Annotated in this window: 52 protein-coding genes and 2 tRNA genes (1 of these 54 cut by a window edge); 13 read left to right on the top strand and 41 right to left on the bottom strand. The window is 64.8% G+C overall.

The window, feature by feature from the left end:
* Positions 1–1,160 carry the 3' portion of a TIGR01906 family membrane protein gene (locus BEP01S_RS06420; protein WP_083532600.1) on the top strand. The gene continues 16 nt to the left of window position 1, outside the view, so only the last 1,160 of its 1,176 coding nucleotides appear in the window; its start codon lies off the left edge, out of view; its stop codon occupies positions 1,158–1,160.
* Between the two features lie 135 nt (positions 1,161–1,295).
* Here BEP01S_RS06420 and ppk2 read toward each other — a convergent pair whose 3' ends face one another.
* Both ppk2 and BEP01S_RS06410 read right to left on the bottom strand, forming a co-directional pair.
* Positions 1,296–2,198: a polyphosphate kinase 2 gene (gene ppk2 / locus BEP01S_RS06415; RefSeq protein ID WP_127364114.1), complete on the bottom strand. Its 903-nt coding sequence runs from the start codon at positions 2,196–2,198 to the stop codon at positions 1,296–1,298.
* A 67-nt stretch (positions 2,199–2,265) separates the two neighbouring features.
* Positions 2,266–3,552, bottom strand: coding sequence for an MFS transporter (locus tag BEP01S_RS06410; RefSeq protein ID WP_062241569.1), 1,287 nt, complete (start codon positions 3,550–3,552; stop codon positions 2,266–2,268).
* Positions 3,553–3,643: 91 nt separating this feature from the next.
* Here BEP01S_RS06410 and BEP01S_RS06405 point away from each other — a divergent pair.
* A tRNA-Leu gene (locus BEP01S_RS06405) sits at positions 3,644–3,720 on the top strand.
* Positions 3,721–3,788: 68 nt separating this feature from the next.
* Here BEP01S_RS06405 and bioD read toward each other — a convergent pair.
* The 4 genes from bioD to bioB all read right to left on the bottom strand — a co-directional run bounded on the left by bioD (position 3,789) and on the right by bioB (position 8,283).
* Positions 3,789–4,598: an ATP-dependent dethiobiotin synthetase BioD gene (gene bioD, locus BEP01S_RS06400; RefSeq protein WP_062241567.1), complete on the bottom strand. Its 810-nt coding sequence runs from the start codon at positions 4,596–4,598 to the stop codon at positions 3,789–3,791.
* Positions 4,595–5,728, bottom strand: a complete 1,134-nt coding sequence (locus tag BEP01S_RS06395) for an aminotransferase class I/II-fold pyridoxal phosphate-dependent enzyme (protein WP_062241564.1) — start codon at positions 5,726–5,728, stop codon at positions 4,595–4,597. The genes bioD and BEP01S_RS06395 overlap by 4 nt, the downstream gene beginning before the upstream one ends.
* Positions 5,725–6,939 (bottom strand): adenosylmethionine--8-amino-7-oxononanoate transaminase, encoded by a 1,215-nt coding sequence (gene bioA / locus BEP01S_RS06390; protein ID WP_306306255.1) that lies wholly within the window; start codon positions 6,937–6,939, stop codon positions 5,725–5,727. The genes BEP01S_RS06395 and bioA overlap by 4 nt, the downstream gene beginning before the upstream one ends.
* Positions 6,940–7,062: 123 nt before the next feature.
* Positions 7,063–8,283: a biotin synthase BioB gene (gene bioB, locus BEP01S_RS06385; RefSeq protein ID WP_062241561.1), complete on the bottom strand. Its 1,221-nt coding sequence runs from the start codon at positions 8,281–8,283 to the stop codon at positions 7,063–7,065.
* A gap of 71 nt (positions 8,284–8,354) precedes the next feature.
* Between bioB and BEP01S_RS06380 the strand changes: the two genes are divergently transcribed.
* Positions 8,355–8,834 (top strand): hypothetical protein, encoded by a 480-nt coding sequence (locus BEP01S_RS06380; protein WP_062241559.1) that lies wholly within the window; start codon positions 8,355–8,357, stop codon positions 8,832–8,834.
* Here BEP01S_RS06380 and BEP01S_RS06375 read toward each other — a convergent pair.
* Positions 8,822–9,211, bottom strand: a complete 390-nt coding sequence (locus BEP01S_RS06375; RefSeq protein ID WP_062241557.1) for a winged helix-turn-helix transcriptional regulator — start codon at positions 9,209–9,211, stop codon at positions 8,822–8,824. The two genes, BEP01S_RS06380 and BEP01S_RS06375, sit on opposite strands and share 13 nt — an antisense overlap.
* A 114-nt stretch (positions 9,212–9,325) precedes the next feature.
* Here BEP01S_RS06375 and BEP01S_RS06370 point away from each other — a divergent pair, with 114 nt between their 5' ends.
* Positions 9,326–9,931 (top strand): NAD(P)-dependent oxidoreductase, encoded by a 606-nt coding sequence (locus BEP01S_RS06370; protein WP_062241555.1) that lies wholly within the window; start codon positions 9,326–9,328, stop codon positions 9,929–9,931.
* Positions 9,932–10,092: 161 nt separating this feature from the next.
* On the opposite strand, the gene BEP01S_RS06365 is transcribed toward BEP01S_RS06370, so the two are convergent.
* The 10 genes from BEP01S_RS06365 to mfd all read right to left on the bottom strand — a co-directional run bounded on the left by BEP01S_RS06365 (position 10,093) and on the right by mfd (position 21,743).
* Positions 10,093–11,466, bottom strand: a complete 1,374-nt coding sequence (locus BEP01S_RS06365; RefSeq protein ID WP_062241553.1) for an NAD(P)/FAD-dependent oxidoreductase — start codon at positions 11,464–11,466, stop codon at positions 10,093–10,095.
* Between the two features lie 91 nt (positions 11,467–11,557).
* Positions 11,558–12,802, bottom strand: coding sequence for a S8 family peptidase (locus tag BEP01S_RS06360; RefSeq protein WP_062241551.1), 1,245 nt, complete (start codon positions 12,800–12,802; stop codon positions 11,558–11,560).
* Positions 12,799–13,746, bottom strand: a complete 948-nt coding sequence (locus tag BEP01S_RS06355; RefSeq protein WP_062241549.1) for a Ppx/GppA phosphatase family protein — start codon at positions 13,744–13,746, stop codon at positions 12,799–12,801. The genes BEP01S_RS06360 and BEP01S_RS06355 overlap by 4 nt, the downstream gene beginning before the upstream one ends.
* 8 nt (positions 13,747–13,754) lie before the next feature.
* Positions 13,755–14,282, bottom strand: a complete 528-nt coding sequence (locus tag BEP01S_RS06350; RefSeq protein WP_083532591.1) for a DUF501 domain-containing protein — start codon at positions 14,280–14,282, stop codon at positions 13,755–13,757.
* Positions 14,282–14,776 carry an FtsB family cell division protein gene (locus tag BEP01S_RS06345; protein WP_062241545.1) on the bottom strand — a complete coding sequence of 165 codons (495 nt, stop codon included), beginning with the start codon at positions 14,774–14,776 and terminating at the stop codon, positions 14,282–14,284. Before BEP01S_RS06345 ends, BEP01S_RS06350 begins: the two co-directional genes overlap by 1 nt.
* 295 nt (positions 14,777–15,071) lie before the next feature.
* Positions 15,072–16,352 carry a phosphopyruvate hydratase gene (gene eno, locus BEP01S_RS06340; RefSeq protein ID WP_039207145.1) on the bottom strand — a complete coding sequence of 427 codons (1,281 nt, stop codon included), beginning with the start codon at positions 16,350–16,352 and terminating at the stop codon, positions 15,072–15,074.
* A 76-nt stretch (positions 16,353–16,428) separates the two neighbouring features.
* The gene (locus BEP01S_RS06335) at positions 16,429–17,259 is read right to left on the bottom strand and encodes a tyrosine-protein phosphatase (protein WP_062241544.1); all 831 of its coding nucleotides are present in this window, start codon (positions 17,257–17,259) and stop codon (positions 16,429–16,431) included.
* A complete protein-coding gene (locus BEP01S_RS06330; RefSeq protein WP_062241542.1) occupies positions 17,256–17,762 on the bottom strand; it encodes a MazG nucleotide pyrophosphohydrolase domain-containing protein in 507 nt (168 codons plus the stop codon). The genes BEP01S_RS06335 and BEP01S_RS06330 overlap by 4 nt, the downstream gene beginning before the upstream one ends.
* Before the next feature lie 63 nt (positions 17,763–17,825).
* Positions 17,826–18,020 carry a CsbD family protein gene (locus BEP01S_RS06325; RefSeq protein WP_062241540.1) on the bottom strand — a complete coding sequence of 65 codons (195 nt, stop codon included), beginning with the start codon at positions 18,018–18,020 and terminating at the stop codon, positions 17,826–17,828.
* Positions 18,021–18,140: 120 nt separating this feature from the next.
* Positions 18,141–21,743, bottom strand: a complete 3,603-nt coding sequence (gene mfd, locus BEP01S_RS06320; RefSeq protein WP_062241538.1) for a transcription-repair coupling factor — start codon at positions 21,741–21,743, stop codon at positions 18,141–18,143.
* A gap of 103 nt (positions 21,744–21,846) precedes the next feature.
* Here mfd and BEP01S_RS06315 point away from each other — a divergent pair, with 103 nt between their 5' ends.
* Positions 21,847–23,319 (top strand): arylsulfotransferase family protein, encoded by a 1,473-nt coding sequence (locus BEP01S_RS06315; protein WP_167348263.1) that lies wholly within the window; start codon positions 21,847–21,849, stop codon positions 23,317–23,319.
* A gap of 104 nt (positions 23,320–23,423) precedes the next feature.
* Positions 23,424–24,143: a rhomboid family intramembrane serine protease gene (locus BEP01S_RS06310; protein WP_062241535.1), complete on the top strand. Its 720-nt coding sequence runs from the start codon at positions 23,424–23,426 to the stop codon at positions 24,141–24,143.
* A gap of 42 nt (positions 24,144–24,185) precedes the next feature.
* Here the strand turns inward: BEP01S_RS06310 and pth are convergent, their stop codons facing one another.
* The 6 genes from pth to BEP01S_RS06280 form a co-directional block, all read right to left on the bottom strand.
* On the bottom strand, positions 24,186–24,785 hold the full coding sequence (gene pth / locus BEP01S_RS06305) for an aminoacyl-tRNA hydrolase (protein ID WP_062241533.1): 600 nt from the start codon (positions 24,783–24,785) through the stop codon (positions 24,186–24,188).
* A gap of 188 nt (positions 24,786–24,973) precedes the next feature.
* Positions 24,974–25,615: a 50S ribosomal protein L25/general stress protein Ctc gene (locus BEP01S_RS06300; RefSeq protein ID WP_062241531.1), complete on the bottom strand. Its 642-nt coding sequence runs from the start codon at positions 25,613–25,615 to the stop codon at positions 24,974–24,976.
* Positions 25,616–25,764: 149 nt separating this feature from the next.
* A complete protein-coding gene (locus BEP01S_RS06295) occupies positions 25,765–26,781 on the bottom strand; it encodes an alpha/beta fold hydrolase (protein WP_062241529.1) in 1,017 nt (338 codons plus the stop codon).
* Positions 26,782–27,016: 235 nt separating this feature from the next.
* Positions 27,017–27,988: a ribose-phosphate diphosphokinase gene (locus tag BEP01S_RS06290; protein WP_025777652.1), complete on the bottom strand. Its 972-nt coding sequence runs from the start codon at positions 27,986–27,988 to the stop codon at positions 27,017–27,019.
* Positions 27,981–29,438, bottom strand: coding sequence for a bifunctional UDP-N-acetylglucosamine diphosphorylase/glucosamine-1-phosphate N-acetyltransferase GlmU (gene glmU / locus BEP01S_RS06285; RefSeq protein ID WP_062241527.1), 1,458 nt, complete (start codon positions 29,436–29,438; stop codon positions 27,981–27,983). Before glmU ends, BEP01S_RS06290 begins: the two co-directional genes overlap by 8 nt.
* A 32-nt stretch (positions 29,439–29,470) precedes the next feature.
* A tRNA-Gln gene (locus BEP01S_RS06280) sits at positions 29,471–29,542 on the bottom strand.
* A gap of 64 nt (positions 29,543–29,606) precedes the next feature.
* Between BEP01S_RS06280 and BEP01S_RS06275 the strand changes: the two genes are divergently transcribed.
* Positions 29,607–29,999 (top strand): hypothetical protein, encoded by a 393-nt coding sequence (locus BEP01S_RS06275; protein ID WP_062241525.1) that lies wholly within the window; start codon positions 29,607–29,609, stop codon positions 29,997–29,999.
* A 139-nt stretch (positions 30,000–30,138) separates the two neighbouring features.
* The gene (locus tag BEP01S_RS06270; RefSeq protein WP_062241704.1) at positions 30,139–32,694 is read left to right on the top strand and encodes a UvrD-helicase domain-containing protein; all 2,556 of its coding nucleotides are present in this window, start codon (positions 30,139–30,141) and stop codon (positions 32,692–32,694) included.
* Positions 32,695–32,896: 202 nt separating this feature from the next.
* On the opposite strand, the gene BEP01S_RS06265 is transcribed toward BEP01S_RS06270, so the two are convergent.
* From BEP01S_RS06265 to purN, 4 genes are all read right to left on the bottom strand, one after another.
* Positions 32,897–33,079 (bottom strand): Rv0909 family putative TA system antitoxin, encoded by a 183-nt coding sequence (locus BEP01S_RS06265; protein ID WP_062241523.1) that lies wholly within the window; start codon positions 33,077–33,079, stop codon positions 32,897–32,899.
* A gap of 150 nt (positions 33,080–33,229) precedes the next feature.
* On the bottom strand, positions 33,230–33,571 hold the full coding sequence (locus BEP01S_RS06260; protein ID WP_062241521.1) for a hypothetical protein: 342 nt from the start codon (positions 33,569–33,571) through the stop codon (positions 33,230–33,232).
* Position 33,572: 1 nt separating this feature from the next.
* On the bottom strand, positions 33,573–35,117 hold the full coding sequence (purH, locus tag BEP01S_RS06255; protein ID WP_062241519.1) for a bifunctional phosphoribosylaminoimidazolecarboxamide formyltransferase/IMP cyclohydrolase: 1,545 nt from the start codon (positions 35,115–35,117) through the stop codon (positions 33,573–33,575).
* A 48-nt stretch (positions 35,118–35,165) separates the two neighbouring features.
* The gene (gene purN, locus BEP01S_RS06250) at positions 35,166–35,789 is read right to left on the bottom strand and encodes a phosphoribosylglycinamide formyltransferase (protein WP_062241517.1); all 624 of its coding nucleotides are present in this window, start codon (positions 35,787–35,789) and stop codon (positions 35,166–35,168) included.
* Positions 35,790–35,891: 102 nt separating this feature from the next.
* Here purN and BEP01S_RS06245 point away from each other — a divergent pair, with 102 nt between their 5' ends.
* A complete protein-coding gene (locus BEP01S_RS06245) occupies positions 35,892–36,344 on the top strand; it encodes a hypothetical protein (RefSeq protein ID WP_062241515.1) in 453 nt (150 codons plus the stop codon).
* Between the two features lie 146 nt (positions 36,345–36,490).
* Here the strand turns inward: BEP01S_RS06245 and BEP01S_RS06240 are convergent, their stop codons facing one another.
* The gene (locus BEP01S_RS06240) at positions 36,491–37,774 is read right to left on the bottom strand and encodes a cell division protein PerM (protein WP_157070530.1); all 1,284 of its coding nucleotides are present in this window, start codon (positions 37,772–37,774) and stop codon (positions 36,491–36,493) included.
* A gap of 115 nt (positions 37,775–37,889) precedes the next feature.
* On the opposite strand from BEP01S_RS06240, the gene BEP01S_RS06235 reads away from it, so the two are divergent.
* A complete protein-coding gene (locus BEP01S_RS06235) occupies positions 37,890–39,818 on the top strand; it encodes a hypothetical protein (RefSeq protein WP_062241513.1) in 1,929 nt (642 codons plus the stop codon).
* A gap of 136 nt (positions 39,819–39,954) precedes the next feature.
* Here BEP01S_RS06235 and BEP01S_RS06230 read toward each other — a convergent pair whose 3' ends face one another.
* The 10 genes from BEP01S_RS06230 to clpS form a co-directional block, all read right to left on the bottom strand.
* Complete coding sequence (locus tag BEP01S_RS06230; protein WP_062241511.1) at positions 39,955–41,370, bottom strand: amidase; 1,416 nt, start codon at positions 41,368–41,370, stop codon at positions 39,955–39,957.
* A 51-nt stretch (positions 41,371–41,421) separates the two neighbouring features.
* Complete coding sequence (locus BEP01S_RS06225) at positions 41,422–43,212, bottom strand: dipeptide ABC transporter ATP-binding protein (protein WP_062241509.1); 1,791 nt, start codon at positions 43,210–43,212, stop codon at positions 41,422–41,424.
* Positions 43,163–44,116 carry an ABC transporter permease gene (locus BEP01S_RS06220; protein ID WP_083532589.1) on the bottom strand — a complete coding sequence of 318 codons (954 nt, stop codon included), beginning with the start codon at positions 44,114–44,116 and terminating at the stop codon, positions 43,163–43,165. The genes BEP01S_RS06225 and BEP01S_RS06220 overlap by 50 nt, the downstream gene beginning before the upstream one ends.
* The gene (locus BEP01S_RS06215; protein WP_062241506.1) at positions 44,113–45,060 is read right to left on the bottom strand and encodes an ABC transporter permease; all 948 of its coding nucleotides are present in this window, start codon (positions 45,058–45,060) and stop codon (positions 44,113–44,115) included. The genes BEP01S_RS06220 and BEP01S_RS06215 overlap by 4 nt, the downstream gene beginning before the upstream one ends.
* 12 nt (positions 45,061–45,072) lie before the next feature.
* The gene (locus BEP01S_RS06210) at positions 45,073–46,578 is read right to left on the bottom strand and encodes an ABC transporter substrate-binding protein (protein ID WP_062241504.1); all 1,506 of its coding nucleotides are present in this window, start codon (positions 46,576–46,578) and stop codon (positions 45,073–45,075) included.
* Between the two features lie 126 nt (positions 46,579–46,704).
* On the bottom strand, positions 46,705–47,310 hold the full coding sequence (rdgB, locus tag BEP01S_RS06205) for an RdgB/HAM1 family non-canonical purine NTP pyrophosphatase (RefSeq protein WP_062241503.1): 606 nt from the start codon (positions 47,308–47,310) through the stop codon (positions 46,705–46,707).
* Positions 47,307–48,029 (bottom strand): ribonuclease PH, encoded by a 723-nt coding sequence (gene rph, locus BEP01S_RS06200; RefSeq protein WP_039207113.1) that lies wholly within the window; start codon positions 48,027–48,029, stop codon positions 47,307–47,309. The genes rdgB and rph overlap by 4 nt, the downstream gene beginning before the upstream one ends.
* Before the next feature lie 48 nt (positions 48,030–48,077).
* Entirely contained in the window at positions 48,078–48,899 is an 822-nt protein-coding gene (locus tag BEP01S_RS06195) for an MBL fold metallo-hydrolase (RefSeq protein ID WP_039207111.1), read from the bottom strand.
* Positions 48,896–49,474 carry a DUF2017 family protein gene (locus BEP01S_RS06190; protein ID WP_039207109.1) on the bottom strand — a complete coding sequence of 193 codons (579 nt, stop codon included), beginning with the start codon at positions 49,472–49,474 and terminating at the stop codon, positions 48,896–48,898. Before BEP01S_RS06190 ends, BEP01S_RS06195 begins: the two co-directional genes overlap by 4 nt.
* Before the next feature lie 3 nt (positions 49,475–49,477).
* Positions 49,478–49,783 carry an ATP-dependent Clp protease adapter ClpS gene (clpS, locus tag BEP01S_RS06185; RefSeq protein ID WP_039207108.1) on the bottom strand — a complete coding sequence of 102 codons (306 nt, stop codon included), beginning with the start codon at positions 49,781–49,783 and terminating at the stop codon, positions 49,478–49,480.
* Positions 49,784–49,835: 52 nt separating this feature from the next.
* Here clpS and BEP01S_RS06180 point away from each other — a divergent pair, with 52 nt between their 5' ends.
* Positions 49,836–51,155: a nicotinate phosphoribosyltransferase gene (locus BEP01S_RS06180; protein ID WP_062241501.1), complete on the top strand. Its 1,320-nt coding sequence runs from the start codon at positions 49,836–49,838 to the stop codon at positions 51,153–51,155.
* Positions 51,156–51,309: 154 nt separating this feature from the next.
* Here BEP01S_RS06180 and BEP01S_RS06175 read toward each other — a convergent pair whose 3' ends face one another.
* Together BEP01S_RS06175 and BEP01S_RS06170 are read right to left on the bottom strand one after the other, a co-directional pair.
* Positions 51,310–53,103, bottom strand: coding sequence for a DEAD/DEAH box helicase (locus tag BEP01S_RS06175; protein ID WP_039207104.1), 1,794 nt, complete (start codon positions 53,101–53,103; stop codon positions 51,310–51,312).
* Complete coding sequence (locus BEP01S_RS06170) at positions 53,104–53,358, bottom strand: DUF3039 domain-containing protein (RefSeq protein WP_035320920.1); 255 nt, start codon at positions 53,356–53,358, stop codon at positions 53,104–53,106. It lies immediately after the preceding gene.
* A gap of 31 nt (positions 53,359–53,389) precedes the next feature.
* Here BEP01S_RS06170 and BEP01S_RS06165 point away from each other — a divergent pair, with 31 nt between their 5' ends.
* The gene (locus BEP01S_RS06165) at positions 53,390–53,905 is read left to right on the top strand and encodes a flavin reductase family protein (RefSeq protein ID WP_062241499.1); all 516 of its coding nucleotides are present in this window, start codon (positions 53,390–53,392) and stop codon (positions 53,903–53,905) included.
* Positions 53,906–54,054: 149 nt separating this feature from the next.
* On the opposite strand, the gene gdhA is transcribed toward BEP01S_RS06165, so the two are convergent.
* The gene (gene gdhA, locus BEP01S_RS06160; RefSeq protein WP_039207101.1) at positions 54,055–55,401 is read right to left on the bottom strand and encodes an NADP-specific glutamate dehydrogenase; all 1,347 of its coding nucleotides are present in this window, start codon (positions 55,399–55,401) and stop codon (positions 54,055–54,057) included.
* A gap of 141 nt (positions 55,402–55,542) precedes the next feature.
* Here gdhA and BEP01S_RS06155 point away from each other — a divergent pair, with 141 nt between their 5' ends.
* Positions 55,543–56,193 (top strand): GNAT family N-acetyltransferase, encoded by a 651-nt coding sequence (locus tag BEP01S_RS06155; protein ID WP_062241496.1) that lies wholly within the window; start codon positions 55,543–55,545, stop codon positions 56,191–56,193.
* Positions 56,194–56,290: the final 97 nt, after the last annotated feature.

The raw sequence follows: 56,290 nt of genomic DNA, 5'->3' as shown, positions 1-56,290 counted from the left end.
AGAACGAGACCGAAGACCTCCTGAGCAGGCGGATGAGTTCAGGGTCTGCCAGTGCTGCCGATAAGCAGACGCAGGCTCCTCTGGAGGCGGCAAATGATCCCTCGACCGACACCGAGGCGTTCGATCCGATCACGGATCCCATCGCCGAGGATGCCCCCAAGCATTCCGCGGACGCGAAGCCCTCGACGGGCCCGGTGAGGGTCACTCCCGCCCATTCGACGAACCCGCACTCTCAGCCCGCGACAGCGAGCACGCGTGCCGCCGAACAGAACACCGCGCAGAAGTCCGCGGATGCGGATTCGGCTGCCGCGACATCAGCCTCAACCGATACCGGAGACACACGTGAGGTGCCGCAGAACGCGCGCACCGCAGTGATGAGCGAAGCCGATTGGGCTGCCGTGTCGAAGGCCGCGACCTCGACCGATACTCGTGACCCCGAGGTGCCCGAGCGGCGCCGGTCGGTGCTCGACGTCATCGGCACGATCTGGATCATGATCGCCGCCCCGTTCGTCCTGCTGGCTCTGGCGGTGCGCTTCGTCGCCTCGGGGATCTTCCTCAAATTCGAGTACTTCCGGCCCGGTTTCCCAGCCGATCAGTTCGGTTTCAGTGCCGCCGACCGTGAGCACTACGGAACCTACGTCATCGACTATCTGCACAACTTCGATTCCCGGCGCTACCTCGCCGATATCGTCATGCCCAACGGAGAGCCGATCTTCATCTCCGACGAGCTCAGCCATATGGCAGACGTCAAGGGCCTGATCTCGCTGCTCTACCTCGTGGCGCTCGTCGGCATCATCGGTTCCGTGCTGTTCGGGATCTACATGTGCCGCAAGGGCGGTTCGGGCATCCACGCGGGAGTGCGTCTGGGGTCGATCTTCAGCATCGTCTTCATGGCCGCTGTCGCCGTCGTCGCAGTGCTCGGCTGGGACAGCTTCTTCCGCGGATTCCACAAGGTGTTCTTCGCCGATGGGACCTGGGAGTTCTACGCCGATGATTCGCTCATCCGCCTGTTCCCGCCCCAGTTCTGGGTCGATTCGGGCATCGCCGGCGGCGGACTGTTCGTGCTCCTGGCGATCATCCTCTTCCTGCTCAGCTTCACCGGCTTCAAGAAGCGCCGGGCGCTGCGCAAGGCACGTAAGGACGCCGAAGCAGAAGTCTGATTCGTCCATTGCCCGGCACTTCGGTTCGGGCAACTCAGTTGCGCGTGACTGCGCATCACTGCGGGTTCGAGTCCCGCTCCACGGTTCCGGCCGGGTGGTCTTTCCCCTTCCACCCGGCCGAATTTCTGTCCGGAATCAGTCGTCGACGGCGTCGCGGCCGCGGCGGACCAGAAGCGGGTCGGCTTCGTAGACGACCGACGGGTCTTTGTCCTCATAGTCGAACTGGTTGAGGAAGTAGCGCATCGCGTTGAGGCGGGCGCGTTTCTTGTCATTGCTCTTGATCGTGATCCACGGAGCGTGGTCGGTGTCCGTGCGGCGGAACGTCTCTTCCTTCGCCTCCGTGTAGGCGTCCCAGCGATCGAGGGACTCGAGATCCATCGGTGAGAGCTTCCACCGCCGCACCGGGTCGATCTGACGGATCGCAAACCGGGTCCGCTGCTCTCTCTGGGTCACGGAGAACCAGAACTTCGTGACGTGGACTCCGGAGTCGATGAGCATCTTCTCGAACACGGGAGCCTGTTCCATGAAGGTCTCGTATTCGCCGTCGGTGCAGAATCCCATGACTCTCTCGACGTTGCCCCGGTTGTACCAGGAGCGGTCGAACATGACGATCTCCCCGCTCGTGGGCAGGTGGGAGATGTAGCGCTGGAAGTACCACTGTCCAGCTTCGCGGTCGGAGGGTTTGTTGAGTGCGACGACGCGGGCGGCGCGCGGGTTGAGGTGTTCGGTGAAGCGTTTGATCGTTCCGCCCTTGCCAGCGGCGTCACGACCTTCGAAGACGATGACGTGTTTGGCGCCCGTGTCCTGACCCCAGTACTGGAATTTCAGCAGTTCGACCTGCAGTCTGTACTTCTCGAGTTCGTACTCTTCGCGGTCCATCTGTTCGTCGTACGGGTACCCTTCCCGCCAAGTTTCGACGGCCCGGCCCATGGGGTCGATGAGGTGCGGATCCGTGGTCTGACTGTCCTCGACGGTGTATCCTTCGAGGCGGAGTTTGTCGATGTACTCCCGCAGATTCTCTTGGAACAGATTGTTCACGAGATCCTTCCCTTTCACTGTCGACACCGGGGTGTGCCTCGTGCACGATAATGCGCCGAGATGAATATCAGGTTATGCGATCGACGTCGCGTCGCGGGATGATTCCGACGCTCAATAGTGGCGCGATGGCGATGAGTCCGAAGGACAGCGGATAGCCGAACGCCGTCACCAGGGCACCGAATCCGGGGCCGAGCAGGGCCGACATGACGAACTGTCCCGTGTTCTGGGCTCCCAGCGCCTTGCCCGACCAGCGCGGTCCGGCGGCTTCGGCCACCGAGGCGAAGGCCAGTCCGTTGTCGGCCACGGAGACGGCTGAGGCGAGGATGAAGACGACTGCGGCGACAGCGGGGAGCTCAGTCAGCGACAGGATGGCGATGGCCACCACGAATATCACGGCGGCGACGGCGACGATGCGCATGAGGCCGACGCGGGATCCCGTGCGGTCGGAGAGCGCGCCGACGACCATGCGGCCGACAGCACCGACGATCTGCGCGATCGCGACGATCGCTCCGGCGGCGCCCGCGCCGATCCCCTGGACGACGATGAGCCAGACGAGTCCATAGGTGGAGAACGCGAACTGCGGGACGACGAGGAGCGCGGAGACCGCGTGGATGCGCCACAGGAAGGAATCGCTGCGGTAAGGATTGATCGCCGAGGCGGCGCCGGACTTCCCCTCCCCCGCCGAGGTGGATCCCGGTTCGGTTCCACCGATCCGTGACGTAGTCGGATCGGTGGCGCGGTCGAGGTCGTCCACCTCGGCGCGGGTGGGAGACTGCTCCGGCGGGTTGCGGACGAGGGCGAAGCAGATGAGGGCGAGCAGACCGGTCACGGCGGCGACGAACCACAGGTAGGCGGGGAATCCGCCGGCCGCAGCGATCGCGGGGATGGTTACGGCGGCCACGCTCGTGCCCAGCGGCTGCGACATCTGGCGGATACCCATGGCCAGTCCGCGACGGTGGCGGGGGAACCAGCCCATGACGACGCGGCCGGACGCCGAGTTCACCGAGGCGGCCGCGGCACCGGAGGCGGCGATGACGATGACCATCCAGATCGGCGAGTCGACGACGAGGACAGCGGCGGCCGAGAACACTGCTGTCAGCCCGATCCCTAAGGTCATCGCGAGACGTTCACCGAAGCGGTCGGCGAATGCGCCCCAGGCGATGAGGGTGAGGATGAGTCCGAAGCTCGGTGCGGCCGCGACGGTGCCGGCCTGGGTGAGTGTGAACCCGAGGTCGGAGTGCATGTACGGGATGAGGAAGGCGGGTCCGGCGATCGCGATGGTCGCCGCCATCTGCGTGAGGACGCCGACGACGAGGATCACCCAGGCCTGCCGGCTCGGTCCGTTCGTCGTCATCGCTCCAGGTTAGCCATGTGGCCGGATCGTCCGCGGGACGTCTCAGATCGCGGTGGCCGGGGTTTGCCGATAAGGTGTGTTCTGAGCATTTCCCCCTATAGCCCAATCGGCAGAGGCAGTCGACTTAAAATCGATTCAGTGTGGGTTCGAGTCCCACTGGGGGGACCATTGAAATTGCTTCTGACCTGAGGCGATTCACAGCGAGGACCAGGCCGATTCCTTCACCGCCTCTGCGATCAGGACAGGCGCAGCCACCCAGGTGCCCGGGCAGAGAACTCGTTCCGATCGAGCCTATCTCCGACTCCGGCGGGAATCGCTCCGAGGACAGGTGCCATCGCCGACAGTGCAGCCCAATTGTCACGGTCAACCGGAGACGCCTTTTCGGGCCACGAACCGATGATGATGCCGGTGGTCGAAACCCGCCGTCTCTCAAGGGCTTCAGCGGTGAGAGCAGTGTGGTTGAGGGTCCCTAGGCGGGAGCGGACGACGATGGCGGCGCCGACCGAGTTTTCTCCCTCCGACAGTCCGGCTGCGATGTCTGCGACGGTATGCTCTCCGAAATCGACGAGGACTCCCCCGGACCCTTCGATGAGGACGTGATCGGCTTCGGTTCGTTCGAGTGCCGTACGTATGAAGTCCACGTGCTCGGCTGCGCTCGGCAGAATCGAGACTCTGTCGGCCCCTGAGGAGCCCGGATCGGGTTGTACAGCGCCAGCTGCCTCATCATCGACCGACTTGAACCCGTCCCATTCGGCTTTGGCGGCGGGAACCGGAGCCATCGGCAGGCGGAGGGTGGTGTTCGTGAACGTACGGATGCCGGTCAGCCGAGCCACGGCCTCCGCGTCGGATTCTGTGACGACGTCGCTGTAATCGGACTCGAGCTGCTCACGTTCAGGATCGTCGGACCTGATATGCCCCGTCTGGATCGGCTTGCACATGATCACTCGACGTCCAGCCGCATTCAGTGCCGCGGCCAACGCCGCGGTGGCGATGGTCTTGCCGACGCCGGTGTCCGTTCCCGTGACGAGCAGAAAGCGCGGGATCATGCCGCCGACTCCGCAGCGCAGATTTCGGTGATCGCCCGAATGCGCTCACAGGCATAGGCCAGCTCCCCAGGGCTGAGTCCGGCACGAGCTGTCAGCCGCAGACGCGTGATGCCGTCGGGCACCGAAGGAGGGCGGAAACAGCCGACGAGGATCCCCTCCTCGCACAGCAGTTCGCGCGCCCGGACGCCTGATTCCGGACTCGGCATGGGAACGGACAGCACGGCACCGGCCGGGACCGGCACATCAAGTACAGCTGCCAGTTGTGAGCGGGCGGCCTTCATCGACGCCACCCGCTCAGCGGTAACGAGGTCGAGTGCGGCACGCGCTGCGGCCGCCATGGCAGGGGAAAGACCGGTGTCGAAGATGAAGGTGCGAGCCGTGTTGACCACAGCATCTCGGACGAGACCGGCTCCCAGCACAGCCCCTCCCTGGGAGCCGAGCGCTTTCGACAGCGTGGCGGTGACCACGAGGCGGTCGCGGAATTCGCTCACCGCGGCGGCCGCCCCCATTCCGACGGCTGTCTCGGCGCCGGTCACACCGATCCCGTGCGCTTCGTCGACGAGCAGCAGAGCGTCGTAACGAACGCAGAGGTCAAGAAGACAAGGCAGGTCCGCGGTGTCACCGAATACGGAGTACACGGATTCGACGACGACAAGCGCCTCTGGCTGCTGACGACCAGCCAAAGCGGCTTCAACGGCGTCCAGGTCGTTGTGGGCGACGATTCTCGTCGGAGCTTTCGCCAGACGGCAGGCATCGATGAGTGACGCATGGTTGTGGGCGTCGGAGATGATGAGAGTATCAGGACCGGCCAGAGCAGTGACGGCGGCGATATTAGCCAGATAACCGCTGGAGAAGGTCACACACGCAGGGTGCCGCAGCCGATCGGCCAGCGCAGCTTCCAATCGGTGGTGAGCGGGTGTGGTCCCGGTGACGAGTCGCGATGCGCTGGCCGAGGTGCTGCTGCGTTCGATCTCCTCGATCGCTGCGGAACGCACCAGCGGATGCGCCGAGAGCCCGAGGTAGTCGTTCGAGGCGAGGTCGAGTCCGTCGAGCACGAGGTCACTGCGATATAGACCGGCAGTACTTCGGCGCTCGGCGGCGGCGGAAAGGCGGGAGAAGAGGGCGTTCACGATGCAACCTCGAACTCGCACCCATCCCCGTGTTCCGCGGCTGCCGCGACCATCGCCTTCGTGATGGTGTCCACCACCGCCGGAGTCGAGATATAGGGCGGCATCGTATAGATGTGCTGCCGAAACGGCCGCAGCCACACCCCGTGTTCGGAGGCTATGCGCGTGGTCAGAGCCACGTCGACCGGGCGGTCGAGTTCGACGACGCCGATGCCGCCGGTCACCCGCGCCTCGATGACGTGATCCAGCCGCCTGGCTGGAGCGAGGCCCGTTTCGAGGGCCTGAGAGATCCGTCCAATGGCCGGCTCCCAGCCGCTCGTCTCGTCATCGATGAGGAGGCCGACCGACGCATTTGCCGCAGCACACGCCAGGGGATTCGCCATGAACGTGGGCCCGTGCATGAGCGCCCGGTGGGACGAAGTGGTGATGACGTCGGCAACCGTTCCACTGCACAGCAGCGCCGCCAATGTGAGATAGCCGCCGGTCAGAGCCTTGCCCAGGCACATGACGTCCGGGGTGATCCCCGCGGCTCGACAGGCGAAGTCAGAGCCCGTGCGTCCGAAGCCGGTGGCGATCTCGTCGGCGATGAGTACGGCATCGATCTCGGTGGCCAACCGCCGCAGTGACTGCAGGGCGGCGGGGTGATACGGGCGCATACCTCCGGCACCTTGGAAGAGGGGTTCGACGATGATGCCGGCGATCTCTGCCCCGTGAGCATCGACGAGGTTTTCAGCCTTGACCAACCATTCGTGCACCTCGGCAGCGGATGCCTCCGGCAACGGCGGACGAGGCAGGAACAGCTGGGTTGCGAGCAGCCCGGCGAAATCGTTGTGCATTCCCCCAACTGGGTCGCACACGCTCATCGCCCCGGTGGTGTCACCGTGGTAGGCACCTTCGAGGGCAAGGAAGCGCCTGCGGTCGCGGCCGCGGGCCAGCTGGTATTGGATGGCGAGCTTGAGCGCGACTTCGACCGAGACCGAACCCGAGTCTGCGAGGAAGACATGGTCGAGTCCGTCCGGTGTGATTGCGACGAGCCGCTCGGCTAGTTCGACGGCCGGTTCATGGGTGAGACCGCCGAACATGACGTGCGAGAACGATCCGATCTGGGTGGTCAGTGCCGCATCCATGACCGGATGCTGGTATCCGTGGACGACCGACCACCACGAGCTCATCCCGTCGAGCAGTCGATGCGTCGATCCCGAAGCATCGCGCAACTCCACTAGGGCCCATCTGCGCCGGTGACCGAGAAGTGTGCGCCGGCGTCGAGCGGACCGTAGGGGTGCCACAGCAGGCCGGAATCGCGCTCGAGCGTGCTCGTCGGCATCCGTAGTCCCGCCTCAGACATTGGGCGTGAGCTCTGTGCCCGCGCCGCGGCGCCGGATCGTCGGAATCATCACTCCGGAGTCGTCGGCTTCTTGACCAGCCGTCGGCAGAGGTTTGCCGCACGGCAGGGTGCTCGCGGTCTTTGCTGCCTCAGCGGACGTTCCGTCGCTCTTCATGTCACCGGGCGCCACCTCGGCGAAGGCGGCCTGATGGGCTGCCCGGTGAGCCTTGAGCTCATCACGCAGTCGTTCGGCACTCTCTGCTCCGACGATCTCGAAGCCTCCGTCGACGATCATGTCGAGGTCTTCCTCGGCGGCCTGCCCCTCCGAGGTCAGATAGTCGCCGAGGAAGAGCGAATTGGCCACATGCAGCGACAGCGGCTGCAGCGTACGCAGGTGCATCTCCCGACCTCCGGCGATGCGCAGCTCGCGGTCCGGGCACAGGAATCGCACGGTGCAGAGAATCCGCAGGCAATGCTGCGGGGTCAGAGTCCAGGTTCCTTCGAGCGGTGTGCCGTCGAAGGGAATGAGGAAGTTGACCGGGATCGAATCGGAGTCAACGGCCTTGAGCGATTCGATCGCCTCGATGATCTGCTCGTCCGTCTCCCCCATTCCGACGATCAGCCCCGAGCACGGGGAGAGCCCTGCACCACGCGCCTTGTCCACGGTGTCGACACGGTCGGCGAACGTATGAGTCGTGCAGATATCGGGGTAGAGAGATTCGGCAGTGTTGAGGTTGTGGTTGTACGCGTCGACACCGGCGTCCTTGAGTCGCTGTGCCTGACCGTCCTTGAGGAACCCGAGGCAGGCGCAGACCTCGACGTCGGGACTGGATGTCTTGATCTCCTCGACCATCCCCGAGACGCGCTCGACGTCCCGGTTCGAAGGACCGCGTCCGGACGCGACGAGGCAGACCCGCGAGGCTCCCCCTGCCAGACCGAATTCCGCCTGCCGCTTCGCCTCATCCTTCGGCAGCCATGAGTACTTGAGAATGTCGGCTTCTGAGCCCAAACGCTGCGAGCAGTATCCGCAGTCCTCCGGGCAGAGTCCCGATTTGAGGTTGACGAGGTAGTTGACCTTGACGCGATTGCCGAAATGTTCGCGGCGCAGCCGGGAGGCAGCGGCGACAAGGTCGAGGAGGTCCTCGTCGGACGACGACAGGATCGTGCGGGCATCGGAGGCGGTGGCCGGATCGCCGGCGAGCACGCGCTCGGCGAGTGTTTGATAGCTATCCATGTTGTCATTATTGAACACTGTTCAATAGAGTGCCAAATCACACTCTCCGCCCGAACAGGCAGAATGGTGTTATGACCTTCGTCCTTCTCACCGCCCGCGATCATCCCCGGTTCGTCGACGGCACCGATGATCCGAACCTCGCCGAGGCGGCCGGGCCCGCCGTACTCATCGCCGTCGACAGCGCTGCCGACGACTCCAACTCCGGCCCTGACATCGGCAGCGAGGCGCCGTCGCTGAACGCATGCATCGACGCCCCCTACCGTCCTCTCGCCTACCGTGAGTCGGGAGCCGACTGGTCGGACATTGATTTCGAGGCCGCCGATCATTGGGTGCAGATGGGACCGGAGCTGCGGCGCCGCCTCGTCGAGGATCAGCTCGCGACGCTCGCTGTCGGAGAGTTCAAGGTGGCGACGAACAACGGCAGCGCCTCGATCATCACGAACAACTGGGTGTACTCGGGCTCACCGCGCACCTACCGCGCCGCGGGCCGCCTGAGAGAGCTCATCACCGTCCTCGGCGAACTCACCCGCAAGGCCGATCAGCGCGCCTGAGCATCATCGATCTCGGCCTGGCGATCACGATTGTCGATCAACTCGGCGACATTGCGCTCGGCCCACCTCCGCAGCGCGGTCACGGGAGCCTGCAGCGAGCGACCGAGATCGGTGAGCGAATACTCCACCCGCGGGGGCACCTCCCCAAACGACTGCCTGGTCACCAAGCCGTCGGCGACGAGTGATCGCAGCGTCGAGGTGAGCACCTTCGGGGTGATGCCCCCGATCGCCTGTCGGATCTCGCCGAAGCGCTTCGGGCCGTCATCGAGGATCTCGATGATGAGCACCGTCCACTTGTCACCGACCCGATCGAGGATGACTCGGGTGGGGCACTCCGGATCGAAGGCATCGCCTTCCCAAGAATCTCTGATTTTCATGTCCCAATAGTATCTTTGAGGTACTCACTTTCCAAACGATACTGTCGAGATGTCATCACAGAAGAAATCACCTCGGCGCCGCGAACCCGACGCCGCAGCAGAAAGGGACACACTATGAAGATCGCACTCTTCGGAGCATCCGGAATGATCGGCTCCCGCGTCACCGCCGAGGCGGCCGGCCGCGGCCTCGACATCACCGGCATCACCCGCTCGGGCAGCGACGTGCCCGGTGCCGCCCGCAGCATCAAGGGCGATATGGCCGATGCCGGGTTCGACGCCCGCATCGCCGCCGAACACGACATCATCGTCTCCACCACCGGTCCCAGCCGCACCGGCGGGGACCACCAGGAGTGGCTCGACGCCCTGAAGACCTTGGCCGAGAACAGCGGCAACACCCGCATCTTCGTCGTCGGCGGCGCCGGTTCCCTGTGGGTCGGCGACACCATGCTCAAGGACACCGAGGACTTCCCCGCGATCTACAAGGCCGAATCGGAGACCGGCACCCGAGCGCTCGAGCTGCTGCGGACAGGCAACTGGTCGCCCTGGACGCTCATCTCCCCCGCACCGGAAATCGCCCCCGGGGAGCGCACGGGTTCGTACAAGACCGAGCTGGAAGTCCCGGCCGGTGACGCAATCTCGGCCGAGGACTTCGCGGTCGCCATGGTCGACGAGATCGTTGAACCGAAGCACATCGACGTCCGGTTCACCGTCGCGAACTGACCGAACTGACGGTCGATGACCATGCGTGGCGGCTCCCGACGCCCAGAGGAGAGCCAGCCACTCGCGGTCATGCGAACATGACAGCGCCGGGGATGCACAATGCATCCCCGGCGCTGTCGTCTCATCAGGGCTTGTCGCCGGATGGCACCGGCTGCCTCGAGTCAGGCCTTGGCAGGCTCCTTCTTGGGAGCCGGCTTCGAGTTGGCGGCCTCGACGAAGTTCTTGCGCGGAACATCGAGGTCTGCCAGCGGCATGGCGTCGCGGCCGAGGACGGCGCTGACGAACCAGTTGCCGAAGACCCTGACCTTGCGGTCCATGGTCGGGATCGCGTAGCCGTGGTAGGCACGGTGCATGAGCCAGGCGAGGAGTCCGCGGGCTTCGAAGTCACCCATCTGCGAAACGCCCTTGTACAGACCCAGACCGGCAACCGTACCGATGGTCTTGTGGAAGTACTGCTTGAACTCGGTCTCTCCGCGCAGAGCCGCGAGCACGTTGGCGGCCAGCACAGGAGCCTGACGCACAGCGTGCTGAGCGTTGGGAACGCAGAAACCGGCCACTCCGCCGCCGGACAGGTCGGGCACAGCGGCGTTGTCGCCAGCGGCCCAAGCGCCCTCGACGACTCCGTCATCGCCCTCGACCCGCAGGTCGGCGCGCACGGTGACGTTGCCGCGCTCGTTGATCGGCAGGTCGGAGTCGATGAGCATCGGGTTGGCCTTGACACCGGCGGACCACACGATCGTGTCAGCGTCGAACTCTTCGCCGTTCGAGAGCTTGACGTGCTTGTCGGTGCAGTCCTGGAGGAACGTCTCGAGGTAGACGTCGATTCCGCGTTCGCGCATGTGCTCAACGACCCAGCGGGCCTGAGCCTCGCCGACCTCGGGCATGACGCGGCCGAGGGCCTCGACGAGGACGAAGCGCACATCGGCTTCGGTCAGTGTCTCGTACTGGGCAACGGCCGAGCGGACCATGTCCTCGAGTTCGGTGAGCAGCTCGATGCCGGCGAATCCGCCGCCGACGAACACGAAGGTCAGGGCCTTGCGACGCTCTTCGTCGTCTTCCATCAGTGCGGCATCGGCCAGGCGGGAGAGAAGGTGGTCGCGCAGGGCGACGGCCTCTTCGATGCGCTTGAGCGCGATCGCGTTCTCCTTCAGGCCCGGGATCGGCAGCGCACGCGCGACCGAGCCGGAGGCGAGGACGATGTGGTCGTAGTCGAGTTCGAACGCTTCATCGTTCTCGGGCTCGATGGTGGCGAACTTCTCGGCGTGGTTGATCGAGGTGACCTTCGCGGTGATGACCTCGGCACCCGGCAGGTTGCGGCGCAGCGGCACAACAGCGTGACGGGGCTCGATCGAACCGGCTGCAACCTCGGGGAGGAACGGCAGGTAGGTCATGTACGGGTTGGGGTCGACCACGGTGACGGTGGCTTCGCCCCGACCGAGGTTCTTCAGCAGATTCTGAGCGGTGAGCAGGCCGACTGAGCCGCCACCGACGACGAGGATTCGTGGACGCAGTTTTGAGTTTCTGATGAGTGCCATATTCCCATGCTAGACCCTTGTGAAAACTTTCACTAATTGTTTGTCGCACGGACTCGAACGCCCCAGATCAGAGCAGTTCGATCACCTGGTTTCAGCGACGACGGCGCGCGAAGGAGACGATCGAGGCGATGAGGAGGACGAGGACGATGAGGGCACCGGCACCGAGAGCTGCGAAGCCGAGAGTCGGTGTCGACTGCGTGGCGACGATGTCGGTCGGCGCGAGCGCCTTCGGGCTCTCGGTCTCGTCCGGTGTCGCGGTTTCGGTCTCTTCGGCCTTCTCATCTCCACGACGGTGCATCTTCACCCAATCCGCCAGCTCATCCTCGGCGGAGGACACGTCCTTGGGCACTTTCGCTTTGACAGCGGCTCGCGGGTCGACGCGACCGAAGCCGACGATCGGGTCGGGCTTGCCCTTCTTGCTCACGCCCTTGTGACCGTCCACCGGTTTGGCGCTCGACTGCAGCTTGGCTCGGACCTCGTCGGCGCTGAGGTCAGGGTTCTCGGAGCGGATGAGCGCTGCCACACCGGAGACGACGGGTGAGGCGAACGAGCATCCCTGGCCTTCGGCGTAGCCGCCGCTGTAGTACGGGATGGGAATGTCTTCGGCCGGACCCATGAGGTCGACGGCGGTGCCGGGCGCGGTGGAGTCCTCGAGCACCTTGCCGTTCTTGCCGAGTCCGCCCACCCCGATGACGCCGGGCACGGTCGACGGCGACCACGCCTGGGTCGCGCCCTGTGAGGCGTTGCCGACGCAGGCGACGATGAGCACGTCCTTCTTGTAGGCGTAGGCGAAGGATTCGTCCCAGCTCTCCGGCCAGCCCGGATCGTCCCAGCCCAGGGACATGTTGATGACCTTTGCGCCGGAGTCGACGGCCCAGCGGATGGCCTTATCGGCCTGTTCGCGGGTCGATCCGGATTCCTTCGGACGGTCGGGGCCGAGCCACATCGACGCCGACAGGATCTCTGCGTTCGGGGCGACGCCGGTCGGTCCGGCGCCGACTCCCTTGCCGGCGATGACTCCGGCCACGGCAGTGCCGTGGTGGATCGTGGTCTTCCCGCCGATCGGGGTCTTTCCGTCCTTGCCCAATCCGCTGAAGTCCTTGGACTTCTTCACCACGCCCTTGAGGTCTTCGTGGTCGGTGTTGACGCCGGAGTCGATGACTGCGACCTTGATGCCTTTGCCCGTGGACTTCTTCCAGACCTTGTCGATCCCGTAGTCCTTGATGAACCACTGGCCCGGCCCGGCCTTCGGTGCGGCCATGACGGGCTGGGTGGTGCCGGCGACGAGTCCGAGGACGACGGCCGTGACGGCGAGGAGTCGAGCGGCGGCTCTCACGAGCTCGTCAGCGCGAGGTCGAGCGCGGTCCCGTCGAGGATGTCGGTTTCGGAGATCCGAATGTCGAGCGATCCTCCGGCGGCTGTCACTGCCTGGTCGAAGCGGGCAACGATCCGGGCGAAGAGGAGCGATCCGGCGCCAATGACATCGACGCGGCCGGGGTGCATGTACGGCAGGTCCGTGCGGGCCTGGCGGTCCATGGCGAGGAGCCTGCGGGATTCGTCGGCGACGTCCGCGACACTGATATGTGCTCCGTGGATGCGCTCTCGCTGGTAGCTCTCGAGTCCGAGAATGCCTGCGGTGATGGTGGTGACGGTGCCGGCGACGCCGATGAAGGTGCGCGGGGCGGAGAAGTCGACGATCTGCGCGGCCTGGTCGAGCTGCCTGTCGATATCGGCAAGCGCTGCCTGGATCTGGTCCTCGGAAGGAGTCTCGACTGGCATATGGCGCTCGGTCAGACGCACCGAGCCGATGTCCATGCTCACTGCCGCTTGGACATCCTCGTGGCCGAGGACGAGTTCGGTGGATCCGCCGCCGAGGTCCATGACGACATACGGTCCGTCAGCCTCCTTCAGGCCGGCAGTGGCGCCGAGGAAGGACAGACGGGCCTCTTCCTCTCCTGCGATGACGTCGGGAACAACGCCCAAGATCGAGAAAATCCCGGCGAAGAACTCATCACGGTTCTTCACGTCGCGGCTGGCCGAGGTCGCGACGAATCTCAGCTTCTCCGGCTGGTACTCGGCGGCCACCTCGGCGAATTCCTTTGCCACGGCGAAGGTGCGCTCAAGCGCTTCGGGAGCGAACTCGCCGGTGGCGTCGACACCTTGGCCGAGGCGGACGACCCGGGTTTCGCGGCGCAGGTCCGTGAGGGTGCCGTCGGCGGCGACATCGGCGATCAGCAGGCGCAGGGAGTTCGTCCCGCAGTCGAAGGCAGCAACACGCATGGCAGGTCCTAGTCGGTCGGTTCGGTGGTGGCAGCGGCTTCGGCGAGGGGCGGCACATCGGTCATGAACGACAGTGCACGGTCACCGATCGGGTTGACGCCGAGCCCGGAGGACAGCGAATGGCCGACGAGGGCGTGGAGGCATTTGACCCGATTCGGCATTCCGCCGGCGGAGTAGTCCTTGATCTCTTCGACTTCCGCCAGGCCGGCTGCGGAGCCGATCTCTGAGCGGACGTCGAGGTAGGCCCGGTGTGCGGCGGCGTAGGCGGCGGCGAGTTCTTCGTCTTCACCGATCTCGGCGGTCCATTCGGCCATGATTCCCGATGCTTCCAGCCGTGAGCATTCGGCCACATAGGCGGGGTGGGTGAGGTAGAAGGTCGTCGGGAACGGTGTGCCGTCCTCGAGGCGCGGAGCCGTGGCGACGACGAGGGGTTCACCGGAAGTGCTGCGGGCGGCGATGCCGACGACGCCTCGGGGAATGCGTCCGAGTTGGTCTTGGAGGACAGCGAAATCCGCCTCGGTGCACTCTGTGATCATCAGCTCTTCTCCACGGTGTTGCCTGTCTCCTGAATGGACTCCAGCAACTCAAGGTACCAGGCCTGCTTGCGAACCGGCTGTTCGGGCTCGGACTCCTCGTCCACGGCCTCCTGATTCGTGACGATGACCGCGTTCTTGCCCTTCTCCACGTAGTACTGGTCTTCGCGTGCCTTGCGCTTGATGTAGTCGGGGTCCCGGAGGTTCTCGTTCTTCTCCTCGAGGCTCTTGACCTCGGCCTTCGTCGTCTCGATCTCGTCGTTGAGGGCCGCGATCTGCTGGGCCTGTTTGAGTGCGGAGTTCAGGGGCGAGAGGAAGGCGAGGAGGACGATGGCGATGACGAGGAGGAAGATGCCGGTGCGCATCGACATGCGGCGGCCCCTCGCCTCGGCGTCCATGTCGGCATCGGATTCGATGACCGGTTTCGGGCGTCGACGAGGAGTGGCTTTGCCAGGAGCCGATTTCGGGGCACTTCTTCTGGGCTTGCTCGGAACCATGCTTCTTTCCTCTGCGACTGGGGATCGGGGAAGAGTGTCGCAACATCTCCAAGTGTGCCGTGTCCGCATTCGCGGCGCGAGGATTTCGAGCTCGTGGCGTGTTCGATTCTCACGTATCTTCCATCACGTCGCGTCCTGCCCGCCCTCCCCTGTGCATTTCCTCCGTCCCTTCCCCGCAGTTCCCGCCTGCCGCCGGAAGGTCGACACGCATTAGCGGGAAACGCCGAGGCGGGGCCGGGCGATCGATAAGATCGTCCGGCCCCGCCTCGGGGAGTTCAGTGCCTAGCGGCTCGCCTCAGGCTTCGAAGCGCGGGAACGCTCCACGGCCTGCGTAGCGTGCGGCATCGCCGAGCTGCTCTTCGATGCGCAGCAGCTGGTTGTACTTCGCGACGCGCTCGGACCGCGCCGGCGCACCGGCTTTGATCTGACCGGCATTCGTCGCCACGGCCAGGTCGGCGATGGTCGTGTCCTCGGTTTCGCCGGAACGGTGCGAGATCATCGTCGTGTAGCCGTTCGTCTGTGCCAGAGACACCGCGTCGAGGGTCTCGGTCAGGGTGCCGATCTGGTTGACCTTGACCAGCAGCGAGTTCGCCGTGGCGTTGTCGATTCCGCGCTGCAGACGCTCGGGGTTGGTCACGAACAGGTCGTCGCCGACGAGCTGGACCTTCGAACCGATCGTCTCGGTCAGAGTCGCCCAGCCGTCCCAGTCGTTCTCGTCGAGGGGGTCCTCGATCGACACGAGCGGGTACTTCGCCAGCAGCTCTTCGTAGTAGGCGGCCATCTCTTCGGCGGTCTTCTTGCCGCCTTCGAACTCGTAGACTCCGTCGGAGTAGAACTCCGAGGACGCCACGTCGAGGGCCACGGCGATGTCCCGTCCGGGACGGTGGCCGGCGATGTCGATGGCCTCACAGATGAGGTCGAGTGCCGCGGCGTTCGAGTCGAGGTTCGGGGCGAATCCGCCCTCATCGCCGAGTCCGGTCGAGAGTCCGCGTTCCTTGAGCACTCCCTTGAGGGCGTGGTAAACCTCGACGCTCCACTGCAGAGCTTCGTGGAAGCTGGCGGCGCCGATCGGGGCGATCATGAATTCCTGGATGTCGACGTTCGAGTCGGCATGGGATCCGCCGTTGAGGATGTTCATCATCGGCACGGGCATGACGTGCGCGTTCGGTCCGCCGAGGTAGCGGTAGAGGGGCAGATCAGCCGAGACAGCTGCGGCGCGGGCTACGGCCAGCGAGGTGCCGAGCATCGCGTTCGCACCGATGCGGGACTTGTTGTCGGTGCCGTCGAGTTCGATGAGCGCCTGGTCGACGAGACGCTGATCGTCGCTTTCGAGTCCGACGATGACTTCGTGGATTTCGTCGACGACGGCGTCGACGGCCTGGGTGACTCCCTTGCCCAGGTAGCGCTCCGGATCTCCGTCGCGCAGCTCCACGGCTTCGAACTCGCCGGTGGAGGCGCCGGAGGGAACGCCGGCACGACCGACGGACTCATCGGCCAACAGCACTTCCACCTCGACGGTGGGATTTCCCCGGGAATCCAGGATTTCACGGGCGTTTGCGGCAACGATCTCGGCCACTGAGTACTCCTTAGCGTTTGGTTTCACATGGGGAACATGTGCCTGCAGGACAGCTTAATGCACCTTGCGGCCTGGCTCACCCTCGGTCCGAGGCGGATTCGAGCAGGCATTGCCGCAGTCGTTCGGGCGTCGCCGGGTCCATCCCATGAGCGAGCAGGTAGGCCTCGACTCCCCCGGGTGCTCCTTCGTCCTTCGCCGAGGCGGCCCAGTGCTCGGCATCGATCCGATCGAGGATCTCGTTGATGAGTTCGGGTGGGGCGGCGGTGGCGGTCTGAGCGAGGTTGCCGGAGATCCCGGCATCGGAGAAGTTCCGGGTGATCGCCTCGAGGAATCCCCCGGACAGGTGGGTGGAGGTGATCGCGTATTCGTCGACGATCTCCTGCCGTCCCACGCCGAGGAGGTCGAGCAGGAACGCTCCAATCACACCGGTGCGATCCTTCCCGGCAGAGCAGTGGAAGACGACGCCGTCGGTGCAGTGTTCGGCGATCAGATCGACGGCGGCGGCCAGTCGGTGGCCGAAGTGCGTGATCATGAGGTCGTAGATGCGGCTGAGGCTCCGGTCGGTAAGGTCCATTCCGGTCGCCTCGGCGGCGGCCTTCATCTCTTCTCTGCTCATCGGTCGGCTGGGGAAGAAATGGTCGTCGAAGACGGGCAGCTCGATATGACGGACGTCGAGGCCGTCGAGCGCATCGGGCAGCTTCGCCCGTTCGCCGATATCGCGCAGATCGATGACGGTGCCGATGCCGAGTCCGCCGATGTCGTCACGTGCTCGATCGCTCAGCTGCGCCAACCCGTCGGCGCGGAACACCTTTCCGGATCGCACTCGGTGGTCCCCCGCCTCGGTGGCGGGTCCTCCGAGGTCACGGAAGTTGAAGGTGCCTTCGATCTCGAGCCTGTCCAGACTCATCGGGTTCTGTCCTCTCCTGGCGCTGCAGCTTTCTCTTCTGCCTTGATCCGGCGGTATTCGCGTTCGACGTCCTCCAACGACGCTATCTCATCCCCTGAATCGTCGGTGAAAGCCAGGGGGTGCCGGCGGATGAGTTTGGCCTCGAGTCCGTCGATGATGGAGCCGAGACTGTGGCCGTAGGCGTGCCCGCTGCTCTCGTCGAGCAGGGCGGAGTGGAAGAGCACTTGGTAGAACACATCGCCGAGCTCTTCGACGACGGCCGACTGGTTCTCGGCAGTGGGCGCTGACGTGAAGTCCTCGAGCGCGACGATGAGTTCGTCGGTCTCTTCTCGCGCGTACTTCTCCAGGCTCTGGTGATCCTGTCGGCTCGACCACGGGCAGCGTCGCCGCAGCGTCGCCATGGCTTCGATCACCGGCTGCAGCTGCGGTTCGGCCCGGTCCGCTCCCGAATCAACGGTGTCCGCTCTTGGCTCGACCGCGCTCTGCTCGTCACGTTCACCCACGAATTTTCCTCCTGCCGGCACGAAAAGCCCCCACCACAGCAGCGGTGAGGGCCGAGTCGTCGGTCACTTCGAGAATTTGTCCCTGACCGATGAGCCGAGGTCCTTGACGGACTCGCCGACATCCTTGGTCTTGGCCTTGAGCTGGTCGGTGGCGCCTTCGGCCTTGAGCTGATCGTCACCGGTCACATCGCCGATGGTCTCCTTGGCACGACCGCCGAGTTCTTCGGCATTGTTCTCGAACTTGTCGTCAACACCCATGGTGATTCTCCTTAGCAGACGGCTGAGTGAAATGCACTTGCAGCGGATGTCTCCGCGCTTCGCACTCTACGCCACCGCCTTGGTCCGTGGTCCGGTCAGCGCTGAACAGTCGAAGAGTTCTCAACCGTCCTTCGCAGCACCGGCTTCCTTGGTCCCAGTCGCTTCGGACTCGATGACGGGCAGGATGGCGTCGAGGAACTGATGTGCCCACCGCAGGATATCCGAATCGGTCATCTCCTTGGAGTCGAATCCGCTGCCCGCCATCGGTTTGGGCACGAGGACCGAGCGCAGCGCCGGTTTGAGCAGCGACTTCGGGTACAGGCGTTTGAGCCTGACTACCTGGGAGTCGGAGAGTTCGACGGGTCCGAAGCGGATGAAGTTGCCCTGCATGACGATGTCGTTGACGCCGGATGCTCGGGCGCGGATGCGCAGCCTGGCGACGTCGGCGAGGACGCCGACGGGTTCCGGATAGGGGCCGTAGCGGTCGGTGAGTTCGTCGAGGACTTCCCGCAGCTGTGCTTCGTCGGTGGCCGCGGCGAGCTTCCGGTAGGCCTCGAGGCGCAGCCGTTCGTGGTCGACGTAGTCGGCCGGCAGGTGGGCGTCGACGGGCAGTTCGATGCGCATGTCCGCCTCGGGCTCGGTCTCCTCACCGCGGAACTTCGCCACGGCCTCACCGACGAGTCGGACGTAGAGGTCGAAGCCGACGCCTTCGATGTGTCCGGACTGCTGACCGCCGAGCAGGTTGCCGGCTCCGCGGATCTCGAGGTCCTTCATCGCCACCTGCATTCCGGCACCCAGTTCGGTGTGCGCGGCCAGGGTCGTCAGACGGTCATGCGCGGTTTCGGTCAGCTGCGTGTCCGGCGGGTAGAGGAAGTACGCGTAGGCGCGTTCGCGGCCACGTCCCACTCGTCCGCGCAGCTGGTGGAGCTGGGAGAGTCCGTAGCGGTCGGCGTTGTCGATGATGAGGGTGTTCGCGTTGGCGATGTCGATTCCGGTTTCGACGATCGTCGTGCACACGAGCACGTCGTACTTCTTCTCCCAGAAGTCGACGATGACCTGTTCGAGTCGGGTCTCGTTCATCTTGCCGTGGGCGATGGCGATCCGCGCCTCGGGCACCATTTCGGCGATATGGCCGGCGACGGCTTCGATATCGCGGACCCGGTTGTGGATGTAGAAGACCTGACCTTCGCGCATGAGCTCACGTCGGATCGCGGCCTTGATCTGCTTGTCTTCGCGTTTGCCCACATACGTCAGCACCGGGTGTCGTTCTTCCGGCGGTGTGGCCAGGGTCGACATCTCGCGGATGCCGGTCACGGCCATCTCCAGGGTGCGCGGGATCGGGGTCGCGGACATGGCGAGGACGTCGACGTTGGTCCGCAGCGCCTTGAGCGTCTCCTTGTGTTCGACGCCGAAGCGCTGCTCCTCGTCGATGATGACGAGTCCGAGTTCCTTGAATCGCACTTCGCCGCTGAGCAGGCGGTGGGTGCCGATGACGAGGTCGAGCTTGCCGTCGGCCAGATCCTCCTTGACCTTCTCCGATTCCTGTTTGGTCTGGAACCGGGAGAGGGCGCCGATGGTGACGGGGAATCCCGAGTAGCGTTCGGCGAAGGTCTCATAGTGCTGTTGGACGAGCAGAGTGGTCGGCACGAGCACGGCGACCTGCTTGCCCTCCTGGATCGCCTTGAACGCGGCACGGACAGCGATCTCCGTCTTCCCGTACCCCACATCGCCGCAGATCAGACGGTCCATCGGCACGGTCTTCTCCATGTCCGATTTGACCTCGTCGATGGTGGTCAGCTGATCGGCGGTCTCCACATAGTGGAAGGCGTCCTCGAGTTCGCGCTGCCAGGGAGTGTCCGGGCCGAAGGCGTGGCCGACGGTGGCCTGGCGGGCCGAATACAGGCGGATGAGTTCCCCGGCGATCTCCTTGACGGCCTTGCGGGCCTTCGCCTTCGTCGTCTGCCAGTCGGCGCCGCCCATCTTGTTGAGGCTCGGGCTCTCCCCGCCGACATAGCGGGTGACCTGGTCGAGCGCATCGCTGGGGACGTAGAGGCGGTCGCCGGGCTGTCCGCGTTTGGCGGGCGCGTATTCGATGATGAGGTATTCGCGGGTGTGCTTGTTCGCACCCTTGCCCGTGGTCCGCTGCGTCATTTCGACGAATCGTCCGACTCCGTGCTGGTCGTGGACGACATAGTCGCCGGGTGCCAGGTTGAGCGGGTCGACCTGGTTGCGTCGGCGGCGGGTGGGCAGCTTGCGCATGTCACGCGTCGAGGTGGCCGCCGCCCGACCGAGCACATCGGCTTCGGTGAGCACGGCGAGTTTGAGGTCTTCGAAGACGAATCCGCCGAAGGACGCGGCCGTCGTCACCGTGACCAGGGCTTCGGGCAGATCGGTGGGGTCGTCGACGAAGGAGGCGGGCACTCCTGCTTCGGAGAACACCTCGACCATGCGTCGGCCCGGTCCCTGGCCTTCCGTGAGGACCAGGATGCGCCACTTGTCGTGGATGAGTCCCTTGACGTCGGCGAGGATCGCTTCGACATCGCCGGCATAGCCCTTCGGGATGCGGGCGGGAACAGAGAAGATGTTCTCCTCGGGGCCTGCGAGCTCCTCGTCGGCGGCGAATCCGCCGATCTCCCACCAGGCCAGGCCGATGAGGCGAGCGCCCTCCTCCATCTCGGCCACGGTTCGGAAGCTCGCAGCCGACAGGTCGATCGGGGTCTCTCCCCCACCGGCGGCACCGGTCCACGCGGCTTCGAGGAATTCGTTCGTCGTCTCCACGAGGTCGGCGGCGCGGGCCTCGACGCGTTCGGGTTCGGTGATGATGATCTTCGACTCGGGCGGCAGCAGAGCGATGATCGGCTCCATCCCGTCGGCGAGGACGGCGGTGAGCGATTCCATGCCCTCGACGGCGACTCCGCCGGCGATCTTGTCGAGCATATCGGCGGCGCTGGGCACATCCTCGGCGATTTCCGCGGCCCGCTTCCGTACCGAATCGGTCAGGAGCAGCTCCCGGCACGGCGGTGCCGACAGATGCAGGGGCTCCTCCCCGTCTTCGGCGGGGATGGAGCGCTGGTCGCCGACAGAGAATTCGCGGATCTCGTCGACTTCGTCGCCGAAGAACTCCACGCGCAGCGCCCGCTCCGAGGTGGCCGGGAAGATATCCACGATGCCGCCGCGCACAGCGAATTCGCCGCGCCTGGAGACCATGTCGACTCGGGAGTACGCGAGTTCGGTGAGCCGTTCGGCCAGGTCATCGATCTCATATTCGTCGCCGACGGCGAGCTCGACCGGTTCGATGTCGCCGAGTCCCTTGGCCAGGGGCTGGAGGAATGCGCGCACGGGCGCGATGATGAAGGTCAGTTCCCGACCGGGCGTGGGGTGGGCCAGGCGGCGCAGCACCTCGAGACGCTGGCCGACGGTGTCCGAACGCGGGGACAGCTTCTCGTGCGGCAGGGTCTCCCAGCTGGGGAAGATCGCGATCGTCGCCGACGGCACCCAGTCGGCGAGCGCCTGGGCGAGGTCTTCGGCCTCACGTGTGGTGGCGGTGACGATGAGCTGCGGCGCCGAGGCGGCCCCGTCGGTGGTGACGGTTCGGCGCAGGATCGACGGCCACAGTCCCTTGATCGCATCGATCGTGCCACCGTCGGTGTTCGCGTCGTTGAAGGCCGCGACGAGTTCGGTGATGGTGGGATTCCGGCGGGTGAGATCAAGTCCGTTGAGCACCCGAACAGTCTAGGCTACGCACCTGACACGACCCATTCGGTGCCCGACTCGACATTTCTGAGCGGCGCGTGAGTCGAAAACGTGTGAGGATAAGCATATGGCCATGAAGAGAACCGTCCTTGCAGGATTGGCCGCAGCGGCGCTCCTGCTCACAGGGTGCACGGCCGATGCCGATGAGGACATCGCCGTCGCCGAACGGTGGGACTTCCATTCCCGCCCCGAACTCGCTCCGCCGAAGGTCGATATCGACTCCGGGTCCTTCCCCGACGACAACGGAGACCTCGAGACGTTCCTCGCTCCGAAGGGACAGACGAAGACCGACGACAAGTCCTGGGTGGGCGGTCTCATCCTCGATTCTGCCGGTGATCCGGTGTGGATTCGCGACGAGGCCGAGTCTCTGTGGGATCTGCGCGTCCAGGAATTGAAGGGGAAGCCGGTGCTCACGTGGTGGGAGGGCCTGGCAGAAACGCCGCACACCGCCGGTGAGGTCGTCGTCCTCGACACTTCGTATCAGGAGATCGCCCGTGTCGGCATGGGCGGAGAGCTCCCCAAGGACACCTCCGACCTCCACGAGACGACCATCACCGCCGATGACACCATGTTCCTCATCTCCTATGTGAAGAAGCAGACGGATCTCAGTTCCGTCGGCGGAGACAAGGACGGCTGGGCCTGGGAGGGAATCGTCCAGGAGGTCGACATCGAAACCGGCGATCCGCTGTTCGAATGGCACTCCCTCGACGCCGTCCCCGTCGACCAGTCCGAGGCGGAGCTCAAGGACGGTGAGGGCACGAAGGACGAGCCCTTCGACTACATCCACCTCAACTCCGTGTCCGAGGACGACGACGGCAAGGCCCTCCTCGTCTCGGCACGCAACACCCATGCTGTCTACCAGCTCGATCGGAAGAGCGCCGACCTCAATTGGGTCCTGGGCGGCAAGGCCTCGGACTTCGAGATGGGCGACGGTGCGCAGTTCGCCTGGCAGCACGATGCTCAGCGCCGATCCGATGGAACGCTGACGATGTTCGACAACCATGCCGCGCCCCGCCTCGGCGACACCCGCGGTCTGCGCCTCGATGTCGATGAGAAGAAGAAACGCGCCGAGGTGGTCACGGAGTATCCCGCCCCCGACGACCGTTCGTCGGGCAGTCAGGGGAACTTCCAGGAGCTGCCCAACGGCAACGTCGTCCTCGGCTGGGGTTCGGAGCCCTTCGTCTCGGAATTCTCCAAGGACGGGAAGCTTCTCGCCGACCTCACCTTCACCGGCGGATCGAACTACCGGGCCTACCGTTTCGACTGGCACGCTCAGCCGACAGCTCCGCCGACCGCGACGACCTCGCAGCCGCAGCCAGACAGCACTCGCGTGCACATGAGTTGGAACGGAGCCACCGAGGTGGCTTCGTGGAGGGTGTTCAGCGGAGACGACGAGGACCACCTGGTCGAGAACACCGAGGTCGAACGCACCGGCTTCGAGACAGCGGCGGACATCACCCCGAACGGTTCGACGATCATCGTCGAAGCCCTCGATGCGGACGGCAAGTCCCTCGGCTCGACCCGGGCAGGTCCGCGGAACAAGTAGTTCGGGATATTTCGAGGCGATAACGGGCCTAACGGAACGATCACGATTGCTCGCAGGGCCCGGATGTTCGGGGTTCTCCAATCTTCATCGCTCACAATTGGAGCATGAGCTCCGACCACTCCCCCCGTTTCTCCGCCGAGGAATCCCGCCTCCTCTTCGGCCCTGACTCCACCGACTCCGGATCTCCCCGCTCCGGACGCGCTGCGAATCCCCCGGTGGCACACCTGAACACCACCGTCGACCGGCCGCATCTGCTCTCCCGGTTCGCTCCGGTGCTGATCCTGCTCGCAGTCATGTGGGTCATCGAGATCGTCGATGCGATCATCCCGTTCGACCTCGACTCCCTGAGTCTGCAGTCGTGGAATGTGCTCTCGCTCTACGGCTTGGTCACCTCGCCGCTGCTGCATTCGGGATTCGGCCATCTCCTGGCCAATACGTTCCCGTTCCTCGTCCTCGGCGTCGTCATCGCGTTCGAGGGCAGGCGGCGCTTCTGGACCGTCACGGGCATCACGGCGCTGAGCTCCGGACTCGGCGCGTGGCTGACCACTCTGCCGGGCCAGCACATCGTCGGTGCCTCCGGCATCGTCTTCGGATTCTTCGGCTTCCTTGCACTGCGCACGTGGTTCACCGACGACCTGCTGCGCAAGATCATCTACTTCGCCATCGGCCTGTTCATCTTCGTCACCTACGGTGCGTCGATGATCTTCGGCATGCTGCCGCAGACCAACGACATCTCCTGGCAGGGCCACCTGTTCGGATTCGCCGGCGGCATCTTCGCCGCTTGGTGGCTGCACCGTCGCCCGGAGAAGCAGAAGACGGACTGAGCCCGGGCAACGCCCGACACTCGATCGGCGTCCGACGAGTGATCAGCGCGAGTGGAACTTCTGCTGCATGTCGGTGAGTCCGTTGTTGATGAGCTCTTCGACGCCGTCGGCGAGGTCGGAGACGAAGATCGGCAGGGTCGTGCGTTCGTCCTTCGTGAACGGGCGCAGCACGTAGTCGGCGGTGTCCTGTCGTCCCGGCGGACGTCCGACTCCCGCTCGCACCCGCAGATAGTCCTTCGTCCCCAGCACCGAGGTCATCGAGCGCAGACCGTTGTGCCCGCCCTCTCCCCCGCCGCGCTTGGCCTTGATGGCGTCGAAGGGGATGTCCACATCGTCATGGACGGCGATGATCCGGTCGGTGTCGATTCCGTAGAAGTCGGCCAGTGCGCGCACCGGTCCGCCGGATTCGTTCATATATCCCGTCGAGGTGGCCAACACCACTCGCGGACCGGGCAGTCCCGGAACGCTGCCGGCCGACAGCCGTCCGGTGCCGACGTTCGCGCGCAGCTTCGTCCGCGTCAAAGTGGTTCCGATGCGGGAGGCGAGTTCGGCGATGACCATCTGTCCGATGTTGTGCCGGGTCGTTTCGTATTTGGGTCCGGGGTTGCCCAGTCCGAAGACCAACCATGCTTCGTTCGACATTGCCGTTGTTGTCCGTCCTGTCCATGCCCGCGAACCGGGCGGTGATGCTGCGGCTCGCCGGTGGGCGAGACTCGTGCCGGGATTCTCCGCTGTGAAACGAGTTCGGTGGGCCGCCCATCAGGCGACCCACCGAACAGCTTAGTCAGTCAGTGCTCCTCACTGAATCTTGGTGGAGTGAGGAGAGAAGATCACTCCTCTTCGGAGGCCTCTTCTGCACCGGACTCCTCAGCAGCCTCTTCCGCGGTCGACTCTTCGGTCTCTTCCTCGGCGTCGGACTCGGTGTCCATCTCGATCTCTTCGGAGACGTTGACGATGAGCAGCTCTTCGTCGGCGATGAGCTCGACGCCTGCAGGCAGCTCGACCTGACCGGCCAGAACGTGCTCGCCGGCGGGACGGCCTTCGATGGAGACCTCGATGAGCTCGGGCAGCTTGGTCGCATCGGCCTTGACGGAGATGGTCGACTCTTCCTGCGAGACCATGGTGCCGGGAGCGGCTTCTCCGACGACGTGGATCGGAACGTCGACCTCGATCTTCTCGCCGCGCTTGACGATGATCAGGTCGAGGTGCTCGATGTCGCGACGGACGGGCTCGATCTGGACGTCACGCGCAATGGCGAGGACGTTCTTCGATCCGTCGGTGCTTTCGATCTCGAGCAGTGCGTTGGCGTGCTTGAGAGCCAGCATGGTGGCGTGGCCCTCGAGCGACACGTGCACGGGGTCTCCGCCGTGACCGTAGATGACAGCGGGGATGCGTCCCGCGCGGCGGATGCGGCGCGCTGCGCCCTTGCCGAACTCGTTGCGAGCTTCGGCCAGAAGTTTGAAGTCAGCCATTTTCTCTCCTTCGTGGTGAACTTACCTTCGAGCACCACGGCGAAACAGCCTGAGTAACCACAGGAACTTCGAACCCAGTGGGTTCATGTTCGTGGGACAGGACCGCGTCGATCACGGAGACATCCGTCTCCCTCGCCGAGGCAACCCGACTATTCTACGGCACCGTCCGTTTCGGCACCAATCCGAGAGGTCACGGCCGCAGCGCATGCGTCGATTCCGGTCTCGGTGAGGAGGATGTCGTAGTGGTTTGTCCCCTGCACATCGACGATGCCCATCTGCGGCCACTGACGAGCGAAGTCGGCGGTCAGTTCGGGCGGGTACAGGCCCGGTTCGGCGGCGACGAGGTCGCGTTCCGCGAAGAGGAAGACCACCTCAGCTTGGGAGTCGTCACTGCCCATGATCGTCTCCAGAGCCTCGCGGTAGGCGGAACCGGTGTACATGTCGGCCGAATCGGCCTGCATCGCCTCCACCGAGGTCGACGGCTGGAACGAGTGGTCGTCTTTGGCCGCGAGATCGTACACGAAGCTCTCGGTCGCCACGGTGTCGAGACCGTCGACGAAGGCGGGGTGAGCGGCGAAGAACGCCAAGTACTCCTCCACGCTGCCGAAGCTCATCGACAGCCGCTCGGCGGCCGGGCCGAGGACGGCCGCGATGAGGTCATCGGTATCGAGGTCCTCATCATTGAGGTCATCGACGGGATCATCTGAATGGGGCTGTCCCATGGGCAGGGGAAGTCCTCCGTCGATGAGGACGGGGCCGCGGAAACGGCGGGCCGCCTCGGTGCCGGTTTCCCTATTCTGCTCAGCCGCCATGCCGGCCAGGGTCATGGCGACGAACCCGCCCATGGAATGACCGACCAGGGTGACCGGCCCCTCCGGAGCAAAGGCGTCGAGAACGGCGGTGACATCCTGTGCGTGCGCGGCCATCCCGAACGGTCCCGGCAGCGTGCGGGAGTCGGCTCGTCCGCGCAGGTCGGGGCCGATGACGCGGACTCCGGGCAGGGCGGAGACCAGGCCCGCGAAGAACAGGTGGTTGGAGGTGATGCCGTGGATGACGCACACGGTGGGCACCCGTCCGGGGCCGCTTGCCACCGGCTCCCACACTCCCACGGACAGCTGTCCGCCGGGGACGTCCACGCGGTACCGGTTGTAATCGTGTGAGGACATCGTCCCTGATCCCTTCGCTTAGGCGTTGCCTCCAGTGTAGGACCTCACGGCGGCGGGGACGATGGATTCCGGATGTGGGACCACCCTGAAGTCCGCTTCCGGTGCGCCGGACTGACCGGGCGTGAATACAACGGAACCCCGAGCCGAAGGTCGACTCGGGGTTCCGTATCGTCAGCGTGCGCGCCCTCGCGGGGGCGGTCGCACGCTCAGATTTCGTGCATCAGACCGTGTGGTCTCAGACCTCGAAGAGGCTCGTGACCGATCCGTCTTCGAAGACCTCGTGCACGGCACGGGCGATGAGCGGGGCGATCGAGAGCACGGTGAGCTTGTCGAAGATCTTGTCCTCGCTCAGCGGCAGCGTGTTCGTGACGATGACCTCTTCGGCCACGGAGTTCGACAGGCGTTCGACGGCCGGGCCGGAGAACACGGCGTGGGTGGACACGACGATGACGCCCTTGGCGCCGGCGGCCATGCAGGCATCGGCGGCCTGGACGATGGTGCCGCCGGTGTCGATCATGTCGTCGACGAGAACGCAGGTGCGCCCTTCGACCTCACCGACGACGCGGTTGGCCTTGGTCTCGTTCGGCCGGGTGATGTCGCGGGTCTTGTGGATGAAGGCCAGCGGCACTCCGCCCAGCGAGTTCGACCAGTTCTCCGCGACCTTGATGCGTCCGGCGTCGGGCGAGACCACGGCGAGGTCGCCGGGGTACTTGTCCTTGACGTAGCCGGCGAGGATCGGCATCGCGATGAGGTGGTCGACCGGGCCATCGAAGTAGCCCTGGATCTGCGCAGTGTGCAGGTCGACGGTGATGATGCGGTCAGCACCGGCGGTCTTGTACAGATCGGCGACGAGGCGGGCCGAGATGGGCTCGCGTCCGCGGTGTTTCTTGTCCTGCCTGGCGTACGGGAAGAACGGAGCGATGACGGTGATGCGCTTGGCCGAAGCACGCTTGAGTGCGTCGACCATGATCAGCTGCTCCATCAGCCATTCGTTGATGGGAGCGCAGTGCGACTGCAGGACGAAGACGTCGCTGCCGCGCACTGACTCGGAGTAGCGGACGTAGATCTCACCGTTCGCGAAGTTGTAGATGTCGGTGGGGAGGAGTTCGGTCCCCAGGTTCTCCGCGACTTGTTCGGCGAGTTCGGGATTCGCCCGACCGCTGACCAGGACGAGCTTCTTATCGCCCGCCGTCGTAATCTCATTCACTGATCCGTTCCCCTTCGGATGCGTTTTCGGCTGCCTGCGCTGCAGGCGTGCCGGGACGGTTAGTCTGGACCCAGCCCTCCAGGTTGCGCTGTGGGGCCACCGAAATGGCCAGCGCTCCTGCAGGGACATCCTTGCGCACGGTCGTGCTTGCACCCGAATAGGCGCCGTCGCCTACGGTGACAGGAGCGACATACATATTGTCCGAGCCCATGCGTGCATGCTTGCCGATGACGGTGCGGTGCTTGTTGACGCCGTCGTAGTTGACGAACACCGAGGCGGCTCCGATGTTCGAGCCCTCCCCGATCTCCGCATCGCCGACGTAGGAGAGGTGGGGCACCTTCGCACCCTTGCCGATATCGGCGTTCTTCGTCTCCACGAACGTGCCGATCTTTCCGGACTCGCCGAGCTTGGTGCCCGGACGCAGGTAGGCGAACGGCCCGACTTTGGCGTCAGGGCCGACGACGGCGAGTTCGCCGTGAGTGCGCACGACTTGTGCGCCCCCTCCCACCTCGGTGTCCTTGAGTGTGGTGTCGGGGCCGACGACGGCTCCGGCAGCGATGTCGGTGGCGCCCAGCAGCTGGGTGCCCGGCAGGATCGTCGCATCGGCGGCGATCGAGACGTCGATGTCGATCCAGGTGGTGTCGGGGTCGATGATGGAGACTCCGGCGCGCATGAACTTCTCGCACTGGCGGCGGTTGAGCTCCTTGCCGAGATTCGCCAGCTGCACGCGATCGTTCGCTCCCTCGACCTGCCACAGGTCGTCGGTGGCAGTGGCGGCCACGGAGCGGCCGGCCTCACGGGCATGGCCGATGACGTCGGTGAGGTACTTCTCACCCTGCGCGTTGTCAGTGGTCAGAGAGGCCAGGCCCTCCTTGAGCGCGGAGGCGTCGAAGGCGTAGATGCCGGAGTTGATCTCACGGACGGCCCGTTCGGTCTCGTTCGCATCCTTCTGTTCGACGATGCGCAGCAGGGAGCCGGCTTCGTCGCGGATGATGCGGCCGTACCCGGTCGGGTCGTCCACCTCGGCGGACAGGACGGTCACGGCGTTGGCGTTGGATTCGTGGATCTCGACGAGCCCCGTGATCGTCTCCGTGGTCAGCAGCGGCACATCGCCGTAGGTGACGACGACGGTTCCGCTGAGGTCCTCGGGAAGCTGGGTCAGCGCACATTCGGTGGCACGGCCGGTGCCCGGAACCTCGTCCTGATCAGCGATGAGCAGGGTCCGCTGGGAGGACACGGGCAGGGAGTCGAGGTGGGCGACGAGCTGATCGCGCTCGTGGCGGACGACGACGATGAGGTGTTCGGGCGAGGTTCCGGCAGCTGCTGCGACGGAATGATGAAGCAGGGAGCGTCCGCCGATGGGATGCATCACCTTGGGAAGAGCCGACTTCATTCGAGTGCCTTGGCCCGCTGCCAATACGATGACGGCGGTCGGATGAGTCTGCGACATAGTTGAATCCTTCGCATGTCGGGTTGGGCCAGCTCCGCCCATAGGATTCGAACCTATACTGCACGGCTCCAAAGGCCGGCGTGCTGCCATTACACCAGGGCGGAACAGCGTGCACCAGTAGAGGGGCCCGCGCTCACGAGACACCATCATGCCACTACGATTAACTGTATGGAAATTCTACGCGAGATTCTTCTGACCCTGCATCTGCTGGGTATGGCCATCATCGTCGGTGGCTATTTCACCGTCATCCGCTCCCCCAAGGTGCTGCCCGGAATGCTGCACGCCTCCTACCTCCAGCTGATCACGGGCCTGCTTCTCATCGGCCTGGCCGAGATGGGCGACGGCGAGGTCAACCACATGAAGATCGGCATCAAGCTGGTCGTGGCGATCGTTATCACAGTCCTTGCATTCATCGGCAACAAGAAGCAGAAAACCTTCGCCGCCTCTGCTCGTGCCGACGGCGGAGCAGCGACCGCTGTGAAGAACCCCTCGGCCACGCTGGCGCACCTGGTGTTCGTCTTCGCGATCATCAACGTCATCGTCGCAGTCTTCGTCCACTGACCCAATTACTACCTGACGGCGGCCCAGCAACCTCGCGCGAGGTATCTAGGCCGCCGTCAGGTAGTTCTGAGGGGTGTGAGCGGGCTGTGGAGGGACCGATCGTGTCGTGTCCGAGCCTGACGGTATCGTTGGGGGCGACATGACTGCTGCAGCTGAACACACCGACCATGCCGCCGGCGCCGACTCCCGAGCGGCCGAACTCCTCACCGGGCTCAACCCCAGGCAACGCGAGGCCGTGATCCACACGGGATCCCCGTTGCTCATCGTCGCCGGGGCCGGATCGGGCAAGACGACCGTGCTCACCCGACGCATCGCCTATGCCCTGGCCACCGGTCGCGCCCACCCCGGCGAAGTCCTGGCGATCACGTTCACGAACAAGGCCGCGAAGGAGATGGCCGAACGCGTGTCCTCGATCGTCGGCCCCGCCTCCCGCTCCATGTGGGTCTCCACCTTCCACTCCTCGTGCGTGCGGATCCTCCGCCGCGAAGCGAAGGTGCTGGGCATGAAGTCGAACTTCACGATCTACGACGCCCAGGACGCTCAGCGACTCGTCGCCCAGATCCTCAAGGAGCTCGGGCTCGACACGAAGAAGTACGCTCCGCGTGCCATCCTGCACCGGATCTCGAACCTCAAGAACGAGCTGCAGACCTCCGACGACTTCGTCCCGCGCCCCAACAATCCCGCCGACGAGGTGCTCGCCGACGTCTTCAAGCGCTACACCTCCCGTCTGCGGCTGGCCAATGCCTTCGACTTCGACGACCTCATCGCGGAGACGGTCCACCTCTTCGGCGCTTTCCCCGAGGTGGCCGATTCCTACCGTCGCCGGTTCCGCCATATCCTCGTCGACGAGTACCAGGACACGAACCCGGCCCAGTACGCCCTGATCAAGGCCCTGGCCGGTGATGGCGCGGGAGGTCCGACGGGTGCCGAACTCACGGTCGTCGGCGACGCCGACCAGTCCATCTATGCCTTCCGTGGCGCCACGGTGCGCAATATCGTCGAATTCGAGAAGGACTTCCCGAACGCGGACACCATTCTGCTGGAGCAGAACTACCGTTCGACGCAGAACATCCTCGACGCGGCCAATGCCGTGATTGCGAACAACGACGACCGCCGGGAGAAGAAGCTGTGGACCTCGGAGGGCTCCGGGGAGCAGATCGTCGGCTGGGTGGCCGAGAATGAACAGGGCGAGGCCCGGTTCATCGTCGACCGCATCGATGACCTCATCGACGACGAGAAGTACACCTATGGTGACTTCGCGGTCTTCTACCGCACCAACGCGCAGTCACGAGCGATCGAAGATGCGCTGGTCCGCTCCGGAATCCCGTACAAGGTCGTCGGCGGCACCCGCTTCTACGAGCGCAAGGAGATCAAGGATGCCCTCGCCTACCTGCGCGTGGTCGCCAACCCCGATGACGACGTCAACCTGCGCCGCATCCTCAACGTGCCCAAACGCTCCATCGGCGACCGCACCGAAGGCCTCATCGCCGACTTCGCCGACCGGGAGAACATCAGCTTCTATACCGCTCTGGGCCGCCTCGACGAGATCCCGCACCTGAGTTCGCGCGCCCTGACCTCGGTGCAGAAGTTCTATGACCTCATGCAGGACCTGCGCTCAACCGCCGAGTCTTCCCCGCTCTCCCGCGTCATCGAAGCGATCCTCGAGCAGTCCGGATACCTCGAATCGCTGCAGAAGAGCACCGACCCACAGGACGAATCCCGTGTCGACAACCTCGCCGAGCTCGTCGCCGTGGCCGAGGACTTCGTCGCCACTCGAGAGGCCGCCGCGGTCGCGGAGCCGGACAGTGCCGACGACACCGATACAGACACTGTTACCGATACCGGCACCGAGGCGACCGCCGCCGCAGGTGCGAACGATGCAGAGAACGAAACCGCCGCCGAGGCAGCCGACCCCGACGTCGATGACGACGGTTCCGCTGACACCTCCGCCGCTCCGGGAGTCGGTCCCGCGGCCCTCGATCAGTTCCTCGAACAGGTGGCTCTGGCCTCGGACACCGATCAGATTCCCGATGCCGAACTCGGTCAGGTCACCCTGATGACTCTGCACACGGCCAAGGGGCTGGAATTCCCGGTGGTCTTCCTCACTGGACTCGAAGACGGCGGCTTCCCGCATTCGCGTTCCTTCGAGAATCCGCAGGAGCTGTCCGAGGAGCGGCGTCTGGCCTATGTCGGGCTCACGCGTGCTCGACAGAGACTGCTCGTCACTCGCGCAGAGACCCGGAGCATGTGGGGTCAGCCTCAGTACAATCCGCCGAGCCGGTTCCTGTCCGAGATCCCGGAGAACCTCATCAACTGGGAGAACACGGGCAGCTTCTCCGGGGGCTTCGGTTCGGGAGGCTTCGGCTCAGGCGGTTTCAGCTCCGGCGGCTACTCCTCCGGATACTCGGGAGGATCCCGTGGCTTCGGTTCGTCGCGGTCGTCGGGCAGCGGATCCCGCTCACGCTCGAGCGCGAGCTCTTCGACACCGGTCGCCGGATTCCCCAACCGGATCCGCCCCAATCGTGAGGTCATCTCCGTCGAGGTCGGCGAGAAAGTCTCGCACGAATCCTTCGGACTCGGCACCGTCACCGAGGTCAACGGCACCGGCGACAAGACCGTAGCGGTCGTCGACTTCGGTTCGGCCGGGTCGAAGCGACTCCTGCTGCGCTACGCCCCGATCGAAAAGCTCGGCTGAGGCCACAGCTGCGGTGGGTGCACGGTTCGGCCGTGCACCCACCGTGCCGCATCAATACAGACTGTTTAAGCTGCAACCCGCCGCTCACCAGCGCCGGGACGGGCACAAAGGGTCCAACAGCGCCAGGACACAAGAAAGCGCCGAGGAGAACTCAGGTTCTCCTCGGCGCTCATCCATGCCGGACGCGGCTATGGATTAAAGATCAATCGTTGCCAAGCTTTCCATCGGCTCCGTCGCGACCCTTGTTGATCTGGTCATCGAACTTTCCACCGGTGGCGTTGTTGGCGGCGTCAGCAGCCTTGTCCAGGCCCTGGTCGCTGATCTCTTCACCCTTGTCGCTATTCATGGCGTCCTTGGCTTTGTTTGTCAGATCGTCCAGTCCCATGCTGTCTCCTTTCATCGGAAAAGGTTCTAAGCGAACCCCTTGACGCCACTCACCTTGCCACTGTTCTCGACGTGACGACACCTGTGGGTCCCATTTCTCAGGAAATGCACATAAAGGGTTTCGCCGAGGCTGATTGGATTCGTCAACCTGTCAGCGGGTCAGGGGCACGAGGAACGCCAGCCCGACCAGCAGACCGGCGAACAGCAGACACGTCGTGATGTCGACGGTCTTCGATCGGTTCACCCAGACTTCCGTCCACGGCGGCGGCATCGCACGGAATCCGGCGAGACCGGCGGGGACGACCGCCAGGACGACAGCACCGAGGCGGAAGTCGATGACTGAGCACGCCGCGGCGGCCGCCACGCCCAGAAGACAGCCGAGCAGCACCCAATCACGCCGGGTGGGATGCGCGTATCGCCGTTTCCAGTAGATCCAACGCTTCGCGATCGGGCCTCTCCCCCGCCGTGCATGGCGGGGGTGAGGCCGTTTCATCTCAGTGGAAGAAATGGCGGCTCCCGGTCAGGTACATCGTGATTCCGGCCTCCTCCGCGGCCGCGATGACCTCTTCGTCTCGGATCGATCCGCCCGGCTGCACCACGGCGGTGACTCCTGCGTCGATGAGGATCTGCAGGCCGTCGGGGAACGGGAAGAAGGCGTCCGAGGCCGCGACCGCACCGGTGGCACGTTCGACTCCGGCACGTTCGACGGCGAGTTTGGCCGAGTCGACGCGGTTGACCTGGCCCATGCCCACGCCCACCGATGCGCCGCCCTTGGCGAGCAGGATCGCGTTGGACTTCACAGCCCGTCCGGCCTTCCACGCGAAGTCGAGGTCGGCGAGGACTTCGGGGGAAGCTGCCGGACCGGCGGCCAGGGTCCAGTTCTCAGGCGAGTCCCCTTCGGCCTGGAATGCGTCGCGGTCCTGGACGAGGAACCCACCGCTGATCGGCTTGACCTCGGCAGCGGGCACATCGATGTCGCCGAGTTCGAGCAGCCGCAGGTTCTTCTTCGTCGTGAGGATCTCGAGTGCCTCGGCGCTGAACGACGGAGCGGCCAGGCATTCCGTGAAGATCGGCTTGATCGAGGCGGCAAGCTCGGCGTCGACCTCACGGTTCGTGGCGATGACTCCGCCGTAGGCCGACAGCGGATCGCATTCGTGGGCGGACTTGTGGGCTGCGGCCACGGTTTCACCGACGGCGATTCCGCAGGGGTTCGCGTGCTTGATGATGGCCACGGCCGGCTGATCGAAGTCGAAGGCTGCGCGGATCGCAGCATCGGTGTCCGTGTAGTTGTTGTACGACATCGCCTTGCCGTTGAGCAGCTTCGCACCGGCGATCCCAGCGGTCCCGTCGGAGTACACTGCAGCAGCCTGGTGCGGGTTCTCTCCGTAGCGCAGGTCGGTGATCTTCTCGCCGGTGAGACCGGCGAATGCGGCCTTCTCTTCAGTGGCGAGTTCCGCGGCGAACCAGGAGGCGACCGCCGAGTCGTAGGCCGCAGTGTGCGCGAAGGCGCGGGCGGCGAAGCTGCGACGGGCGTCGAGGTCGAAGCCGTCTCCGGCGGCTGCGTCGAGCACTGCCGAGTAGTCTGCCGGATCGGTCACGACGGTGACTGTGGGGTGGTTCTTCGCCGCCGCACGCACCATCGAGGGTCCACCGATGTCGATCTGCTCGATGCAGTCGTCGAATGCGGCTCCGCTGGCGACGGTATCGGCGAACGGGTAGAGGTTGACGACGACGAGGTCGAACGGTTCGATCTCGAGCTCGGACAGCTGTTCGAGGTGCTCGGGCTTGCGGGAGTCGGCGAGGATGCCCGCGTGGACGCGCGGATGGAGTGTCTTGACTCGGCCTTCGAGGCATTCGGGGAACCCGGTGAGCTCTTCGACCTTCGTCACCGCGGCTCCCGCCTCGGCGATCTTGGCTGCCGTGGATCCGGTCGACACGATCTGGACTCCGGCCGCGTGGAGGCCACGAGCCAGCTCCTCCAGCCCGGTCTTGTCATAGACGCTGATCAGCGCTCTCTTGATCGCGCGGGTTCCTGTCACAGATCCTCCTCGAGGTTCGGTTGCCGCTCGGTTCTTCTCACGGCGGGGTCAGTGGGCGGTCATCGCCGAGGCGACATATCCGCGGACATGTCGACCGTCGACGACGAGGTCGGTGTGGGCCAGGTGCGCCAGCAGGCGCACGAGCTCTTCGCGTTCACGGGCTTTGATGTTCTCGTGTACGGTCTCTTCGGTGTCGTCATCGCCGATGGGCACCGCGTATTGGGTGATGATCGGTCCGGTGTCGACTCCGGTGTCGACGAGGTGGATGGTTCCACCGGTCAGCTTCACCCCGTGGGCGAGCGCGTCGCGGACTCCGTGTGCGCCCGGGAACGACGGCAGCAGCGCCGGATGGGTGTTGATGATCCGGCAGGGAAAAGCTTCGACGAAGCTGGGGCCCAGGATGCGCATGAATCCGGCGGAGACCACCCAGTCGGGGGCGAGTTCGGCCACCGTGTCTTTGAGCGCCGCGTTCCATTCGTCGCGGTCGGCGAAGTCCTTGGGGCGGACGACGAAGGTGGGAATCGAATGCTGTTCCGCTCGGGCCAGGACTCCGGCGGTGGCCGAGTCGGCTCCGATGGCGACGATGTCGACTCCGCGGGTCCCGTCGGCGAAGGCGTCGATGACGGACTGCGTGAGGGTACCGGATCCTGAGGCCAGAAGAACGATGCGCACCCGCACAGTCTAACGTCTGCAGCACATGGACGATGCCGGGCTGTCATCGTGCGGACACGGCCTGCCGAGGCATTTGTCAGTCGACTGTGAGAAACTGATCGGGTGACGTCACCGCAGAATACCGAAGAGAAGAAGGCGCCGACTCCCGAAGAGGAGGCACAGGCCGCACCGGCACGACATGGGCTCGTCCTGATACTGCTGATCCTCGCCTCGGTGCTGACGTTCACGTATCAGCTGCCGTTCAAGCTCGCCGCCATCGGCTTCGCCATCGCCGCGGTCGTGTGGTCGGTGAAGTACATCGTCGCCGTCGTCAAAACCAAGCAGCGCCGGAACATGTCCTTGGGCATCCTCGGCGGCCTGCTCAGCATCTATCTCATCTTCTCCACGATGTCCTCGGTCATCCTCTGGCCGGTGCAGTCGAAGTATGAGGAATGCCTGCGCGATGCGATCACGCAGCAGGCGCAGCTCTCATGCAGCACCGAATATCAGTCGGGACTCGGCGACTGGTTCAAGCAGGTCACCGGGCAGGAGCTCGACCTGCCCGGCACCAACTGACCCACGGGATCCGATCCCCGATCGTTCGGCACTGATCCCCTCACCGAGGATGCCCTCGACTCACGTCTGAGACCCTCGCCGAGGCCGCCCGCCGTTCACGCCGCAGCCGCGGCGAGGGCGCTGCCCCGCCGAGGCGGTCCACCCGACTATCGTCGTTCGTCGTCGTTGACGATGTCGTCGGCGACAGATTCCGTTTCGTCCTCCGCGTAGAAGTCTCCCTCTTCGTCATCATCGGCGAAATCGTACGACTCGGTGTGCAGGCCGGAGAGTCTGATCAGCAGCAGGCCGGCAGCCATTCCCACACCGATCCACGCCGTGATCGCCAGTGCCGACGTCAGTGCCGAGGGCCCGAACCCGGACAGCCCCAGCGGGCCCAGGGCTCCGCCGGCGAACAGGGCGAGGACTTCGAAGGCGACGAACAGAATCCCGATCGCGATGCCGAGTCCCGTCCACGACTGTGCGGCGATGTCGCGTGCTCTGTCGCGGCCGAGGATGACGCACAGCAGACCGAGCAGCACGAGAAGTGCTGGCGCAGCTGCCGTCCAGGACGGATAGTCTCCGCCCAACAGCCGCAGCACGTGCACATCGGGCACCGGCGCGGAGGTCGACCTGAATGCAGAGCTCGTTCCTGCATCTCCGATGCTCACTCCCGTCCCTGCGGCCCAGGACAGTGCAGAGTAGACAATGCTCGGGGCGAAGAGCGCCTGAACGACGATGAGGCCGATCCCTGCGGCGACCGGTGAACTGTAGACCTGCAGAGTGTCATCGACGTCGCCCCAGCGAATCACGATTCCGGCGACGAGCACGATCGCGCCGAGAGCCACTGCGGCCCACAGCAGACGGCGGGCGAGTCCGGCGGCGACGCTCCACGTCTCGTCGGCGAGCATGGACAGTCCGGGAATGTCACCGATTCCTCGCGCCCGGATAAGGGCCCACGCCACCGCTGTGACGAGGAAGAGGAAGAGCCGCAGGAATCCGAGCGGAGTCACTGTGGCCTGACCGACCACGATTGACAGTACGAGCAGAGGTCCGGCGTAGACCACGACGAAGGTGCCCAGAGCTGTTCCCATGAGCGCCCACCATCCGCCTGGATCCTCAACGCTCTCGGTCGGGCTGTTTGCTGCCGTGGCACGAACCACTCGTTTGGCCCCCGTCGCCACCAGGAACCACAGGCCCAAAGTCACGAGGCTCGGTGCCAGTGAGAAGTCGAATCCGAGGGTCGAGACACTCAGCCCTGACACCGTCGCCCACAGTACGAACGCCCATTCGGGAATCGCCGAGTACGGCAGCTGCGAGCCGAGCCCGATGATCCAGAAGACGATGGCAACGACGAATCCTGCGGGCACGACGATGAGGTCGATCTTCACGACCTCCATGAGGGCCGCGAAGATCGTCCGACGGTAGGACTGAGGGTGGGGAGAAGTGTGCATCAGGACCATTTTCGCTGACATCGGCTCAGCTTCCCGGTATTGACCACGCGATTCCCTGTTCCGGGAAGTACAATTGCGCCAGGACAGGCTTGTACACGCAAAGGATGACCCCACGATGAGCAACGGGAACGATCACCCCAATTTCCCGCCACCACCCAGCGAGCCTCCGGAGAACGGCGGACCGAAGCCTGAGTCGGAGCAGCCGACGGATGAGGGCCCTACCAGTTCGAACGCCGCTGCAGGCGACGAGACCCCCACCTCACAGCAGCAGCCCGCAGACGGGCCCGATTCCACCGATGGTGCTTCCGAGTCGAACGCGCAGGCTCCTGCCGATGGACGCGATTCGGCCTCCGACGACGTCTCCCCCACATCCGATGCTCCGGCGCAGTCCGGCAGCGGTTCTGCGGTGCCCGATGATCAGGCACCGCCCTTGGGCGCCCCGACCGACGATGCGCCGTCGCGCCCCACGGTCGCTCCCGCTGCTTCGCAGCAGAACCAGCCGCCGCAGTATTCGGGTCCCGGCGCCCAGAACGATCAGTTCAACGGCACCGGCCAGAATGGTGGAGCGAATGCCCCGGGCGGCCCGCAGGCAGCCCCCTACCCCGGTGCCCCGTCCCCGAACGGCCAGCCTCAGAACGGCCAGGCTCAGAACGGGCAGTACCCGAACAACCAGTACCAGAACCCGCAGCAGCCGAACGGCGGCTACCCCGGCGCTCAGCCGCAGGGCGGCCAACAGTCGGGCGGTCGATATTCGAACTCGGCGTACCCGGGCGCTCAGAATCAGTCCCCATACCCAGGCGCCCAGAACCAGCCGGGCCAGTTCAACTCCGCCCAGAACCAGTCCGGGCCGTACCAGACCGGGTCCGGCCCGAACGCCCAGCAGACCGGTTCCGGTCCGTCGCAGGCGATTCCTCAGCCGGCCCCGGCTCCGGGCTTCGCCGGGGCGCAGAACGGCGCAACGCGAGCCGAGAATCGTCCCGAGAAGAAGAAGGGCAAGATGCCCCTCTTCATCGCTCTCGGCGCGGTCGCGCTTGTCATCATCCTCGTCCTCGTCGGATTCTTCGTCGTCGGCAGCGTGAACAAGAACAAGTACGGACCGGACAAGGTCGCCGAGGACTACGTCGAAGCCCTGAACAAGGGTGACTTCGCAGCCGCTGAGAAGATCGCACCCTCTGTACGGCCGGAGGGCACGAACCTCGACCTGCTGCAGAAGGAATTCACCGATTCCTCCTCGGCGAAGATCGAGAAGGCCAAGGTCGAATCGTCGAAGGTCGATGGGGATAAGGGAACCGTCGTCGTGTCGTACGAACTCGACGGCAGCCCCTACAACGTGGAACTCGCCGCAACGAAGGACGGCAAGCAGGATCTGTTCTTCGACAAGTGGACGATGAAGGGCCCCGACCTCAACGTCATCTCCCTCGATATTCCGGCAGCTGACGGTCTCTCCGTCAACGGCAAGGACTACAAGGCGAAGTCGGGCACCACCTCGTTCGCCGTCTACCCCGGCAGCTACGACTTCACGATCCCGAAGAGCAAGTGGATCTCCGAGGCTTCCGATACGGCCAAGGTGAACTTCCCGAAGGCCTTCGCACCAGGTGGGAAGCCGAACAAGGGCCAGGTGTCCCCCACCACCCTCAACCTCGAGCTGTCCCCGACAGGAGACTTCGACAAGGAAGTTCAGAAACAGGTCGAGAAGGAACTCAAGAAGTGCTTCGACAACAAGAGCATCGAACCGAAGTGCGACTTCATCAAATACGACCCGACCGAGATTCCCGTCGGCGGTTCGGACAAGAAACTCGATGACCTGGCAAAGAAGAACACCGCCAAGTGGGACATGAAGGAGATGCCCAAGGTGAAGGCCAGCTTCGGCTCCGGAGACACGAACACCGGTTCGTTCTTCACGGAGAAGCCCGGCAAATTCAACTTCTCCGTCGACGGCAAGAGGGCCGGATCCTCGTACTTCTCCAACGGCAACCCCCTGTCGGTGTCCGGAAGCGTGAAGATCGACGGAGACAAGCTCTCGGTCGAGTTCTTCGACTTCTGACCCCAGGGCTCACCGACGTCCCGGTGCCTCACCTTCCCTGAGGTGAGGCACCACCGTCGCCGAGGCGGTACTTGAGACACAGCGGGCCTGTGACGACCGATTCCCGGTCGTCACAGGCCCGCTGTCGTTGGTGTGGTCAGCCCACCGACCGTGTCGGCAGCTCGAGGTCGGCTGCGGCCTCGAACCAGGTACCAGCGGCCATGACGAGTTCGTCGGCGAACCGTCGTCCAGCGATCTGCACTCCGATGGTCCGGCCGTCGTCCATGAAGCCTGCCAGCACCGTTGCCGCCGGCTGTTCGGACATGTTGAACGGCATCGTGAACCCGATATGGCCCATCGGTTCGTGGACCTGCGGGTACGGCATGGGCTGCTCGGCGGGGAATGCCGCATCCGGAGCCGTCGGCGAGATGACCAGGTCGAACTCGGCAGTGGCCATGATCGTCCGCCGCCGGATCTCCTGGACGCTGTGATAGCAGCTCATCAGGTCCACTCCGCTGGTATCGGCCCCGTCCTGTGCCCACTGCTGGATATAGGGCAGGATGAGCGCCTGCTCGTCGACGGGCAGCGCCTTGAGGTCGGCCCACGACCGCACCCGCCAGAACAGATCCATGTCGTGGAGCAGATCATCGTCGATGAACGGGTCGAGCGTTATGACTTCGGCACCGGCCGCGGAGAACCGCTCGGCCGCCTCGGTGACGGCTGAGCGCACCTGCGCATCAGCGGCGACCCCGCACCCGGCGTCGAGCTGGACGCCGATGCGCAGTCCCCGCGGGTCGAAGGCCGCGGCCCTGTCGCTGCCCGGCAGAGATTGTGCGTCATCGGCGGCGAAGCGCGGCAGTCGCGAATAGTCGCGATCATCCTGGGCGGAGATGATGTCCATGGCGGCTTTGACATCGGCCATCGTCCGCGCGAGTGGTCCCGCGCACCTGCCCAGGTAGGGGGCGTCGAGCGGCACGCGACCGAAGCTGGGTTTGAGCCCGGCCAGTCCGAGCCAGGTGCACGGCAGGCGGATGGATCCGCCGATGTCGGAGCCGATGTGGATGGGTCCGTATCCGGCTGCCGCGGCGGCTCCGGCTCCGGCGCTCGACCCTCCGGTCGTCAGACTCGGGTCCAGGGGCGAGCGGGTGATTCCGTGCAGAGAGGACACACCCGAGGAGAGCATTCCCCAGTCGGGCATCGTCGTCGAGCCGAGGATGACAGCACCGGCTTCTTCGAGGCGCTCGGTGATCGGGGCGTCGTGGTCGGCCACCGGCATCTCCACCCAGGCGTGGCCGCTTGGCAGCGGGACTCCGCGGCGGGCGATGTTCTCCTTGATCGTCACGGGCACGCCGTCGAGGTCGCTCAATGGGCGACCCTCACGCCAGCGTGCGGCACTTGCTGCGGCGGCGTCGCGGGAACGTTCGTCGTCGCGGTGGAACAGGGCGTTGATGGTCGGCTCGCATGCGTCCATGCGGTCCACGACCGCGGAGTGCACCTCGATCGGGTCGAAGTCCCCGCCGGCAAATCCGGCCGCCATTTCGGCCGCACTGCGGTCGGCAAGCGATGTGGTCATGTGCTGCCCTTTCTCTCGATGGTTCGTCGCTCCCTGGACCCGCGGGCCGAGCTATCCGGCGGCGAGCGCCTCGGCGAGGCTCGGGGTGGCGGCGATGAGACTGCGCGTGTACTCCTCCTGGGGGTTCGCGTAGATGTCCTCCGTCGCACCTGATTCGATGATCTGTCCGGATTTCATCACGATGACCTCGGAGCACAGGTGTTTGACGACGCCGAGATCGTGGGAGACGAAGAGGAGGGTCAGCGCGTACTCGTCGACGAGGTCGGTGAGCAGGTTGAGCACCTGGGCGCGCACCGAGACGTCGAGGGCGGAGACCGGTTCGTCGGCGACGAGGATCTGCGGCCTGGTCACCAGTGCCCGGGCGATCGAGATGCGCTGTCTCTGCCCGCCGGAGAACTGGTGCGGGTACCGGCGCAGGGAGTCCGTATCGAGGTCGACGGCTGCGATCATCTCCTCGACCCGTGCGGTGCGTTCGTCCTTGTCGACGCCTGCGGCGATGAGCGGTTCGGCGACGATATCGGCGATCCGCATCCGCGGGTCGAGAGAGGCGAAGGGGTCTTGGAACACGATCTGCAGGTTCTCGCGCAGGCGGCGCAGTGCTTGTGAGCTCGCGGCTTCGACCCGAATGTCGCCGACGCGCACGTGCCCGGTGGTCGGCCGGTCGAGGCCGGAGAGGATGTTGAGCAGCGTCGACTTCCCCGAGCCTGACTCCCCCACGATGCCCAGCCGAGCTCCGGACGCGACGGTGAAATCGATCCCGCCCAGGGCTGTGACCCGCGAGCGTCCGCGAACGAACAGTCCCCGTCCGCGGAAGACACGGGTGACATCCGAGACCTCGATGAGCGGCGCCGATTCCTTCGCCGAGGCGGCCCCGTTGCCTTCCTTCGCCGAGGCGGCCCCATCCTCGGAGTCCTGCGATTCCCTCGCGTCCGGCTGAGGCTCTGCTTCTTCGACCTGCGGTCCCGAGTAGGCGAGCGCGGTCTTCGGGGTGAAGAGCCTGCCGCGGTCGTCGGTGGATTCGAGGTCCGAGGACGCCAGGAGCCCACGAGTGTATTCGTGCTTGGGTGCGGTGAAGATCTCGTCGACGCTGCCGGACTCGACGATGCGTCCGCGGTACATGACGACGACCCGATCGCAGACCCCGGCGACGACGGCGAGGTCGTGGGTGATGAACAGCAGTCCCGCATCCACTGCCGCGACCCTTTCGGCGATGAGGTCGAGCATATGCTTCTGCACGGTGACATCGAGTGCGGTGGTCGGTTCGTCGCAGATGAGCAGCCTCGGCGAGTTGGCCAGGGCGATCGCGAGCATGACGCGCTGCCGCTGCCCGCCCGACATCTGGTGCGGGTAGGCGAAGCGGGCACTGTCCGGGTCGGGCATGTGGACGTCGTGGAGCAGTTCGCGCACACGTGTCGGAATCTGCCCTCGGGGCACCTTGCCGTGGATGCGCAGCACTTCGGCGATCTGGTCGCCGATGCGCATGAGCGGGTTGAGGGCACTCATGGGTTCTTGGAACACCATGGACACGATGTCCGAGCGCAGCCCGGCCAGGGTCTTCTCGTTCGCCTCGAGGAGGTTCCCGGAATGGCCCTGCAGGTGCACCTGGCCGCGGGCATGCAGCTCGTCGGGCAGCAGCCCCATCACGGACTGGGCAGTCAGGGATTTGCCCGACCCGGATTCTCCGATAAGTCCGACCCGCTCCCCCGGCGCCAGGCTGAGACTGACATCGTGGAGCACCGGCGTCTCCGCTCCGGCGGGAGTGATGGTGAGGTCACGGACCTCGAGCAGGTTCTCAGGCACCTCGGGCCTCCATCTTCGGGTCGAACCGGTCGCGCAGCCCATCACCCAAAAGGTTGAACCCGAGCACGGCGAGCGCAATGAACACTCCCGGCCACAGAGCGAGTTCGGCGTGGGTGGACAGGTACTGCTGGGACTCCTGCAGCATCCGTCCCCATGACGGAGTCGGGGCCTGCGTGCCGAGTCCGAGGAAGGACAGCCCCGCCTCGGCGAGGACGGAGATCGCGAACGCCACGGAGGCCTGGACGATGACCATTCCGGCGATGTTCGGCAGCACGTGGACGAAGGCGATGGCCGGGATCCGACGGTTCGACGCGCGTGCAGCGCGCACGTACTCGGAGCCGAGCACCTGCAGCGTCCCGGACCGTGCGACTCGTGCGAACCCGGGGATCGCTGCGATGCCGACCGCGACCATCGCCGGTCCCGTCCCCGGTGAGTAGACGGCGGCGAAGATGATCGCCAGCAGCAGGGCGGGGAAGGCAAGGAGGATGTCGTTGGCGCGCATGATCACCGCGTCGATCCACATTCCCCACGGCTGCTTCGCGAAGAGTGCGGAGATGATTCCGATCGGGGTGCCGATGAGCAGGGCGATGCCGACGGCGACGACCCCGACGAGCAGAGTGATCCGTGCCCCGACCATCACCCAGGTCAACGTGTCCCGGCCGAAGGTGTCGGTGCCGAACGGGTGGGCGAGGCTGCCGCCCTGCAGCCTCGCGGCAGGGTCGATCGCGTTCGCATCGTACGGAGTCCACACGAAGGAGATGAGAGCCAGCCCGACGATGAGCATGACGAGTGCCGCACCGATGATCATCGATGCGTTCAATCGCCGTCCGCCCTTGCGGGACCGTGCCGGTCCGCCCTTCGCCGAGGCGGTTGCGCCGGTCGCGGCGGGATCGACGGGATCGATGTGGTCGCGGGGATTCTGGGCACCGGTCGGGGTCGGGTTCATGCGGCGTTCCTGATCCGGGGGTCGACGATGGGCACGAGGATGTCGACGATGAGGTTGATGATGAGTACGAGCAGGACGAGGACCATGACGATACCCTGGACCGCTACGAGATCGCGGTTGGCCACGGCGCGGACGAGTTCGGACCCGATTCCGGGCAGAACGAAGATCTGTTCGATGATCACGGCCCCGACCAGCAGGGTGGCCAGCTGGACTCCGGCGACGGTGATGACGGGGATCGCCGCATTGCGCAGACCGTGCACGAACAGTGCCTTCGTCCTCGTCAGTCCCTTGGCGCGGGCAGTGCGGATATAGTCCTCCCGCATCACGTCGAGGACGGCTGAACGAACGTAGCGGGTGAGGATCGCAGCCTGTACGAGCGCAAGCGACACGACAGGCAGGACGAGGCGGAGCAGGAAGCCGCCGAGCCCCTCGATCGGAGCCATCCAACCCTGGGACGGGAACCATCCGAGGGTCAGCGAGAAGATGATGACGAGGATGATCGCGGCCAGGAAGTTCGGGATCGCGATGCCGACCTGGCTGATCGCCGAGATCGTCACACCGATCCAGTTGCGCTGCTCGAGGGCGGCGAAGGTGCCCAGAGGCACAGCGATGAGGATCGACAGGACGATGGCGGCGATGACGAGGATCGCGGTGACCTGGACGCTGTCGACGATGACGGGTGTGATCTCGGCACCGGTGACATAGGAGGTGCCGAAATCTCCGGTGAGCATTCCTCCCATCCAGTCGAAGTACCGGATGAGCGGTGGTCGATCAAGCCCGTACTGGGCTTCGAGCGCCGCCACCGCCTCCGGGGTGGCGTTCGTTCCCAATGCCACCTGTGCCGCATTGCCCGGCAGCAGGCTCATCAGGGCGAAGACCACCACCGAGGCGACGAGGAGGGAGAGTGCGAACTGGATCGCACGGTTGACTGCGTAGGTGAGCATCGACGTTCGCGGTCAGGCCCAGCCGAGGTCGGCGATCTTGAACGCGTCGGAGACGCGGTTTGCGGGTATCCCCTCGATATCGGACTTGGCGATGACGAGATTCGGGAACAGGAAGAGGAAGTCCGAGGCGGCATCCTCGGTGATCGTGCTTGCGATCTCCTTCATTCCCGAGATGTACTCCTCTTCGGTGCCGGTATCGGCCTTCTCCGCGATCTTCTTGATCTTCGAGTCGTCGTAGCCGATGTAGTAGTCCTTCGAGAACACGGTGAGGATGTCACGCGGTTCGGCGTGGTTGATCACCGACATGTCAAAATCGTGTTCGGTGAACGTCTTGTCCAACCAAACTGCCGGGAACTCCTGAGTGGAGATCTTCGCCTTCAGGCCGACCTCTTCGAGCTGAGCGGAAACGATTTCGGAGATCGCTTTCGCATACGGCAGGTTCGGCACGGTGAAGGCGAACTCCTCGCCCTTGATCCCGGCCTCGTCGACGAGCTGCTTGGCCTTCTTCGGGTTGTACTTCCACACTCCGGTGAGGTCTTCGTAGTACGGGTCGGTCGGGGGCACCATCGAACCGATGAGCTCGCCGTAGCCGGCCCACGCGGTGTCGAGGACGGCCTTGCGGTCGATCGCATACATCACGGCTTCGCGGGCCTTCTTGTCCTTGAAGATGCCCTCGGCGTTGTTCATCGACAGCACGACCTCGCCGTTCGTGGTGCCGGAGACGATCTGGTAGTCGTCGCTCTGGAACTCTCCGGCCAATTCGGGTGCCTGGAGGTTGGAGACGAGGTCGATCTCTCCGGACTTCAGGGCGTTCGAGGCCGAGACCGCATCCTTGAAGTATTTGAACTGGACCGAGTTCAGCGACGGCTTCTCGCCCCAGTAGTCGTCGCGGGCGGCGAAGTCGATGGACTGCCCACGCGTGAATTTTTCGATCTCGAAGGGGCCGGTGCCGATGGCTTCGTTCGCCAGGTCGTCGGTTCCCTCGGTGTCGAAGACGGCGCCGACGAGGCTGGTGAGATTGAACAGCCAGGTGTTCGACGGCTTCTTCAACTCGATCGTGACGGTGGAGTCGTCGGGGGTCTCGATGGACTCGACGATGTCCATCTTCGACTTCAGTGCGTTCTTCCAGTCGTCCTGCACTCGTTCGTAGGAGTACTTGACGTCTTCGCTGGTGAAGTCCGCACCGTTGGAGAACTTCACACCGTCTTGTAGTTCGAAGGTGTAGGTCTTGCGGTCACCGGACAGAGTCCAGTCCTTGGCCAGCGCAGGTTGGATCTCGCCTTCGCCGTCGAGACGGACGAGGGATTCGTAGACGTTCTCCATCAGCGCTTCGGGAATGGCGACCCCCGAGGTGGAGGTGAAGTCGAGGTTGACCGGTTCGGCGGTGAAGGCGATGGTCATCGAGTCCTTCTTCTGCGCATCGCCTCCGCTGTCGGAGGCTCCGGCCGAACAGCCTGTGATCAGCAGGCTTGTGGCGGCAGCGGCCGCCACCCACGTCATGATGCGCGGAGTCTTCATTGTTCTCCTCGATTTCGCCGACCACGAAGAGGGCCGGTCGCCAACACTCAAGCATCGTCAGTGTATCCGAAGTTCTCAGCTGGTGAGGCGGTTGTGTTCAGATGCTGGGCACTCTCAGAAGGTGGCTCAGAGGTTCGGCTCGTCGGCGAGGATCGCGGCCAGAGCGTCGAAGGCGAACCGGCGGTGGGACCGTGAGTTCTTCTCCTCTGCGGTCATCTCGGCGGCACTGTGCTCTGACCCCTCGGGGACGAAGATCGGATCGTAGCCGAAGCCGTTCTCGCCCTTGGGCTCGGTGGCAAGACGTCCAGGCATCACGCCCTCGGCAGTGAACTCGCGACCGTCGGCGGTCACAGCGGCTGCTGCGCAGCGGAACTGTGCTCCGCGGTGTTCGGCCGCGATATCGCCCAACTGGGCGAGAAGGAGTTCGAGGTTCGCTCTGTCGTCACCGTGTCGGCCGGCCCAGCGGGCGGAGAAGATCCCCGGTGCACCGCCGAGGACGTCGACGCTGATTCCCGAGTCGTCGGCGATGGCGGTGTGACCTGTCGCCGCTGCCGCGGCACGGGCCTTGATGAGGGCGTTCTCCGTGAACGTGACTCCGGTTTCGGCGACATCGGCCAGTCCCGCCTCGGCGGCGGTGAGCACCTGGGTGTCGGCACCGAGGACGGGGCCGAGGATGGTCAGCAGTTCTCGTTTCTTGCCCTCATTGTGAGTGGCGAGGACGAAGGTCGTCATCCGGCGAGCACTTCGGACTGGATGCGGGTGAGTTCGGTGCAGCCGTGGGCGGCGAGGTCGAGCAGCTTGCCGAGTTCATCACGGTCGAACGGTGCTCCCTCGGCGGTGCCCTGGACTTCGATGAACTTTCCGGAACCGGTCATGACGACGTTCATATCGGTTTCGGCGCGCGAGTCCTCGACGTAGGGCAGGTCGAGGAGGGGTTCTCCGTCGATGATGCCGACGCTGATGGCCGACACCGAGTCGATGATCGGCTGGTGGGCGGCGGGGATGAGCCCGGTCGAGCGTCCCTTGTCGATGGCCTTCGCCAGCGCCACATAGGCTCCGGTGATCGACGCGGTGCGGGTGCCGCCGTCGGCCTGGAGGACGTCGCAGTCGAGGACGAGGGTGTTCTCGCCGAGCTTGTCCATGTCGATGACCGCGCGCAGGCTGCGACCGATGAGGCGGGAGATCTCGTGGGTGCGTCCGCCCTGTTTGCCCTTGACGGACTCGCGGGTGCTGCGGGAACCGGTGGCCCGCGGGAGCATGGCGTATTCGGCGGTGACCCATCCGCGACCCTGGCCCTTGAGCCAACGCGGCACTCCTTCGGTCAGCGAGGCCGCGCAGAGGACGCGGGTGTTGCCGAATTCCACGAGCGCGGATCCTTCGGCGGTGTTGATCCAGTCCGGGGTGATCCGGACTTCACGGAGTTCGTCTGCTGCACGGCCGTCTGCTCGCACTGTCTGCCTCTTTCGTTTCGCTGATGGTGTCTGCTGGTCGCTGGCGACTCACACGGTCCAGGTGGCTCCGGGCTTCGCCAGTTCGATGGGTCCACGGTACTCCCCGGCCGCCTCACCGCGAACGATGGAGCAGTCGGTCCAGATCGGGATGTGGGTGAGCACGAGCGCTGCCGCCTCGGCGTTCTGCGCGACCCGTCCGGCGCGTTTGCCGGTCAGGTGGATGCCGCGTGCAGTGTCGCGGTCTTCCTGGAAGGCGGCTTCGCAGAGGAAGAGGTCGGCGCCCTTCGCCGCCTCGACGAGGTTGTCGCACTCGTCGCTGTCTCCGGAATATGTGATGACCTTCCCGGCCGCGTCCGTGATCCGCAGAGCGTAGGCCTCGACGGGATGGTCGACGAGGAAGGCTTCGATGGTCAGCGATCCGATCTGGTGCCGGCTTCCGTGGTCGATGTCGTTGAACTCGAAGGCGTGGGAGAAGTCCGAGTCGTCTCCCCCGTTGGCGACCGGGGACTTTCCAGGATCCGTGAAGTACGCCCGGGCCAGCCGTTCCTTCGCACCGGCCGGAGCGAAGACCGGCGTGCGGGTGCGGATCGTTCCGGTGTCGGAGATGTCGCCGTTGAAGAACTTCGGGTCGAAGCAGTGCTTGACGTACAGGCCGGTCATGTCCATGCAGTGATCCGGGTGGAGGTGGCTGAGCACGATCCCGGAGAGACGATCGGTGTCGATCGTCTCCTGCAGGGGGCTGAGCGCACCGGACCCGAGGTCGAGGATGATGCGAGTGGGTGTGTCCTCTTCGGTTTCGATGAGGTAGCAGCTGGCGAGGGCGCCGCGTCCCGGGAAGGAGCCGGCGGTGCCGATAGCGGTGAGTTTCATAGCTCGTCATCCCCTTGCGTCTGGTCGAGCAAGGTCGTCGTCAGTCGGTCCTGAATCCAGGTCAGGAAGTCGTACAGGGTCAGAGTGAGGTCTTCCGATTCGGAGAGGTCCTCGCGGTGGGCGTACTTCTCCTCCTGTGCCTCCTCGGTGTCGATCCCGAGGCGGACGGCGAGGACGAGTCGCAGATCGTTGAGCCCTTTCATCCAGGCGAGCACCTCGTCCCGGGTCAGGGAGATGTCGTTGCCCTTGCTCAGCCCCAGCAGCACGATGCGCACATTGTGCGCCTTGGCCTGTTTGAGGTCGAACTCGGTGAGGCGGCGGAACTCCGCTGAACGCTCTTCGTCATCGGGGTCGACGTCGGGCAGCAGCCGCAGCAGTGCCGGGTCCACCGGGCGGGGGCGGTCGACGAGTCCGAGCCGGGCTTCCCAGTTCTCCGAGTCCGGACGGTCATCATCGCTGTCACCGTCTTCGGCCAGCAATGCTGCGAGATCGGTGAATACGGTGAGCATGAGCGAGCGTTCGTTGTCCTGCAGGGTGAGGACGACATCGTCCCCACGTGCGTCGATAGCGGCCATGTGTCAGTCGGATCCTGAATCGGGTTGGCACGCAGCCCACAGGCCGTATTCGTGCATCGCTTGAGTGTCTCGTTCCATTGCTTCGCGACCTCCGGTGGCGACCACGGAGCGGCCGTTCTCATGGACTTCGAGCATGAGTGAGTGGGCCTTCTCCTCGGAGTATCCGAAGTAGGTTTGGAACACGAAGCTGACGTAGCTCATGAGGTTGACCGGGTCGTTGAAGACGACGGTCCTCCAGGGTTTGGCCAGGTCTTCGGCCGGTCGAACCTCGACGTCCGGCTCGAGCACTGGGGTCGTTGGATTGCTCACGTTTCCAGCTTACGGCAGAACACTGACGCTGTCGTGACGTAAGATCGCGCCTATGAGTGATCTCACACGGACCGATTCGACGGCGTTCTTCACGGATCAGTACGAATTGACGATGGTGCAGGCGGCCCTGGAATCCGGCGCCGCCCACCGCAAGAGCCTCTTCGAAGTCTTCGGCCGCAGTCTTCCCGCAGGTCGCCGCTACGGTGTTGTCGCCGGTACCGGTCGGATCCTCGAGATGATCCGCGATTTCCGCTTCGACGATGCCGAGCTCTCGTTCCTCAGCAGGGAGAACATCGTCGACTCGCGCACCATCGACTGGTTGGCGAACTATCGGTTCACGGGCAATATCCGCGGCTATGCCGAAGGGGAGATCTACTTCCCCGGCTCACCGCTGCTCACAATCGAATCGACGTTCGCCGAGGGCGTCATCCTGGAGACGCTCATCCTCTCGGCGATGAACTATGACTGTGCGGTCGCCTCGGCGGCATCGCGGATGGCTCAGGCGGCCGGCGACCGACCCTGCGCGGAGATGGGCGGACGACGCACGAACGAGCATGCAGCCGTGGCTGCGGCTCGGGCCGCTGTCATCGGCGGTTTCGCATCGACGTCGAACCTGGCGGCCGGTCTGCAGTACGGTCTGCGCACGATCGGCACCTCGGCACATTCGTTCACTCTCCTCCACGATTCCGAGCGAGAGGCCTTCGCCGCACAGTTGAAGTCGCTGGGCACCGATACGACTCTGCTCTTGGACACCTACGATGTCGAGGAGGCGCTGACCACGGCGATCGAGCTGGCCGGCCCGAAGCTCGGCGGTGTGCGCATCGATTCCGGTGACCTCATCGAACAGGCCAGTGAGGTTCGCGAGAGCCTGGATCGCCTCGGCGCCCGCGACACGACGATCACCGTCACGAGTGATCTCGACGAGTACGCGATCGCCGCGCTGGCCGCCTCCCCCGTCGATTCCTATGGTGTCGGCACACGTGTGGTCACCGGCTCGGGAGCCCCGGCCGCCGGGCTCGTGTACAAGCTCGTGGCGCGCGCCGATGAGGCCGGCGAGTGGACCTCGGTGGCCAAGCACTCGTCGGGCAAGCCCTCACGCGGCGGACACAAAGAGGCGCTGCGCCTCATCGACGGTCCGATCGCGGTCGAGGAGGCCGTCGGCATTCCGACGCTGCCAGATGACGTCGGTGAAGGCCGCCGGCTCAGCGTCGATCTTGTCGTCGACGGTGAGGTCGATGAGTCGTTCGTCGGTGCGGCAGGTGTGAAGAAGGCCTGCGCCCGACATGACGAGTCCCTGGCGGAGCTGCCGCGTTCGGCCAGGCGCTTGCAGGACGGCGAGCCCGCCATCCCCACCGTGTTCTACTCCAACTGAGCAGCACTTCACCCCATCAACTGAGCCGCACCCCACCCCGTCATCGACGAAGCCGCCGAGGCTGACGCACTGTCTGCCTCGGCGGCATCGCTGATCTCGCACCGAACTTCGCTCATCTCACGCTCGGCGGGACTCCCCTGCTGGCGTCTGAGTGTCACTTCTTGCCGATGAACCAGCCCTGCAGCTTCTTGATCCGGGCCTGGATCTGCTCACGCGTGGCTTGAGCGACGGCCGGTCCCCCGCATGCCTTGCGCAGTTCGACGTGGACGTTCTGATGCGGTGTGCCGGTCCGCCTCGACCAGGCGCCGACGAGGCTCTGGAGCTGATTGCGCTCTTCCTTCATCGCACGGTGTTCGAGCTCGCCCGTCTCGACTTCGGGGGCCGGAGGAGCCGCCGCAGTCTTGCGTTTCGCCTGCCGGGCCTGCTGAGTGCTCAGCAGCTCACGCACCTGATCGGGTTCGAGCAGACCGGGAATGCCGATGAAGTCGAGTTCGTCCTCGGAGCCGATCGCTCCGCCGGTGCCGAATTCGCCGCCGTCGAAGAGCACGCGGTCGAACAGTGCTTCGGCGCCGAGGGCTTCGAACGATCCCAGCTGGTCGGACGACGCGCTTTCGCTGCGGTTAGCCTGCTCCATGGCTTGCTCGTCGAAGACGACGACGTCGTTCTCGTCCTCGTTCTTCGGTCGGTCGAGGGCGTGGTCGCGTTCGACTTCCATCGTGTTCGCCAGTGCCATGAGGATCGGCACGGAGGGCAGGAACACCGAGGCGGTCTCGCCGCGTTTGCGGGCACGCACGAAGCGTCCGATCGCCTGTGCGAAGAACAGCGGAGTCGCCGAGGAGGTCGCATAGACGCCGACGCACAGTCGGGGAACGTCGACGCCTTCGGAAACCATCCGCACGGCGACCATCCACCGATCGGTGGAGTTCTGGAACTTCTCGATCCGCTCCGAGGCTCCCGCTTCGTCAGAGAGCACCACGGTCGGCTTCTCTCCGGTGATCTCGTGCAGGCGTTTGGCGTAGGCGCGGGCCGCCTCCTGGTCGGTGGCGATGACGAGGCCGCCGGCATCGTGGACGGTGCGTCGGACTTCGGTCAGTCGCATATCGGCGGCCTTGAGCACGGCCGGGATCCAGTCGCCCTTCGGGTCGAGGGCGGTGCGCCAGGCCTGCGAGTTGATGTCCTTCGTCGTCTCCTCGCCGAGCACGTGCGACATCTCGTCGCCGGCCTTGGTCCGCCAGGTCATGGCGCCGGCGTAGGCGAGGAAGAGGACAGGACGGACAACGGAGTCCTTGAGCGCACGGCCGTAGCCGTAGGAGTAGTCCGCCACCGAGGTGCGGATGCCGTTCTCGTCGGGAGCGTAGGTGACGAACGGGATCGGTGAGGTATCCGACCGGAACGGGGTTCCCGTCAGAGACAGTCGACGAACTGCGGGGCCGAAGGCCTCCCGTACGGCATCGCCCCACGACAGGGCGTCGCCTCCGTGGTGGACCTCGTCGAGGATGACCAGAGTGCGACCGGCCGCCGTGCGGTTGTGGTGGAGAACCGGTTTGGCCGCAACCTGCGCATAGGTCAGAGCCACCCCGTGGTAGCCGGGTGCGTGCTTGCCCTGGGAGTTCTTGAAGTGCGGGTCGAGCTTGATGCCCACACGTGCCGCCGAATCGGCCCACTGCACCTTGAGGTGTTCAGTGGGAGCGACGACGGTGACCCGGTTGACGACCCGCTGGGCCAGCAGTTCGGCCGCCAGACGCAGAGCGAAGGTGGTCTTACCGGCCCCGGGGGTCGCGACCGCAAGGAAGTCCTTGGGCTGCTTCTGAAAGTAGAGTTCGAGAGCCTCCGCCTGCCAGGCACGCAACTTTCCGGCCGTTCCCCAAGCTGCGCGCTCGGGGAATGCCGGTGGAAGCTGTTCTGCCGCGGAGGTCCCTGGTGCTGATGGGAGACGATCCGCGGACATCTACTCCTGCGGTCCTTCGGACATCGTCTCGTAGATCTCTTTGCACTTGGGACAGATCGGGAACCGCTCGGGGTCGCGCGTGGGGACCCACACCTTTCCGCACAAGGCGATCAGCGGAGTCCCGGTCACCATGGACTCCATGATCTTGTCCTTGGGCGCGTAGTGGCTGAAGCGCTCGTGATCGCCGGGCTCGACTAGCTGCTCGGACTGCTCGCGCTCGATCGTTGCTGAACCGCCTGAAGCTGGAATGGTCATGGCTCCATTGTAGTTCCCTAGAATGAGAGTCATGGACCAGGCCTACGACGATTCCCTCACAGAACGCTATCGCGAACTCAGCGATGACATCGCCGCGGCGGTCGCCGTGGTCTCCGCGACCAGGGGCAGCGCGCTGCATGCGATCACCGTCGATTCGTTTCTCGACGTGTCCTACGATCCCCCGACGATGGCGGTGAGCGTCTACTCCGGCTCACGAATGATGGAGACCCTGGAGACGAGTTCTCATTTTGCCATCTCGCTGCTCAACTCCGATCAGCGTGACATCTCCGAACGCCTCGGCGCGTCGGGCCAGCCGCTGTACGGATCGCTCAAGGGCATCGACACCTTCCCCGCCCCGCAGGCCGGGCAACCGGTGCTCACCGAGGCAATCGCCTGGTTCGAGCTCGAACTCACCCAAATCCTCGAGGTCGCGACTCACAACATCGTCGTCGGCGAGGTGGTGTCCATGGGTGCGGGCGCCGAGGCGGGAACGAGTCGTCCCCTGCTGCGCTGGCGCAAAGCCTACGGGACCATCGGAAAGCGCTGACCGCACGACAGAGGCCCTGCTCCGTACCGTTGTGCTTCACATGGAAGCTCAACCGTCCTGAGCAGGGCCTGTCCTGTGTTTAGCGTCGACTCCATCGGGCTGTCGGCGCTGACGCGGGTCGGTGAACCGACCGTCAGTGGCTCAGCAGGTCACACGACGCCCTGGGCGAGCATCGCCTCGGAGACGCGGATGAAGCCGGCGATGTTGGCGCCGGAGACGTAGTCACCCGGCGAACCGAATTCTTCGGCAGCGGCGGCGCAGCTGTCGTGGACATCGCCCATGATCTCGGCCAGACGGGCCTCAGTGAAGTCGAAGTCCCATGAGTCGCGGCTGGCGTTCTGCTGCATTTCGAGCGCACTGGTGGCGACACCGCCGGCGTTTGCGGCCTTGCCGGGGGCGAAGAGCACTCCGGCTTCGGAGAAGATCTTCACGGCTTCCGGGGTGCAGGGCATGTTCGCACCTTCGGCGAGAGCGATGACGCCGTTCTTGACGAGGGTCGCTGCCGAATCAGCGTCGAGTTCGTTCTGCGTTGCACACGGAAGTGCGACATCGACCTCAACATCCCAGACGTTGCCGCCCTCGTGGTAGGTCGCGCGACCGCCGCGCTGATCGACGTACTCGGAGATGCGTCCGCGCTCCTCGAACTTGATGCGCTTCACGAGCTCGATGTCGATACCGTCAGGGTCATGGATGAAGCCTGCGGAGTCGGACATCGTGATGACGGTGCCGCCGAAGGCCGTGACCTTCTCTGCTGCGAACACGGCGACGTTTCCGGATCCGGAGATCGAAACGCTGCGACCATCAATGTTCTTCTTCGCAGCGGCGAGCATGTCTTTCAGGAAGTACACGACGCCGAAGCCGGTGGCTTCGGTGCGGACCATGGAACCGCCGTAGGACAGCCCCTTGCCTGTGAGCACGCCAGCTTCATAGGAGTTCGTCATACGCTTGTACTGACCGAAGAGGTAGCCGATCTCTCGACCGCCGACGCCGATGTCACCGGCAGGCACATCGCGGTACTCGCCGATGTGGCGGGAGAGTTCGGTCATCAGAGACTGGCAGAAGCGCATGACCTCGCGGTCGCTGCGGCCTTTCGGGTCGAAGTCCGCTCCGCCCTTTCCGCCGCCGATGGGCAGGCCCGTGATCGCGTTCTTGAAGATCTGCTCGAAGCCGAGGAACTTCACGATGCCGAGGTTCACCGAGGGGTGGAACCGCATTCCGCCTTTGTACGGGCCGAGAGCCGAGTTGAACTGCACTCGGAACGCGCGGTTGATCTGTACGTCACCGGAGTCATCGATCCAGGGAACACGGAAGATGATCTGACGTTCGGGCTCGCAGAGCCGTTCGAGCGCAGAGAGTTCCAGGTATTCGGGGTGCTTGTCCACGACAGGGCCCAGGGAATAGAGAACTTCCTGTACCGCTTGGTGAAACTCCGACTCTCCAGGGTTGCGTTGGAGCACAGTGTCGAAGATTGGCTGCAGTGATGGATGTAGACTCATGCGCACAAACATACCGTGACCCGTATAACAACAATCCGAGCGACCAGATAATGGACAACGTTGTCCGGTCACTTCAAGTGGGATATAAGTCTCCCACGCAATCTGGGCGCGGTTGAGCAGGAAAGAATGAGTACAAGGCACATGGACATCTCGGAGATCTGGCCGCCGTTCGCACTTCATCTGCGATCAGGGGATATGGAGCTCTCCCCTGTCCGAGAAGCAGATATTCCCGAGCTCGCCCAAATCGCTCGAGGCGGCGTCAGAAGAGACGGAATCGAAGCATTCCTCGTCAATTGGGATTCAGGAACCGATGAACAGGTAGCGCGCAGCCTCGCACAGTATCACTGGTCGACACGGGCGAACTTCACCGTTGATGAATGGACGATCGAGTTCACGGTCAGGGTCGATGGGCGCGCCATCGGGGTACAAGGTGTCAATTCGCATCGGTATCCACTGACGAGAACAGTCTCAACAGGTTCGTGGTTGGCTCTGCCCGAACAGGGCCGCGGCTACGGCACCAGAATGCGGCGGATCATTATCGAAACCTTCATCCGACATTTCGGAGCCACCCGATTCGACACCGCCTACTTCGAGGGCAACCACGCCAGCCGGCGCGTATCGGAGAAGCTCGGCTACTCCCCCAATGGCCACCGCACCAGAGTCGGACAGAACGGGACGCCCCTAAAAGAGAACCACATGACCCTCTCTGCTCACGACTGGCAACTCCCGGACAAGGAATTGCAACTCACCGGGTACGAAGCGTTCCGAAACTTCCTCACTATTACTACCTGACGGCGGCCCAGATACCTGGCGCGAGGTAGCTGCGCCGCCGTCAGGTAGTAATAGCAGCACAACGAATGTGAATGCCCTCGTGGCCTCGTTCGAACTC

The sequence above is a fragment of the Brevibacterium epidermidis NBRC 14811 genome (assembly GCF_001570805.1).
In the GTDB taxonomy this organism is placed as follows: Bacteria; Actinomycetota; Actinomycetes; order Actinomycetales; family Brevibacteriaceae; genus Brevibacterium; species Brevibacterium epidermidis.
The sequence above is the reverse complement of the archived record's forward strand: the minus strand, read 5'-3'. Positions and strand labels throughout refer to the sequence as shown.

Excerpts from the sequence above, each read along its gene's own strand:
- BEP01S_RS06410 (WP_062241569.1), bottom strand. The coding sequence starts at position 3,552 with ATGACGACGAACGGACCGAGCCGGCAGGCCTGGGTGATCCTCGTCGTC.
- bioD (WP_062241567.1), bottom strand. The coding sequence starts at position 4,598 with ATGATCCCGCGCTTTCTGCTCGTCACGGGAACGGACACCGGCGTCGGC.
- bioB (WP_062241561.1), bottom strand. The coding sequence starts at position 8,283 with ATGGATAGCTATCAAACACTCGCCGAGCGCGTGCTCGCCGGCGATCCG.
- BEP01S_RS06380 (WP_062241559.1), top strand. The coding sequence starts at position 8,355 with ATGACCTTCGTCCTTCTCACCGCCCGCGATCATCCCCGGTTCGTCGAC.
- BEP01S_RS06375 (WP_062241557.1), bottom strand. The coding sequence starts at position 9,211 with ATGAAAATCAGAGATTCTTGGGAAGGCGATGCCTTCGATCCGGAGTGC.
- BEP01S_RS06370 (WP_062241555.1), top strand. The coding sequence starts at position 9,326 with ATGAAGATCGCACTCTTCGGAGCATCCGGAATGATCGGCTCCCGCGTC.
- BEP01S_RS06365 (WP_062241553.1), bottom strand. The coding sequence starts at position 11,466 with ATGGCACTCATCAGAAACTCAAAACTGCGTCCACGAATCCTCGTCGTC.
- BEP01S_RS06355 (WP_062241549.1), bottom strand. The coding sequence starts at position 13,746 with ATGCGTGTTGCTGCCTTCGACTGCGGGACGAACTCCCTGCGCCTGCTG.
- BEP01S_RS06350 (WP_083532591.1), bottom strand. The coding sequence starts at position 14,282 with ATGATCACAGAGTGCACCGAGGCGGATTTCGCTGTCCTCCAAGACCAA.
- BEP01S_RS06345 (WP_062241545.1), bottom strand. The coding sequence starts at position 14,776 with ATGGTTCCGAGCAAGCCCAGAAGAAGTGCCCCGAAATCGGCTCCTGGC.
- BEP01S_RS06335 (WP_062241544.1), bottom strand. The coding sequence starts at position 17,259 with ATGAGTCTGGACAGGCTCGAGATCGAAGGCACCTTCAACTTCCGTGAC.
- BEP01S_RS06325 (WP_062241540.1), bottom strand. The coding sequence starts at position 18,020 with ATGGGTGTTGACGACAAGTTCGAGAACAATGCCGAAGAACTCGGCGGT.
- BEP01S_RS06315 (WP_167348263.1), top strand. The coding sequence starts at position 21,847 with ATGAAGAGAACCGTCCTTGCAGGATTGGCCGCAGCGGCGCTCCTGCTC.
- BEP01S_RS06310 (WP_062241535.1), top strand. The coding sequence starts at position 23,424 with ATGAGCTCCGACCACTCCCCCCGTTTCTCCGCCGAGGAATCCCGCCTC.
- pth (WP_062241533.1), bottom strand. The coding sequence starts at position 24,785 with ATGTCGAACGAAGCATGGTTGGTCTTCGGACTGGGCAACCCCGGACCC.
- BEP01S_RS06300 (WP_062241531.1), bottom strand. The coding sequence starts at position 25,615 with ATGGCTGACTTCAAACTTCTGGCCGAAGCTCGCAACGAGTTCGGCAAG.
- BEP01S_RS06295 (WP_062241529.1), bottom strand. The coding sequence starts at position 26,781 with ATGTCCTCACACGATTACAACCGGTACCGCGTGGACGTCCCCGGCGGA.
- glmU (WP_062241527.1), bottom strand. The coding sequence starts at position 29,438 with ATGTCGCAGACTCATCCGACCGCCGTCATCGTATTGGCAGCGGGCCAA.
- BEP01S_RS06275 (WP_062241525.1), top strand. The coding sequence starts at position 29,607 with ATGGAAATTCTACGCGAGATTCTTCTGACCCTGCATCTGCTGGGTATG.
- BEP01S_RS06270 (WP_062241704.1), top strand. The coding sequence starts at position 30,139 with ATGACTGCTGCAGCTGAACACACCGACCATGCCGCCGGCGCCGACTCC.
- BEP01S_RS06265 (WP_062241523.1), bottom strand. The coding sequence starts at position 33,079 with ATGGGACTGGACGATCTGACAAACAAAGCCAAGGACGCCATGAATAGC.
- BEP01S_RS06260 (WP_062241521.1), bottom strand. The coding sequence starts at position 33,571 with ATGAAACGGCCTCACCCCCGCCATGCACGGCGGGGGAGAGGCCCGATC.
- BEP01S_RS06240 (WP_157070530.1), bottom strand. The coding sequence starts at position 37,774 with ATGCACACTTCTCCCCACCCTCAGTCCTACCGTCGGACGATCTTCGCG.
- BEP01S_RS06235 (WP_062241513.1), top strand. The coding sequence starts at position 37,890 with ATGAGCAACGGGAACGATCACCCCAATTTCCCGCCACCACCCAGCGAG.
- BEP01S_RS06230 (WP_062241511.1), bottom strand. The coding sequence starts at position 41,370 with ATGACCACATCGCTTGCCGACCGCAGTGCGGCCGAAATGGCGGCCGGA.
- BEP01S_RS06225 (WP_062241509.1), bottom strand. The coding sequence starts at position 43,212 with ATGGGCTGCGCGACCGGTTCGACCCGAAGATGGAGGCCCGAGGTGCCT.
- BEP01S_RS06220 (WP_083532589.1), bottom strand. The coding sequence starts at position 44,116 with ATGAACCCGACCCCGACCGGTGCCCAGAATCCCCGCGACCACATCGAT.
- BEP01S_RS06215 (WP_062241506.1), bottom strand. The coding sequence starts at position 45,060 with ATGCTCACCTACGCAGTCAACCGTGCGATCCAGTTCGCACTCTCCCTC.
- BEP01S_RS06210 (WP_062241504.1), bottom strand. The coding sequence starts at position 46,578 with ATGAAGACTCCGCGCATCATGACGTGGGTGGCGGCCGCTGCCGCCACA.
- rdgB (WP_062241503.1), bottom strand. The coding sequence starts at position 47,310 with ATGACGACCTTCGTCCTCGCCACTCACAATGAGGGCAAGAAACGAGAA.
- BEP01S_RS06195 (WP_039207111.1), bottom strand. The coding sequence starts at position 48,899 with ATGAAACTCACCGCTATCGGCACCGCCGGCTCCTTCCCGGGACGCGGC.
- BEP01S_RS06190 (WP_039207109.1), bottom strand. The coding sequence starts at position 49,474 with ATGGCCGCTATCGACGCACGTGGGGACGATGTCGTCCTCACCCTGCAG.
- BEP01S_RS06180 (WP_062241501.1), top strand. The coding sequence starts at position 49,836 with ATGAGTGATCTCACACGGACCGATTCGACGGCGTTCTTCACGGATCAG.
- BEP01S_RS06175 (WP_039207104.1), bottom strand. The coding sequence starts at position 53,103 with ATGTCCGCGGATCGTCTCCCATCAGCACCAGGGACCTCCGCGGCAGAA.
- BEP01S_RS06170 (WP_035320920.1), bottom strand. The coding sequence starts at position 53,358 with ATGACCATTCCAGCTTCAGGCGGTTCAGCAACGATCGAGCGCGAGCAG.
- BEP01S_RS06165 (WP_062241499.1), top strand. The coding sequence starts at position 53,390 with ATGGACCAGGCCTACGACGATTCCCTCACAGAACGCTATCGCGAACTC.
- gdhA (WP_039207101.1), bottom strand. The coding sequence starts at position 55,401 with ATGAGTCTACATCCATCACTGCAGCCAATCTTCGACACTGTGCTCCAA.
- BEP01S_RS06155 (WP_062241496.1), top strand. The coding sequence starts at position 55,543 with ATGGACATCTCGGAGATCTGGCCGCCGTTCGCACTTCATCTGCGATCA.